The organism is Pseudomonas sp. App30 (assembly GCF_047947025.1).
Lineage (GTDB): Bacteria > Pseudomonadota > Gammaproteobacteria > Pseudomonadales > Pseudomonadaceae > Aquipseudomonas.
The window spans coordinates 6654081-6711133 of sequence record NZ_CP133165.1 but is presented as its reverse complement, the minus strand read 5'-3'; the positions used below and the strand labels follow the sequence as shown (position 1 = coordinate 6711133).

The window sequence follows — 57053 nt, the reverse complement described above, 5'->3', positions numbered from 1 at the left end:
TACCTGTGTGCGGCTGTCGGCACCAACGAGTTCAAGCTCAAGCAGGGCTTCCGCACCCTGTTCGGCACCAGCCCGCATCGCATGCTCACCGATATCCGCATGGCCAAGGCCTGGGAGTTGCTGGAGACCGGGCTGCAGGTGTCGACGGTGGCGTACAGGGTGGGGTTCGCACACCTGTCCAGCTTCAGCGCAGCGTTCGAGCGCTACTACGGCCGCACCCCAAAATCGGTGCGCCCCGCCACCTCGTAGCAGCCGCAGGCTGCGTCCGGGCCTACGCGGTGGTTGCCGCCTTGAGCAACCAGACAAAGTGAGGGGCGCGCATAGGGTCGCCAACGAAGGCGGTCTTGGTCGGACGATCCATATTGACAGGAGGTTGTGGGTAGCAGCTCGAGTAGGGAGAAGAACCTGTTGGTCATCGGCGTTCAATCCTGCCGCATTGATCCTCTGCGGCAGGCGCCGTCAATGCATCACCCCCATCAACCTATACCACCCACTCGCCCACCCCAGGCGTTCGTCTATGAAACGGCGGATGGCGCTGCCGCTCTGCACCCGCGCCGGATTCCAGGGGTGGACGGCCCAGTTCGACCCGCCCCCGGCGACGGCGGGATCGGCGAAGGCATAGTACTGCATGGTCAAGGACATGTTCTGGTCGGCCTTGTGAAAACCACTGACCAGCGCCGACTCCGGCACGCGCACCCCCTTGTCAGCCAGCCGATTGGCGGCCAGGCGGTACACCGGTTGCTGCCAGGGGGTTTCGCTGTGGTTAACCCAGTAACATTGTTGCGCGCCATACGCCTGGTTGCCGGTGAGTTGGCCGCCGTAATCGGCGGCCTGGGCGCACGCGGCATAGGCAGGGAAGCCGCCATGGTCGCTGACGGTCTGCAAATGGGCCACCATTACCTCCTGCAGTTTGTCGTTGTCGCTGCGGGCCAGGGTCAGCAGGTAGTCCTCGCCGCGCGCGAACGTCGTGTGGTCCAAGGCAATGCCTTGCCAGCGGCCTTCGGGCAATAGCAACGTCTTGCCGCCCAATGCCACATCGTTGGTGTACCACTTGCCGGCCACCTCCTCCGCGCTGCCCGGCGCGACGGCGGGCTTGTCACCCATCCAGCGACGCAGGGTGAAGTGATCGCCCTGGTAGCCCCCCTGGAAGGAGCTTGGATCAAGCCCTGTGATGCTTTTCAACCACGCCATGGCGCGCGGGTATTCAGCGCTCTTGGGATCATAGGCCCACTGCCCACCCGGCTGACGCGAGCAGTTTTGGCACGGCGACGCCCCATGGCTATAGACCTCCACCGGCACAGTATCGGGCACCCCCTGCACATCAGGCCCTGAATAGCCCACCGCAATCACCTTGCGTAGATCCGTGCCGGGACGCAGGGCAATCTTCCAGTTCACCGCCTCATAGGCCATCAGCACCAGCACCATCGGCGCATTGCTGCGTTCGACCTCTACGGTAATGGTGCGATATTCGGGATGCGCGGCCTCGAATTGCTCCTTGCAGTCCATGATGTGGGGGGACGGGTTATCGTGAGGCGTGCACACCTCCAACCATTTGATGCGATTGGCCCCCGAGGTCGCGGCGCCATAGACGCCGATCACATGCAGCTCGGTGTCGCTGCCGTAGGTGGTGGGCCCGACGGTGACGGGCCGGTCGAGCTCGGCGTCACGGGGCGACTGTCGCACCTGGCTGGCGACGGCGGCCGTGGCCGCCGGTTGCGCCGGCGGCGGGCTGTAGCGCCCTGCCCCCAGCGACGCCAGTGGCAGGCGCCAAGGCGCGGCCATGATCCACAGCGCCGTCATGAGTACCGTACCGCTGAACAGCCAGCGCCAGGGCGGCGAGCGCTGCCACAGGCTGTGCGCCTCGGCCATGCCTACCTCCGCTGCCCTTCCGTGGCGTGGGCGCGCACCGCCACCTGCTGTTCCTCGTCCATCAACAGCTCGACGCGCAACTGGCCAGCCTTCTTGGCCTCGATCAGCGAGTCGGCGAGCTGCTCCTCGATGGCGCGGATCAAGTCACGCGACGAGGTCAGGCGCTTCTGCCGTTGGTAGCGCGCCATCAGGGTGAGAATGATGTCGGGGTCAATGCCCTGGTCGGCCACTTGCAGGCCGTAGCCATGGATCATGTTTTCGATTTCCAGGGCGCAGACACGGGCAATGTCCAAACCTTTGAACGGCTGGAAGACGAAAATGCGGTCAATCCGGTTCAGCACTTCCGGGGCGAAGCTAGCTTCGTGCAAGGTATTGACCGCGGCGTCGCGCAGGCCGTCGGGGTCAGTGGCGAACTGCGCGGATACCTCGGCCAGGCGCTGGGTGCCGGCATTGGTGGTCAGGATGAAGATCGCCTGGGTCGTGGAGATGGCCTGGCCGTCGGAGCGCTCGGTGATGAACCCGTCGTTCCAGGCGGTCAGGAATGCCTTGAGCACGTCCGGGTGGGCCTTTTCGATTTCATCCAGCAGCACCACGGCGTCGGGTGAGTCCTGTAGCCCGGCCGTCAGCTTGCCGTAGGTGTCGGAGCCCACGTAGCCTTTGTTCATGCCCAGCAATTGCGACAGCGAATGGCTGCCAGAAGCAAACTGCGACATGTCCAGATGCAGCAACGGCCGCTCCAGCTCCTTGGCCAGGGTCTTTGCCAGGTAGGTCTTGCCAGTACCCGGCGGCCCCGCCAGCAAAAACACCCCCACCGGCTTGCCGCGCTGGGACAATGCCAACCGCCGGCGGATCTGCGCGGCAACGTCGTCGCATACCGCATCCTGCCCCACCACGCGCCGCTTGAGGGCCGCGGCCAGGCTCTTGGCGTCGATGAAGGTGGCGGCGTCGAGCTTTTCCAGGCCATCTTCCAGGGCTTGCTTGTTGGTGAGCCTGTCCAGAATATCCATAAGCGCCTCTCGGTTTAAAAAGCCCGGCAGACGCCCGGTGGCGTGCAGCCAGCCCAGTATCAGCAAGGTCCAGCCCAGCAGCGCTGCCGCGCCCAGGTACCAGCCCACTTGATGCAGCGCGGCGAGCATGGCGGCCACGGCGGCGGGTTTTGGCCAGTGGCTTTCGATGAACTGGTACAGCATCACGAAAACCATCAAAGCGAAGAACAACGGCATGTAGCGTGTCAGTCGGTTAAGCATGCCACCCCCGGGTCAAAGGCCCACGCGCAACGCCAGGCTTTGCCCCGGCGCCAGCACTGGCAGCATGACAGGACCGCTGACGGCGCGAATGCCCAGGGTGATACCCCCACCACCGTCCACGGCGCCGGTTACGGTCAGCAACCCATTGCCATCAACGGGCACGGCAAAGCGCGCGGGAGCGTGGCGCAAAGGGCAATCAATGCTGAAACCGGCGGAGGACAGCCGCACGACGTCACCGTCTTCCGAGGCAAAATCCCACACCTCGACCCACACCAAACGCGTGGCATCGCGGGCACTGGCCGGCTGCGCGGTGAGCGTGGCCTTGAGTTGGGCGCGCTGGGCGGTGTCCAAATGCATGCTGTCGAGCGCCTGATCGGTGTCCGGGGGGGCGACGGCTTCCAGGGTCAGCGGTGCCAGGTGCTCGTAGGTGCGCTGCAATTCAGTGCGCGTACTCGCCGAAAGGTGGTCCGAGGTGGCCGGCCACCAGGCGCTGAGCAACGCCCCCGTGCCCAGCACCGCAAGCATCGCCAACACCGCCAGGCGGACGCGGGGCAGCGGTTGCTTCACGGTGGGGCCGCGCACGGGCGGCGCCTGGGCGGAAACGGGTTCCAAGTGTTTGCGGCTCACGGGCATCATCCTTGACAAACCTCCGCCCGCGCGCTGGCGGAGGCGTGCCTGCCTTGTCAAACCAAGGGGGTTCAACTCACTTTAGAGGCTTTGCGCGAAAAGGGAAATAAACGGGCTGGCGGACCAGCCACCTAGGAAAAAGGCGAGGTCTTGGGCCGTGGTGTCTATCGGTTCTACCGTCGACAGCGGTCCCGGATGCTGCCGCGATAACCCTCCTGATAACTGTGAAATTTTTGATAGCCTCATTGCAAGGGCACTCAAGCAGGTGGTTCAGCTCACCTCCGTCATTCAGACGCGCCGTCGCTTTGCGCCATGAACTGCCCCGCGCAACCAAAGCCCTAGCCGGTGATCGACCTTGTGATCGAGTTAGCTGTCACTGACCAGATTTCCACTCCAGGCGCTCAGGGAACTGAGGGTGTTCCCGTCAACGCATCAGGTCGCTGATCCAGCATCGATCCATATATGGCCGATTCCATGACGATTCTCAGGGCAACTACAGGGTCAAGCACACCCTTCACCTCATGAATGATGCTGGCTGCAGCGTGGGCCGTTATGGCAGGCCAAAACTTGGTACTGGCCGGCCCCAAATGAGCAGGCCAAAGTCGTTTGCCAGGCGCCACAACCTCAGGCGCATCCCCAGTCAAACACATTGAGGCGAACGGCCACAAAAGCGTCAGCAATTGCCGCAGGGGTAGTTGCGGATAATGTTCTGCTGCAACAGAGGGCATCCCCTCTTTTTCGGAGCCTATTGCCGTTGTGACATGTGTGAATAGGTCCAGTACACCAGGCAAATATTTGGTATCCATACCCGCAGCCTCGGCGCCTCTACCCGCTACAGACCAGAGCCTCTCATTGAGGTTGGCATTACTGTCTGGGACCAGAGCGTCATACAGTGGCCTACCTTGAAAAAACTTGCCTGTGCTGGCTGCAACGCTGCGGAGCTGTCCTAACGCAACGTCGTCCTGTTCAGCGACAAGTTTGGTGAGCAGCGCATATTGGGCGGCAAATCCCGCAATCACCCCACTTGCTGCCAAATACGTTTCCGCGTGCAGGCGCCCATTCACAGTGACCCGCCCCCGGAGGTTGTTCAGAAAGGTACCTAAAGCAAAATTACAGGCAGCAAAATCGCTTTGCCCGTCCCATGGGTAGCTCGCGCGAGGGCGGTTCTGGGGAGGTATACGGCTGTTATTTTGATCCGAGTCTTCCATGCGGTTCGGTCCAGACGAGATTGAAAAGTGCGCTGAGTATGCCAAAGCCTGTTGCTCCCAAGATGAATCTTGACGTACCTGCGTTTCACCCCGTCGGCCAAGGCTCAGCCACGCGCCGTAGCCGCTGCCGCCAGGCTGCGCTGGTCCCTGAGTACGCCAAAAATATTTCCAGTGTGGTCGAGGGCCAGCGCAGCCTACGGCAGCGGCTACAGTGCTAGGGCTGGCCGTACGCTAGGGTCTACGGTGATGGCTCCCTGCCAATCTGCTTGCCTTAGAGCTAGGGCCAGAAATTCGCGTAAACGCTGTGGCACCAGGCTTGGTCGACACGCCTCTGACCGCAGAGTGGACAGGTGCCCAAGAGTTGTGGAGAACTCGTGCGCCTATGCGCAGGGCCGCTAGCCCAGAAGACATCGCAAAAGCTGTCGTAATGCTGATCGAGTCAGACTACCTGACTGGGGAGATACTGCTATCAGACGGCGGGTTGAATCTGACCTAGCTTTAACGTGCTCCGGTGGAGCATGTGAGTAGACGGGGCATCCTGTTTCGCCGAAGTGCGTCCTGGGCGGGGCTCGCGTTTTTCCGCCAATCCCTGCCACGGTTCCTCGCCTTCCCCCTGTGCGGCGCTTTGTGCGACAAATTCTCGCCCATCAGGAGCCTGCGTATCAGTCAAATCTATCCGGCGTCGCTCGGCGTGTTGGCGATGTCGCTGTATGGGGTCTTCGGTGGTATCGGCTGGCTCATTGCACTGTCGGCGCGGTGCGGCGTGCTGACCACACGGATACTCGATGATCGCATGTGGCGCGTTCATCACCGCACTGAGCCATAACCTGCAGGGTTATGCTTTGGGTTTTCTGTTGATCGTCGCCTTCGATAAAATGTTCAACGTCTACATGCGCACGGTCCGGCAGCGGGCAATACCTCCCCAGGATTTCGGCAAGACCGTCGGCGTGATCACGCTTCTAAATAACATGTCCCAGCCGCTGGCAGGTTTGTTGGTGGCCGTGTTGGCCGCACCTATTGGTACCCAGTAAGTCATTCTGATTCTCGCTGTGCTGACTGCGCTGCTAGGGGCATTCGCAACGTGGTGCTTTGCCCAAGGGGGCGGTCGTGCCGAGCTTTCGAGCCTCGAAGTAGAGCAAAAGGCTGGAAAGTAAATTGCGTGACCATTTGTTGAAGATTTTCAGGCAAGCGCTTTTTTCTGGATTGAGCTGGAGGACGGCGCTAGATTTGGTGGACCGTGGCTGGGTGAAAGCGCTGTCTATTCGTGACCCTAATAAAGCCGAAATTGACAGCGTAAGGATTATTCCTTACCATCCATTTCGCAGAGTCCCGGAGAACTTTCATGCCTGCCATCCACGAAATCGCCACGCTTACCTCGAAAGGCCAAGTCACCCTACCGAAATCTGTCCGCCAATTGCTCGGCCTGAATGCGGGGACCAAGATCGCGTTCGATGTCCGTGGAAGTGAAGTTGTGGTTAGCCGGGTGGAGGCCGATCATGAAGACCCTGCCATCGGCGCGTTCCTGAACGTGCTGGAGGCTGATATCCGCAGCGGGCGCAACCTCACCGCGCTGCCAGAGGACTTGGCACAGGCCATGCTGGCCAACGCGAACCACAGTGTGAACCTGGACGAAGACATTGACGGCGAGGTCGCACTTTGACGCAGCGCCATGGATGGTCACTGTTGTTCCATGAAGGTGTGACTTTACAGCTACGCAAACTGCAAGAAGCCGCCGCCCGGGCTGAACAGAACGACCCGCAGGGTTTTGAAGGCAACGCTAACGTCAAGCTGTTCCGCGCCCTGAGCCACCTGATCATGGAGGCTATCCCCGCCGACCCGGCCCGCGATGAGTTCCGCCAGGGTAATACGCTGGGCACCGCCTACCGCCATTGGCGGCGAGCGAAAATCGGCAGGCGCTTTCGTCTGTTCTTTCGCTACGATTCAAGGTCCAAAATCATCGTCTACGCATGGATCAACGACGAAAATACCCTGCGGTCCGCGGGTAGCAAATCCGACCCTTACGCTGTGTTCGAGAAGATGCTCGGACGAGGTAACCCTCCTGATGATTGGGATGCGCTGATGACAGCGACGCGTAGCGATTGGAGCGAACCCAAGGCATAAACCGCGCAGCACCCGTTGACCACGCCCCGTAGCAGCGGCCACCAGGCCGCGTCCCAGGCACCACCGTTTGCCAGGCACACCGCTAAACCCCAGGCAATCAAACCGCCCCTCTTCCGAAAACCACAAACACATGCGTAAATACGCATATACGCACCACAACCTACGGAAGCGGCAACATGAGCATGTCCCCCCCCGCCGTATTCAAATGCCTTGGCGACGAGACCCGGGCGCGCATCATGCTGCTGGTGCGGGCCGAAGGCGAGCTTTGCGTCTGCGAGCTGATCGCCGCCCTTGAGGACAGCCAGCCAAAAATTTCCCGGCACCTGGCCCAGCTACGGGCTTGCGGGCTGCTGGCAGACCGGCGGCAGGGCCAGTGGGTCTACTACCGCTTGCACCCGGAGTTGCCACAGTGGGTGCTGGAGGTCTTGCAACTGACCCTGGACGCCAACCTGGCCTGGGTGCACGGCGACCGCCGTCGCCTGGAGTCCATGGAGGGCCGCCCGGTTCGCCAGCAGGCTTGCTGCTGAATACCTGCGAATACCCTCGCAACAGCGGAATAGCGCCAACCCCACAGCAAGGACGATCATGACAGTCAACATCAGGACAGCAACAACGGCAGACGCTAGGGCCATTCAGGCCATCTATGCCCCGATGGTCTGCGACACGGCCATTTCCTTCGAACTCGTCCCACCGACGATCGACGAGATGGCAGGACGAATCGAAGCCACCCTGCTCACCTATCCCTACCTGGTGGCCGAGGTTGACGGCGAGGTAGTTGGTTATGCCTACGCCAGCCAACACCGCGCCCGCGAAGCCTACCGATGGTCTGTAGATGTAACCGTGTACGTAAGCCCCACCGCCCACCGTCAAGGCATAGGGCGAGCGATGTACCAGAAGCTGCTGCCGATACTCGAACGACAAGGGTTCCACGCTGCCTACGCGGGCATCGCCCTGCCCAATCCAGCGAGCGTAGGCCTGCATCAGGCGCTGGGTTTCAGCCATATCGGTACTTACCCTGAAGTGGGTTTCAAGCACGGCCAATGGCACAGCGTGGGCTACTGGCGCAAGGCACTTGGCGGTCCCACCCCGCCCACCGAGATCATTCCATACAGTAGTGTGTAGTCGCTGAGAGCTGGGCATCAGCAGAATGAGCTTTACCTAACATATGGATATCCGTATATTCGGATAATCATATTCGATTGCTCTGGCAGTCGCTTGTCTGCTCCCCTGCCCCGGTACCTCGCATGTTGCCCGCGCTGCTCATCTTCACCCTCACCATCATCCTGGTCATCTGGCAGCCAAAAGGCCTTGGCGTCGGTTGGAGCGCCACCTTTGGCGCGGTGCTGGCACTGCTCAGCGGCGCGGTGACACTGGGGGATATTCCACAGGTGTGGCACATCGTCTGGAACGCCACCGCGACCTTTATCGCGGTCATTATCATCAGCCTGCTGCTTGATGAAGCCGGGTTCTTTGAATGGACCGCGCTGCATGTGGCGCGCTGGGGCGGTGGCAGCAGCCGGCGGCTGTTCGCCTTTATCATCCTGCTGGGCGCCGCTGTATCGGCGTTGTTCGCCAACGACGGCGCCGCGCTGATCCTCACCCCCATCGTCATCGCCATGCTGCTGGCCCTGCGCTTCTCGCCGGCCGCCACCCTGGCCTTTGTCATGGCCGCGGGGTTTATCGCCGACACCGCGAGCTTGCCGCTGGTGGTGTCGAACCTGGTGAACATCGTCTCGGCTGACTATTTCGACCTTGGCTTCGCCCGCTACGCCGCCGTGATGGTGCCGGTCACCCTGGTGAGCATCGCCACCACGCTGGGCATGCTGCTGTGGTTTTTTCGCGCCGATCTGCCCCAGGTCTATGACCTGGCGCAACTGAAAGCCCCACGGGAAGCCATTCGTGACCGCGGGACGTTTCGCGCCGGGTGGTGGGTGTTGGCCGCGCTGCTGATCGGCTTCTTTGTGATGGAGCCATTGGGGGTGCCCATCAGCGCGACCGCCGCCGCGTGTGCGCTGGTGCTGTACCTGATTGCCGCCAAGGGCCACGCCATCGACACCGGCAAGGTGCTCAAGGGCGCCCCCTGGCAGGTGGTGGTCTTCTCCCTGGGCATGTACCTGGTGGTCTACGGCCTGAAGAACGCCGGCCTCACCGATTACATCGCGCAGTTGCTCAACGTGTTCGCCCAGCACGGTGTATGGGGGGCTGCCCTGGGCACCGGGCTGCTGAGCGCAGCGCTGTCCTCGATCATGAACAACATGCCCACCGTGTTGGTGGGCGCGCTGGCGATTCATGCCGCCGACGCGCCTGGCGTGGTGCATCAGGCCATGGTCTACGCCAACGTCATTGGCTGCGACCTGGGCCCCAAGATCACCCCCATCGGCAGCCTGGCCACCCTGCTATGGCTGCATGTGCTGGCAAAAAAAGGCATCACCGTCAGCTGGGGTTACTACTTCAGAACCGGGATCGTGCTCACGCTTCCCATCCTTGTCGCCACGCTGTGCGCACTTGCCTTGCGCCTCAGCCTTTGAACCCAGGACGCCCGTCATGAAAGTGCTGTTCATGTGTACCCACAACAGCTGCCGCAGCATACTCTCCGAGGCCTTGTTCAACCACTTGGCGCCGGCTGGAATAATGGCCGTCAGCTCCGGCAGTTTCCCCAGTGGCCAAGTCAACGCCCGGGCGCTGCGCACCCTGGCTGCCGCCGGCATTGCCACCGACGGTCTGTACAGCAAGGCCTCGGATGCCTTTGAGGGCGCGCCACCGGACATCGTCATTACCGTCTGCGACCGCGCCGCCGGCGAAGCTTGCCCGGTGTATTTCGGCCCTTCGCTCAAGGCCCATTGGGGGCTGGCCGACCCTTCTGCGGTGAGCGGCACCGAGCAGCAGATCGAACAGGCGTTCCAGCAGACCCTGACCAAGATCCGCGAACGGGTAGGCGCCTTGCTTGCCCTGCCCCTGGACGCCCTGAACCGTGACGAGCTGGGCGCGGAGCTTGCGCGCATTGGCACCCTGTAAGCCTGAACATGCCGCAGCAGCCTACGCAATCCTTGAACCGGGTCGCCTGCATCGCGGCCAAGGCCGGCTCCTACCTCGTCCACCGTAGGAGCCGACTTTAGTCGCGATGCAGGCGACGCGGCTTCACGGTTGATACACGACGGCGCAGCCCGTCACTCAGCGCCCAACCCCTTGCGGCCAATGTCATTGAGCTGGCCCACGGTGAAGCGGTCTTTCCAGCTCACCTCGTAATCCTCGGGCGGGAAGTCGTACGGCGAAGCCCCTTGCTCGAACGCCTTGAACACGTCCCGCGCATAGCGCTGGTTCTTCGGGCACATGGGCGCCGCGGGCACGTACATCACGTTGCCCCAGCCTTGCTGGTCCTCGACGGGGGCGACGCTGTGGATCACGTCGCAGTGCCACCACACCGAGTCGCCCGCGCGGACGTCGGGGATCGCCGTCAGCCCCTTGACCAGCAACGGGTGCCACCGCTCCGACACCGGCAGCACCTTGCCTGGCGCCACGCCACACAGCTCATCCTCGGGCACGTCATTGAGCAGCGGGCGCAGCAGCATATAGGCCATGGCGGCGGGGATGGGCAGCGTGTGCAGCACGCCCTGGTCCGCCTGCATGTCCGACAGCGCCGTCCAACCCTGGAACGTGCGGAACGCCGAGCACTTGACCGTGTCCTTGTAGGCGTATTCCTCGACGTCGGTACGGTAGGCCGCATCCCACGGGTCATATGCCTTGAAGTCGTTGCGGTAGATCTTGTCGAACACCTTCAGGTACGCCGGGTGCAGCCAGCGCTCCAGCGCGCCGGAATCGGTGTGCGGCCCCAGCCCCTTGGAGCGGGTACCCGGCGGACGGCGGCGCACCCGGTCCGGGTACAAGGCGTTGACGTCGGGGTTGAACCAGGCCTGGCCCTGGGACTCGGTCTTCCACAGGCGGTTCAGGAACGATTGTGCCGTGGCCATGCGTTCATGCTGGCGCAACTGCATCTGCGACGGCGACCAGTAGATGGGGAAAATTCCGGGCCTGGAGGCTTCCAGGCTGCCGAAGAACTGGTCGACCGGCCCGCGATAGGTGGCGTCGAACGCGTTAGTGTCCAGGTAATCCAGCAAGGCCTGGTCCCAGCCCAGCACCTGTTCGCGCGGAAAATGGTTCCTGACCACCAGGCAACCGCGCCGCTTGATCAGCGCCAACTGCTCAAGGGTTACCTCGCCACGGGCGATGGCGTCGTATTCCAGCACCGCCCAGCCGCAGCCGGTGGCGGCTTCCTGCGCGCGGATGGACGCGATTTCGCCTTCGATAAACGCACTGACTTCAGCGAACAGTGCGTCCACATCACCGATCTGCGCGCGCAGCACGCGTTTCATGGTGATCACGTTGTCTTTGTAATTGTCGGGAAGGTCGGCGCTCTCGAACGCCTGGTAGTTTTTCATGGGCTTGACTGACTCGGGTCATTGCGGTGTGAAGCCCCCCGGCATGCAGGGGCCAGCGTGTTTCCAGCGCCTGTATAGATACACTCGCCTCCGAGCAGGCGGGAGTCAGGATTGGCGCGTCTTTCAGTACAATTGTCGCGCCGGGACCGTCTCAGGCGCCCTGAAGAAAACGTCGGCCATGCTGGCGACGAAATTCAGTCGGGGTCATGCCCTTGTGCGCCTTGAACTGGCGGTTGAAAAACACCACCGAGGAATAACCCACCGCCTCGGCCACCGTGGCAATGTTCGTCTCGCTTGCCAGCAGCAGCGCACACGCCCGGCCTATGCGCAGACGCGCAATGTACTCCAGCAGCGTGCCGCGGGTGTGGCGCCGGAACATGCGGTGGAACGCCGAGACGCTGACGCACGCCATCTCGGCCAGCACCGGCACCGTGAGCGGCTCGGTGTAATGCACGTGGATATGGTCCAGCACCCGATGAAGACGCGCATCCTCGCCCTGGGTGCCAGCAACCGCCGTCCACTGGTCAGGGGCAATAGGCTGCGCGTCGCTGTCATGAAGCAGACGGGTCAACACCTGCAGCAACGAGACCAGGCGCTGTGGGTCGTCCTGCGCGGCCATCCCCTCGATGACCGGCCGCAACTCGCGGGCAAAGCCGGGGCTGAACGTCAGGGCGCACTGGGCGGCGGCCAGCAGGTTGCGCAACCGGCCCAGCTCCGGAAACAGCCCCATCAACGACTGGGCCCAGGCCTCGGAAAACCAGATGACGAAGGCCACATGCGGCTGGCCGGGGTCGACCCCTTCGGCAGAGCACCAGCTATGAGGCACGTTGGGCCCCACCAGGGTCAGGTCGCAATCGTCATAGGGCTGCACGTCACTGCCGATGTAACGGTGACCGCGGCTGTTGAGGGTCAGGGTCAGCTCATATTCGGGATGGTGGTGCCATTCAAAAGGAATTTCGTCGTTCAGCCGCCGGTGCAACAGCGTCCAGGACGCGTTGGCTGCGGTGGGGACCTTTTCAAAACTGGGCTTCATGCAACGTGATTCCGCACAGGCATCGACTGAAAACGCCACAATTGTACCAGCTATCCGGGTTCCCGCCCCGGTGGGTGCTCAGCGTTAGCGCGCCAACACCTGCGCCCCCACTTCCCGCGGCAGCTTCGCCGCATCGATCAACGCCAGCAGCCCGATGACGGCGATACCCACGAACGCCCAGTGAAAATCGCTGACCTGCAAGGCATCCCCATGCCCCTGCACCTTCATCGCCAACTGCAACAGCAACGCCGATACCGCCACACCCAGCGCCATGCCCAACTGGAAAAACAGGCTGAACAAGGTCGAGGCCTGGCTCATCCGTTCCTGGGGTATCTCGCAAAAGCCCACCGCGTTGTAGCTGGTGAACTGCATGGAGCGCGACAGCCCGCTGACGAACAACACGAACGCCATCCAGTACCACGGCGTATTCGCCTGGAACGTCAGGCAACAGAGGATCGAGGCCACGCCCACCAGCCCATTCACCACCAGTACCCGGCGCAAGCCGAAGCGCCGCATCAGCCGCGTGGTGAACGGCTTCATCGACAGGTCACCGACAAAGATCGCCAGCACCAGCATGCCCGCATCCACGGGGGACATGCCGAAGCCTACCTGCAGCAGCAACGGCAGCAGTAACGGCAACGCGGTGATCGACAACCGGAACAGCGTGCCACCGACAATGCTGGCGCGGAAGCTGGCAATGGCCGCCGCCCCCAGTGGCAGCAACGGCGTGGGGTGCCGTCGACAATGGCGGATGGAGGCGAAGGTCAGCACCGCCCCTGCCAGTACCAGCAGCGCCCCGCGCTGCAACTGGCCGCTGTTGGACGAGCCTAGTGACTCAAGGCCCAGGAACCAGGCGGCGCAGGCACTGGCCAGCAGCACGAAGCCCAGGCCGTCGAAGGGCCGCGGCTCTGCCGGGCGGCTGTTGGGAATGAGCCGCAACGCCACCAGGCAAGCGATGATGCCCAACGGAATATTCAGGTAGAAAATCCACGGCCAGGTAAAGTGCGTGACGATAAAGCCGCCAATCGGCGGGCCCAGCATCGGTGCCGCCAGCCCTGGCCAGATGATGATTGCCATCATGCGCACCAGGTCTTTCTTCTCGGTGACCCGCAGCACCACCAGCCTGCCCACCGGCACCATCAAGGCGCCGGCGATGCCTTGCAGCACCCGCGCCGCCACGAACCACTCAAGGTTGGGCGCCGCGGCGCAGAGGATCGACGCCAGGGTAAACAACGTGATCGCACCGGCGAACACGCCCCTGGCGCCCAGGCGGTCGGCCAGCCAGCCGCTGAGGGGAATGAAGATCGCCACCGCCAGCAGGTAGGCGCTGATGCCCACGTTGAGGCTGACCGCCGCCTCGCCGAAGTCCTTGGCCATCTGCGGCAAGGCCGTGGCGATGACCGTGGCGTCGAGGTTCTCCATGAAAAACGTGACCGCCACCAACAGCGCGATCCAGGTGGCGCGGCGAGCGCCGGCGGTTGAGTCGACGCTGCGGGTATCCAGGGTTGTTGAACTGACCACGGGTCTTCGTCCTTAAAGCAGTAGTGTTTGAAAACGCGGCTAGCCCGGCCACCGCATCAGATCCAGTATTACTCCAGCGGCACGGTCAAGTGATCAATCACCGGGCGGGTTTGCGGGCGCACACCACGCCACCATTCAAAGGCCTCGGCGGCCTGCTCCACCAGCATGCCGACGCCATCGGCCAGGCGCTCTACGCCGGCCTCCCTCGCCAGCCGCAGGAACGGCGTAAGGCCCTTGCCGTAGGCCAGTTCATAGGCCAGCAGCGCACCGTCGAACACCTCGGCGGTCACCGGCGGCAACTCACCGGTGAGGCTGGCGGATGTGGCGTTGACCACCAGGTCGAAGCGTTGGCCGGCCAGCGCCTGGTAGCTGCTGACGTGCACGCGCTCATCGTTCACTTCCGCAGCCAGGGCATGGGCCTTGGCCACATGGCGGTTGGCGATGACCACCTGCGCAGGCCCCGCCGCCAGGAACGGCAGCAACGCCCCGCGCACCGCACCGCCGGCGCCCAGCACCAGCACCCGGCGGCCGGCCAACGGCACTTGCAGGTTGTGCTCGATGTCACGCAGCAGGCCGATGCCGTCGAAGTTCTCGGCGTAGACCTTGCCGTGTTCGAACTTCAGCGCGTTGGAGGCCTTGGCCAGGGTGGCGCGCTCGCTGCGCGCATCGGCCAGCTCATAGGCGCGCAATTTGAACGGCGCGGTGATGTTCATGCCGCGCCCGCCGCCGTCGCGGAAGCCCAGCACCTGGGCTTCGAAGCCTTCCAGTTCGCCTTCGATGGCGCCGTATTCAAGGTCCTGCTCGGTCACCTCGGCAAACAGGCCATGAATCAGCGGCGACTTGGTGTGGTTGATCGGGCGCCCGATCACGCTATAACGGTCTGTCATTGTTCACCTCCATGAGAAAACAGCACGCCGTCGGCCTGCATCGCCGCGATTTCGTCCGCGCTGAAGCCCAGTTCGGCCGCCACCTGGGCGTTGTGCTCGCCAAGGTCAGGGGCCACCTGATGGATCGTGGTGTCGCAGTCGGAGAAACGGAACGGCAGGTTCGGCATGCGCAAGGTACCGTAGCGCGGGTGCTGTTGCTCTACGACCATATTCCGCGCCTTGATCTGCGGGTCGGCGATGACCTCGTCAATGCGTTGCACCTTGGCGCTGGGGACGTCGATCTCGTCGAGCAACGACAGGATGCGCGCCACCGGGTTGGCGGCGACCCAGGCCTTCACCGCCGTGAGGATTTCCACCCGGTGGGTGTTGCGGCCGTTGAGGCTGTGGAACCGCGTGTCACTGCCAAAGCCTGCCGGGCCGCCATTGGCCTCCAGCATCACCGCGAAGCGCTTCCAGGCATCGTCCACCTGCGCGGCGATCACCAGGTCACCGTCGGCGGCGCGGAACACGCCGTACAGGGTGGAAGTGGGCATGTCGTGGCCGGTCTGCTGGGGCACGATCTCGCCGTTGGACAGGGTGTAGCACTGCACCGCGTACTCGTGCATGGACACCAGGGTATCGTACAGCGCCATGTCGATGTGCTGGCCGCGGCCGCTATTGACCCGCCCCAGCAAGGCGGCATTGATGGCCGCCACCGCGTGGATGCCGGTGTACATGTCGCCCAGGGAAATACGCAGCAGCGGCGGCGCTTCGCCGGGGTTGCCGACCATCTGCATGATGCCGCTCTTGGCCTCGGCGATCAGGCCGAAGCCGGCGCGGTGGGCGTCGGGGCCGGTGTGGCCGTAGGCCGAGATCGAGCAATAGACCAGCTTGGGGTTGCGCGCCGACAATTCCGCATAGCCCAGGCCGAGTTTTTCCAGGGCGCCGGGGCGGTAGTTCTCGATGAACACGTCGGCCGAATCGCACAGCTTCTGCATGAGCGCCTTGCCGCGTGGGTCCTTCATGTTGACGCTGACGCCCTGCTTGCCCATGTTCAGCTGCAGGAAGTAGCCGCTCTGGTGTTCGTCCAGGGTGAAGGCGTGCTGGCGGCCGGCGTCACCGCTACCGGGGCGTTCCACCTTGATCACTTCGGCGCCCAGGGCCGCCAGGCAGCGGCCCACGTACGGGCCGGCCAGGAAGTGGCTGTAGTCGATGACACGAATGCCCTTCAAAGGCAGTGGCTGGCTCATGCGTGCGGTCTCCGTGGCACCATCAGGCGGTGTTCACCGCGTTGCACGACCTGGCCGTGCTGGTTGATCAATTCCGACGGCAGGACGACGATGCCCCAGCCCGGCTTGCTGTTGCTGGCACGCATGCTGCCTACGCGGAATTTCACGTGGAGCACGTCGTTGACCTTGATCGGCAACACGAAGTCCCAGGTCCAGCCCAGGCTCATGCCCGGCAGGAAGCGGTAGTCGCTCTGGGTCTTGAGGCCGTCGGCGATGCTCTGGCCGAACAGCCCGTGGGCCACCAGGCAGCCGAAGTGGCTGGCGTTGGCGTAGGCTTCGTCGACGTGCACCGGGGTGTGGTCACCGGTGAGGTCGGCGTAGGCCAGGATGCGTTCCTTGGTGACGGTGTATTCCGGGCTGGTGCATTCGTCGCCTTCACGGGCGTCGTCCCAGTATTTTTCTTGGATGGTCATGGGGCAGCTCACGAACGAGGGTTGATGGCCAAAGCCTGTGCCACACAGGCAACCGGCGAGGCTTGAATGAATTCCACCGCCAGGCCGTCGGGCAGGCGCAGCCAGTTGCGGCCTTGGGGCATGACGGTGACGTCAAACTTGTGGGCCGCGGCCAGGGCGTATTCCAGGTCTTCGCACATCACGCCCAGGTGGCCGAGGCGGCCTTCGGGTGCGTCATGGTCGGGCTTGCTCATGAACTGCATGCCGCCCAGGGTCCAGTACTGGATTGGCTCCTCGACGGTGCCCTGCACTTCGCGCAGGGTCATGCCGAACACCTCATGGAAGAAACGGATGTGCCAGTGGATGTCCTTGACCCAGACGGCCACGTGTTCCACATAAGCTTTGGGAATGCTCACGACTTGGCTTCCTCTTGTTGATGGTGATCGGTCATCGCCCGTTCGATGCCCTTGATGCAGGCCACCAGGGTCTCATTGACGGGCGTGGGCACGCCGTGGCGCTGACCCCAGCGCACGACGGAACCGTTGATGAAGTCGATTTCGGTGACCGAGCCCTTTTCCAGGCTCTGCAGCATGGAAGTCTTGAACGCAGCGGGCAGGCCCTCGGCCGCCAGGTTCCAGGCGGCGCCAGGGTTGGTCAGGCTCAGTTGCACGCCGGCGGCAGTGGCCACGGCGATGGCTTCGGCCACTGCTGCCAGTGACACCGCCTTGAGCAACGGCTCGCTGTAGAGCTGGCCGTAAGTAAGACGGGTGATGCCGGTGAGCGCACCGGTGGCGACGTTGACCAACAGCTTGTCCCACATGGTGCCGACGATGTTTTCGCTGACCGTAGTGGCCAGGCCGGCGCCGTTGAAGGCGTCGGCGATGGCCTGCACGCGGTCGCTGAGGCTGCCGTCCAGCTCACCGATGTAGGTGTGTTTGCCGGCCACGCCGGCGCGGATCACACCCGGTGCCAGCAGCACCCCACCGACGTAGGTCTTGCCCGCCAGCACCTTGTCGCGCCCTACCGCCTCGGCGAGGATATCCTCCTGGCCCAGGCCGTTCTGCAGCGACAGCACCAGGGTGTCGGGCCCGACCAACGCTTGGGCGCCGGCAATGGCCTGTGCGGTGTGGAAGGATTTGACCAACACCACCACCAGGTCAACCGCGCCGATGAGGTCGGCGTGGGTACTGGCGCGGATCTTGACCGCGCGCTCACCGCGCTCGTCCAGGACCTTGAGGCCGTGATCATTGATCGCCTGGACATGGCCGGCGTTGCGGTTGAGCAGCCAGGTCTCGTGGCCGGCCTCGCTCAGGGTTGCGCCGATGGCGCAGCCCAGCGCGCCTGCGCCCAGAATGCATACTTTCAAGGGGTGGCCTCCGGTTGTTGTGGGGCCACTCTATGCCCGGAGGCATTGTTGAGCTATACAATGACCGCAATAGCTCTATTGTGAATTTAAATAATGGTCGACTTCCTCGCGCTGCCCGAACCCAAGCTGCTGCAGCTGTTCAGCGTGCTCTACGACACCCGCAGCGTGACCCGCGCCGCCGAACAACTGGGCCAGAGCCAACCCACCATCAGCATCTGGCTGGGGCGCTTGCGCGAGCAGTTGCATGACCCGCTGTTCGTGCGCACGCCGGGTGGCATGGCACCCACGCCCCGGGCCGAGACCCTCATCGGGCCGTGCCGCGAGGTGCTGGAGTCCTTGCGCAGGTTGACCAGCCACGCGCCAGTCTTCGACCCGGCCACCGCGCAACGGCGGTTCCGCCTGTGCATCAGCGACGCCAGCCACATCACCCTGCTGCCGCGGCTGCTGGAACACCTGCGCCAGGTAGCGCCGGGCATTCGCCTTGAGGCTGCGCGCATCGACGGCAACACCGAGCGCGCCCTGGAGTCTGGCGAGGCTGACCTTGCCGTGGGCTTTGTGCCCTGGCTGGGCGGCGGCATGTACCAGCAGGTGCTGTTCCCCCAGGACTGGGTCTGCCTGAGCAACGCCGGCCACCCGCGCATGGGCACGCCCCTTGACCTGCCGCGTTACCAGGCCGAAGGCCACGTGCTGGTCACCGCGGGTACCGGCCAGAAGCTGCTGGAAGCCGCCCTGGCGCGCCAAGGCGTCGAGCGCCAGATCATCCTCGAACTCCCCGGTTTCCTGGGCCTGGGCGCGATCATCGGCAGCACCGACCTGATCGCCACCCTGCCCCGGCATATCGGTGAAACCCTGGCCGCGGCCCATGGCCTGAGCGTGCATGATTGCCCGGTGGCGATAGAGGGCTTTGCAGTGAAGCAGCACTGGCATGCGCGGTATCACCTGGACACTGGCAACCGCTGGTTGCGCACGGTGATGGTGAAGCTTTTCAAGGCCTGAGCCGGCCTTGCCAGTTGCCGGGCAACCATTAGTAATACTTCTCACTCTCAAAATTTAAACAGCAATGAGCGAATGCTTCCCCAGGACTCGCTTTGACGTGGACGCAGCCTTCGGCAGCTGCTACGGGAAACGCTGCGGGCGGAATCCCCCATTGTTACTGGACTGGAAAAGCACTCTTTCATTATGTTAGCTAGCTAACTATCTTCAAGGACTGCTACCTTTCGCCGCACCTGAGCCCGTGATGAGGTGTATATGGAACCTGGCAGCTACCAACTGAGCATGAGCGTGCTCATGACCCCCGACAAAGCCAACTTCTCCGGCAACGTACATGGCGGCGCCCTGCTGAAAATGCTCGATGAAGTGGCCTTCGCCTGCGCCAAACGCTACGCCGGCCGCTACGTGGTCACCCTCTCGGTGGACCAGGTGATTTTCAAGGAGCCCATTCACGTAGGCGAGTTGGTCACCTTCCTGGCCTCGGTCAACTACACCGGGCGCACCTCGCTGGAAGTAGGCGTGAAGGTCATGACCGAGAACATCCACGAGCGCACCGTGCGCCACACCAACAGCTGTTACTTCACCATGGTGGCAGTGGACACCGACGGCCGCCCCTGCCCCGTGCGCCCCTTGCAGCCTGACACCCTCACCGAGCGCCGGCGCTATGCCCAGGGGCAGTTGCGCAAGCAACAGCGGCAAGAGTTGCAGGCCAAGTACGCGCAGATCCGCGAAGTGGGTGCGTTGTAGCCAACCAGAACCGTTGCCGGGACGTGTAGCGGCAGCAAAGTACACTCGGCAGCCCTGGGCAATCCACTTGAACTAAAGCCGTCGCGAGGCTCTCCATCACTACATTCAACGCTTGCTTGCCGTCAGCACAGGATGAAACTGATGAACCTCAAACACAGTGCCGGACAGGAAATAATCGCCGTCGACAAACAGGGCCAGCAGGTCTTGTTCCTGAACCCCGGGGACCTCTCAGTCCGCGCCGCCATCACCGACCTGCCATCACGGCCCCACGAATTGCTCGTGCTTGAGCACCTGCGTAAGGCCTACGTGCCCATCTACGGTGACGGCGTCCACGGCGATAACCCCCACCCCAACCACCAGGTCGCCGTGATCGACCTTGATAGCCGCCGCCTGAGCGGGTTCATCGACACCCTGCCCTATGTGTCACCCCACACCGGACGCCTGGGCCGTGATGGCCGGGTGTACCTGTGCTGTGAAAACAGCGCGACGATCCTCGTCATAGACCCTGCCCAGGACCAGATCGTGGGCCACATCCACGTCCCCTCGAAAAATGTGCACCGCCTCACGCCGCTACCGCACGCCGACCAGCTATGGGCCGAAAGCGAAGAGGATGGCCAACTCTATGCCGTCGACTTGCGCGAACCTGGCCAGGCGCCTGCAGCCCTGGCTATGCCAGGTCCCTTGAACGGCATCGACGCATCACCACGCCATCCGTGGGTAGTGGCCACCGCACAGGATCGGCCGGTGCTGTACGTCGTCGACACCGAGCAGCACCGCCTGCTGCGCACCCTCGAACTGCCTGGGCACCAGCGCCCCGGGCAGGTGGTGCGCTTCAGTGCCGATGGCCGAATACTGGCGGTGATGGGTGACTTTGAACCGGTGGTGAGTTTTTTCGATGAGCATCTGCAATGGCTGTTCAACGCCGAGCTGGGTGACAAGCCGTTGGACGGGTGCTTCAGCCCGGCGCAGGATTACTTGCTGGTTGCCAATGAAAACGACGCCACTGTGAGTGTGGTGGACATTGGCAAGCGCAGCACGGTTGGGCATGTGCCGGTGGGCGATGGGTGCGAGATTCTTGCTTACTTCCAGCGCGGGACCCCTGAATGAGTAGCCGCTTGGCCCGGCCAACCCTCTCAATGGCCGGGCCAAATCAATTCAGCTCGTCACTGAGTTTCCAGAACGCGCTTACCCACTAAACGGGCCCGGGGCTGTTTCGCCTTGATCTTGAACCAGATGGCATAAAGCGCAGGCAGGAACACCAGGGTCATGATCGTCCCGCCGAACGTGCCACCGATCAGGGTGTAGGCCAAGGTGCCCCAGAACACGGATTGGGTCAGCGGGATAAACGCCAGCACTGCCGCCATCGCCGTCAACAGCACCGGACGCGAGCGTTGAATGGTCGCCTCCACCACCGCGTCATACGCCCCCAGCCCCTGCGCCTGGTTGGTGTGAATCTGGCCAATCAGAATCAGTGTGTTGCGCATCAGGATGCCTGCCAGGCCGATCAGCCCGATCAATGCATTGAAACCGAATGGCTGGTGGAAGAGCATCAAGGTCGGCACCACCCCGATCAGCCCCAACGGCGCGGTGGCGAGCACCATGGCCATGGCCGCCAGCGAGCGCACCTGGAAGATGATCACCAACATCGTCAGCAGCAGCATGATCGGAAACAGCGGTGCGAGGGCGTCATTGGCTTTACCCGCTTCCTCGATCGCCCCCGCCATTTCGATCCGGTAGCCGGAGGGCAGTATCGCGACCAGTGGCTGGAGTTCGTGCCACACCACCATGGAGACGTCCGGGGGTTGGGTGCCGTCGGCAATATCCCCCCTGACGGTGAGACACCTGCGTTTGCGATCTGCCAGAGTATTACCCGCCAATCCCGCCCTCCCTGGAAGGCCAATTCTTGATCCGTTTAGCCCAAGCCAACGATGAGCCTGCCATCAGACACTGCGCCGAGCAGGCCTACGCCCGCTATGTACCTGAACTGGGGCGCAAGCCCGCGCCGATGACTGCCGACTTTGCCGCGCAAATCGCGGCGGGGAGCGTCTACGTGGCGACGGATGAACACGCCACCCTCGAAGGGTTTGTGGTGTTCTATGCCGAGGACGGTCATGTGCTGCTGGAAAATGTAGCCGTGCTGCCCAGCGCAGCAGGACGTGGGGTAGGCAAATCACTGATCAGCTTTTGTGAACATACCACCCGACAGCTCGGGATCAATGCGGTGCATCTTTATACCAACGAGAAGATGACCGACAACCTCTCGATGTACGCCAAGCTTGGGTATGTTGAAGTGGGGCGACGGACCGAGCAGGGTTTCAAGCGCGTCTATTTCGAGAAAAGCCTGAGGTGAGGATGCCAAAGGCATCGACGCCGCCAGGCTGCGCCGGCCCCCGTTACGCTGAAGATCTCCAGCGTGATCGAGGACCGGCGGCAGCTACAGGCCGCCGCTGCTTCTATTTGCCGGACGGCAACGCATAGGCGATCAGGTAGTCACCCATCTTGGTCCCGAACGACCCGTGCCCGCCGGCCATGATCACCACGTACTGCTTGCCATTGGCCTCATAGGTCATTGGCGTGGCCTGGCCACCGGCAGGCAAGCGCGCTTGCCACACCAGGTCGCCGTTGGTGACGTTGTAGGCGCGGATGTAGTCGTCTTGGGTGCCCGCCATGAACATCAGGTTGCCTGCGGTCGAGATTGGGCCGCCCAGCATGGGCACGCCGATCTTCAGTGGCGGCAGTTGAATGCCTGGCAGGCTGTCGCGCACTGTGCCGATCCGTTTGCGCCAGGCCACCTGGTGGGTCTTCAGGTCCACGCCGGCGACATAGCCCCAGGCAGGCGCCTTGCAGGGCAGGCCCAGGGGGGACAGGAACGCGTTGATCTCCACGCCGAAGGGCGTGCCGTATTGGGGCTGGATGCCCATCTCGGTGCCCGAGCTGCCACCGCTGTCGCCCTCTTTAGGCCACAGCGGGTTGTTGGGGCCGCGAGGGATCAGCTTGGACACGAACGGCAGGGCCATCGGGTTCATCAGCGCCACCTGGCGGTCGGGGTTGACCGAGATGCCGCCCCATTCGAACACGCCCAGGTTGCCCGGGAACACCAGGGTGCCCTGCTCCGACGGCGGCGTGTACTGGCCCGCGTAGGACAGGCGCTTGAAGATCACCCGGCACATCAGCTGGTCGAACATCGTGGCGCCCCACATGTTCTTGTCGGTCAGGGTCTGCACGGAGGTCAGGTTCAACGCCGAGCGTGGCTGGGTCGGGCTGGCGCGGTCACCCGGCGCGGCCTGGGTCGAAGGCACCGGCACTTCGCTGATGGGCACGATGGGCTTGCCGTCGCGGCGGTCGAACACGAATAGGTTGCCGGCCTTGGTCGGCACGTAGACGGCCGGCACCGCTTCGCCTGAAGCGACCTTCACGTCGGCCAGGGTGGGTTGCGAAGGCACGTCCATGTCCCAGAGGTCGTGGTGGGTGGTCTGGAAGCTCCACACCAGCTTGCCGGTGGTGGCGTTCAAGGCCAGGATCGAACTTGAGTAGCGCTCCATGACCGCCGTGCGGTTGCCGCCCCAGATATCTGGCGTCGGGTTGCCCGTGGGGATGTACACCACGTCGGTCTTGGCGTCATACGCCAGCGGCGCCCAGGCGTTGGGGGAGTTGTTGACCAGGGTATGCCCGTCGCCCGGCACGGCGTTGGGGTTTTCTGCGCCGGTGTCGAAGATCCAGTGCAACGCGCCGGTATTGACGTCGTAGCCGCGCAGGGCACCCGAAGGTTCATGGACGGACAGGTTGTCGGTCACTGAGCCACCGATCACCACCGTGGTGCCGGTGACCACAGGCGGTGAGGTCGGCTCAAGGCCACCCGGGTAGGCGTAGGGTTGCATCTGCTTGAGGTCCAACTCGCCCTTGTTGGCGAAGTCGCTGCACGGCTTGCCGTTGTCGGCGTTGATGGCGAACAGGCGGCCATCGTTCACGGGCAGGAACACCTTGCGCGGGCACTCGCTTTGTACCGGTGCGGCGCTGGCGAGGCTGGTGGCGAATTCGGCGGTGTTGGCGCTATCGTAGTACGCCACGCCGCGGCAGGTCAGGTGCTGGAACGAGGGGTCGCCCTTGAGCTTGGGATCGAACCGCCATTTTTCCTTGCCCGTGGTGGGGTCCAGGGCCACCAGGATCTGGTGGGTGGTGCAGATGAACATGTTGTCGCCAATCTTGATCGGCGTGAGTTCGTTGGTGGTCTCGCCCGAGTCATTGGCGGTCTTGCTTTCGCCGCTGCGGAAGGTCCAGGCGACTTCCAGGTTGGCCACGTTCTTTTCATTGATCTGGGTCAGCGGCGAATAACGGGTGCCCGCCTGGGTCCTGCCGTAGGCCGGCCAATCGCCTGGCGCAACCCCTTCGATGGCCTGGGCCTCGGCGGGCTGGGACGCGGCAAGGGTGCCGTTGATTTCCTGCGGGTCGTTGAAGATCGAGTAGATCAGCACGGCGATCGCAAACGCCAGGGTCACCACCAGGAAGGTCCTGCCGGCGCGCAGGTCGGCAATGAACCCGCGGGTCACAGCTGGCACCAGCAGCCAGATGCCCAGCACGCCCAGGATGTCCAGGCGCGGCACCAGCGCCCAGAAGTCCGAACCGGCCTCCCACAGGCCCCACAGGGTGGTCACCAGCATCAGTGCGCCATACAGCCACAGCGCCGCGCCGGAGCCACGCTGCAGCAGCAGCGCGAACACCAGCAGCGCCACGCCTGCGATGACATAATAGAAGGAGCCGCCCAGCACCGTCAGCCAGACCCCGCCTAGCAGCAGGGCCAACCCGATCAGGGCGGCGACGATCACCGTAAACGTTTTCAGACCTGAAGCTGTACCGGGGGTGTTCATGGTCGTGTTTTCTCCAGTCCGCAGGCCAAGGGTGCAGACATGATCGACGATAGTGTCTAGTGATCGTAGTTGAACGGCCCCTACTGTCCAGCCAACACCGCCAATCCCCCTCGTTACCAACGCCGCGCAGCCCCAGCGACTCCGCGCTGGTCAAGACGCAGCCTTCGGCAGCTGCTACGGGAATGCGCGCAACCGGTACACCTGTAGCAGCAACTGTCTTTGTGGGAGCTGGCTTGCCAGCGAGTTTTCAGGGCCTCAACAGCTCGCTGGCAAGCCAGCTCCCACAGGCCGCGTCACGGGCGGTGCGCATCGCTGCGGGTTGCTCCCGCCAGCATGTGCCGGTGGAATTCGCGCAGATTCACCAGCGCATGCAATGCAGCGGCATGCTGCATGGCGTGGAGGTCCCCACTGAACCGCTGCTGGCGGGTGAAGATTTGTGTGCCTCCCGCGCTGACGAAGCCCCAGGCGAAACCTACGGTGCCGTCATCGCCATCGCACAACCCGGTGGTCGCAATCACGGCGTTGGCAGGGCTGTCGCGTAATGCACCGAGGGCCATTTCCCGGGCGACCTCCGGGCTGGTCACGTTGAAGTCCCTCAGGGTCTCGGCACTTACGCCCAGAAGCCTGTGCAAGGCGTGCGGCGAATAAATGACAGAGCCGCTCTCGACCACATCGCCGCAACCTGCAACGTCGGCAAGCAGCGCAATGATTCTTCCAGCCGTCCCCGCCTCAGCCGTGGTCAAGTACAGCCGGTGCTGGCGGAGGTAGTCGACGACCTGCTGGGTGATTTTTGTGCCCGTCATACAGTGGCCATGTGATCTGGCCCACGGCCGTATCCGCAAGCACCTCTTCCTTTACCTGAGATCATCGGATAGCGGTGTCTCCTGATCGGGCGCCGGCACCTCTTCGTTGGGCGCCTCACCACCCTCCTCGTCCGGTTCATGGGGACGCCTGAGCGGGTCAAGATCATTGGGGTTGTCGGGGTCCAGGGACGGTTCGTCCGTGCCGGGCACAGGGGCCGGTGTTTCATAGGGCAAGCTTGAGTCGTCAGCCATACGCACCTCACCGTTCAAAGCCCGGGAACCCCGGGCCATATCCATTTGAAATGGCCTCCCAGGCAAGGTGCGCCCCAAAAGACGAATGGCACCTCCCGCCACCACCACGGTGCACCGGCAGACGCCGCCGCCGTGTTATACAAGCCTGTTTCACGCCCGGAACAGCTGTAACGGTTCACGTCCATAACCCCTCACAAAGTTATACAAAGGCATACTTTCCGCACATATATCTGTATAACTTTTAATTCCACTTATCGGGAACAAACACAACTTAATCTCCCTCGCTTCACAACACGCGGCGCGCATCTAAACTCAATAAACCCTGTTAGCCAACTGTAGAGGTGCAACATGAGACAGCGTGGCGAGAAGTATTGGGAATGGGTGGATGCACAACAACATAGCCGTAGCCATGCCGAGGAACTTGCGAACGGCAAGGAAATAGACGTGGGCGTGCGCCTCTCCACCACGGGCGCCATCCAGGTGTTTATCGGCGTGTATGACCGGTCCGGCGAAGCCGTTTTTGAGGAATACATCCGCCACTCAACCGCCGACAGCCTTAGCGAGGCGCTGCTGGCTGGGGTGGAGCGCGCCCGCTGGTTGGCGTCGAGCTTGCCCCGGGCGTGCACAGGCTGATGCCCCGAGCGTTGTGATTTGAATCTCGATTACCCGCCAACCACCACCGGGAGGTGCGCGACCATGCGCATGCGAGGGCCAAGTTATTATCAGTGGGCAGACAGCCAGCTGCCCAACTTTTCCCATGTGGAAGAGTATGGTGCGGACGCCCATATCGATGTTGTCGTGCGTTCATCCCGACAAGGCATCACGCAACTTTTCCTGGGTATCTACAATTCATTCGGCATGACGCTGGTCGAAGAATACTTCGACGCCCTGCCCGATCTGAATACTACCCAGGCCATGCAATGGGGCATTGCCAGGGCGAAGGCATTTGTTGACGGGGCCGCGACCCGAAAGGTGGTGCTGCTCAGCGCCGTGCGCAACGGCGGGCACGGTCAGCCGTGTGGGCACTGAGGCACACCCGCCGCAGCGCCGACGCGCAGCAACCAGCGCTGCCCGGCCCACGCCACCACCATGAGCACCGCCAGGGCGAGCATCACCGCCCGGTACCCTGACAGCAGCGCGTCGGGGGCGACCGCCTGGGCCGGGCCGGTGTAGTGCCGCAGTAGGCTCACCCCCAGCGCCAGGCCCAACCCGCCACCGACGTTGTGCAGGGTCATCAGCGAACCCACCGCCACCGAGCCGAACCGCTCGGGCACCGCGCTCACTCCCAGCACCGTGGACGGCCCCAGCAGGCACGCCCAGCCCAACCCCATGACGGCAAAGGCGGCCACTACGGATGGCAATGCCGTGCTGGCCGAGAAACCGATTTGCAGCAGCGCCGAGCCCGCGAACAGCAGCAGCCCGATCTGGATCAGCGGCCCTGCCCCCTTGCGATCCACCCAGCGGCCGACCCAGGGCGACAGCAATGCCACGCCCAACGTGGTGGGCAGCAACAGCAGGCCGCTGGCTTGCACGTCGGCGCCGCGCACCTGGGTCAGGTACAGCGGCATGACGAAAAACGCCACGCAGTAGAAGACCGCCAGGCTGAAGCTGGCCAGCACCGCGGCCACGAAGCGCCGGTTGGCGAACAGCTGCAGGTTGATGATGGGCGCGCCGACCCGCAACTCCACCCACACGAACAGCGCCAGCGCGACAACGGCCACGGCCAGCACCCCCAGGCTTTGCGGCGACGCCCAGCCCCAGCTGTAGCCCTGCACGATCAGCAACACCAGGCTCGGCAGGCCCACCAGCAACAGCACGGCCCCTGCCCAGTCCAGGCCCTGGCCCTGATCGTCGGCGCGCGATTCGTCGACATTGACCGCGATCAGCAACAGGCTCAGCAGCACGAAGGGCACGTTGATGAGGAAGATCCACGGCCAGCCGAACGCCTGGGTCAACACACCGCCCAGCACGGGGCCCACCGCCAGCCCCACGCCGTTGAAACCGAACAGCACGCCGAACGCCTTGCCCTGTTCATGGGCGGCGAACGCCTGCGCCACGATGGCCCCCGACGCGGTGTACAGCACCGCGCAGGCCAGGCCCTGGGCCACCCGGGCGGCGATCAGCAAGCCTGGCCCCTGGGCCTGTCCGGCCACCACGGAGGCCACCCCGAACACCGCCAGGCCAATGCACAGCACGCGCTTGCGGCCGTGCAGGTCGGCCAACCGCCCCACCACGACCATGCAACTGGACATGGCCAGCAGGAAGCCGTTGATCACCCATTGCAGGGTGCTGACCGGCACGCCCAGCTGGCCCTGCAGCGCCGGCAGCGCGGTGTTGACGATGGTGAAATCCACGCACCCCAGGAAACTGGCGATGCTCACGCCCGCCAGTGCCCACCATTTGCGATGATCGTTTGCCGCGTGGCGCATGCCTGACTCCAAGGAGGACCTGATTGCCCGTGTGGGTGCACGGCTGGGCGATCTTAGGATCCAAAGCAGGCAGCGCCAAATACCTAATGCGCATAAGCTCATGCGGGGCGTGGCTGAAGCGCGGCGCTCCCCCTGTGCGCGGGGCGTTTGCTGACCATGCAATACAGCGCCGCAGCCAGCAGCAAGCCCACGCCCCAACTGATGTCCGCCCCCAGCCAGCTGGCAACGAAGCCGGTGTAGAACGAGAACTTCATGAAGGGCACCGTGCCGATGATGGACACCGCATACACACCCAGGGTTCGTCGATTGAAGGCGCCGTACTGGCCCTTGGGGTCATACAGTTCGCCTACCTCGTAGTGCCCGCGGCAGACCCAGTAGTAGTCGGCCAGATTGATCGCGCTCCAGGGAATCAGCAAATACAGCTGGCCAATCAGAATGTCCTCGAAGAAGGTGTCAAACCGGTACTGGGTGGCGATGGCAATCAAGGTCGCCGCCACGGTCAACCCGGCCATCACCCAGGCTTTCGAGGCAGCCGTGACGTGCCGCAGCCCGCCAAAGGCCCCGACGATGGTCACCGACGACATGTAGGCGCTGTACAGGCACAGCACGTTGTACTGAATGACGCCGAGGGCAATCACCCCCAGCGCCACCGGCGCCCAGGGGCCGAAGAGCATGGCAATGGCGGTGGCCGGGTCGCCCCCCAGTGCGGCCGGGATCGCCACGGCCAGCAGCGCGCCCAGCGCCATCATGGCGAACGAGCCCAGTGCGCAGCCGCAATAGGTGGTCCAGAACGTGGCGCGGGTGTTGACGTTGGCCGGCAGGTAGCGCGAATAGTCGGCCACGTAGGGGCCGTAGCCAAGGGTCCAGGAGGCCGCTTGCGCGATCACCAGGTTGAAGGCGGTCCACGAAAACACCTTGCCGGTCGCCGTGGCCGGTGCCACGCCGCCGGGGTGCAGCAGGATCAACACCAGCGCACAGCCGAACACCAGCGTCGACAGCAGGCTCATCCACGCCCCCAGGCGATGGATCAGCTCATAACCGACGAAACCGATGACGAACGTCAGCACGCCCACCACCACGATGGCCTGGTTGTCGCTGATGTGCAGCAGCGCCTTCAAGGCATCGCGCATCAACACGCCACTGGCGGCCAGGAACAGCACCGCGGCCACCACCATCACCAGCAACGGGATGGCCGCGCCATAGACACCAAACTGCGCCCGGCTCTGGATCATCTGCGGGACACCCAGGTGCGGGCCTTGGGCGGAGTGCGCGGCCATGAACACGGTGCCGACGAGGTTGCCGACCAGCAGGCCCAGCACCGTCCAGGCCAGGCTCAACCCCGAGGCAATCCCCAGGGTGCCGACCATCAGGGCGGTGATCTGGAAGTTGGAGCTGAACCAGATGGTGAATAACCGTGCTGGGGTGCCATAGCGCTCAGCGTGAGGGACAAACTCGATACTGCGTTTTTCCAGCTGCACGACCGTCTCCTGTTCCATTTTCCTGATTATGCTCAAGGTGTTGGAGCAGCATGGGCCTGATGGCGAACCTCTCTTAGCTATCAGCGACCGCAGGGGGGGCATGCGGGGCCTGGGACGCAGCCTGCGGCAGCTGCTACGGGGTGGAGGTGGTATCTTGCACGCTTGCAGAGAAGAACAAGGCATTTGCCCAGCCCATGAACACGAAATATGAACAATCGCCGTTGCCCGAAGACTTGCGTGTGTTCCTCACCGTCATCCGCAAGGCCAGCTTTGTCGGGGCGGCAGAGGAACTGCAGCAGTCGCCGGCGTACGTCAGCAAGCGCATCAAGGTGCTGGAAAACGTGCTGGGGACCAGGTTGCTGCACCGCACCACGCGCCGCATCGCCCTGACCGACACCGGCGTGCGCGCGCAGCAGTGGGCGGCGCGCATCCTCGATGACATGGACGACTTCATGGGCGAACTGAGCCAGGTGCGCAAGGCGCCCCGTGGGCGGGTGCACCTGTGCAGCAGCTTCGGCTTCGGGCGCAATTACGTGGCGCCGGCCATCGCCGACCTGGCCGTGGCCTACCCCGACCTGGAAATTCGCCTGGACGTGTTCGACCGGGTGGTGGACATCGTCGCGGAGGGCTTCGACCTGGAGATCCGCGTGGGTGATGACCTGCCCGGCCAGCACATCAGCCGCCAGCTGGTGGCCAACCGCCGGATCATTTGCGCGACGCCGGAGTACCTGGCAAAGCGCGGCACGCCGCAGACCCTTGAAGACCTGGCCCACCACGACTGCCTGGTGCTCAAGGAGCGCAACAACCTGTTCGGCGTGTGGCAGTTGCGCACCGCCAAGGGCGATGAAACGGTGCGGGTCAGCGGCCAGCTCTCGTCCAACAACGGCGAGATCGTGCTGCAATGGGCGTTGGCCCACCAGGGCCTGCTGCTGCGTTCGATGTGGGATGTGAAGCCGCTGCTCGATGAGGGCCGACTGGTGCAGGTGCTACCCGATTGCAGCCAGAGCGCCAACGTCTGGGCGGTGTACCCGACCCGCCTGGCCGAATCGGGCAAGCTGCGCGCCTGCGTGGAATTCCTGGAGCGCTGGTTCAGCCGCCTGCAGGCGGACTGAAGCCAAGGGCATCAGGCCAGCCAGGGATTGGCTTGCAGGTGCCGCGCCTCGAACGCCCGGATGGCATCGCTGCGCTGCAGGGTGCTGCCAATGGCATCCAGGCCCAGCAGCAACGCCTGCTTGCGCAACGCATCGATCTGGAACGCCAGCACCCGGCCATCCCCCAGCAGGATGTGCTGGGCTTCCAGGTCGATGGCGATACCGGCGGTGGTTGCGTCACTGACCACCGAGCCCAATTCCTTGAGCTGCGCAGGCGTCAATTGAATGGTCAACACGCCGTTGCGTTGGCAGTTGTCATGGAAGATCCCGGCAAAGGTGGTGCCGATCAAGGCACGAATCCCCAACTGCTTCAGGCCCCACACGGCATGCTCGCGGCTGGAGCCGCAACCGAAATTGGGCCCCACCACCAGGAACGCGGCGCGGTTCCAGGGCGCCTGGTTGAGCACAAACTCCGGGTTGGCACTGCCATCGGCCAGGAAGCGCAGGTCGAAAAAAGCGCCGCGGTCGAGCCCGCTGCGGTCGATGCCCTTGAGGAACTGCTTGGGCATGATGACGTCGGTGTCGACGTTGGCGGCCAGCATCGGCGCCGCTATCCCTTCCACGTGATTGAACGGTTGCATGCTCACACCTCCAGCGCCAGGGAACGCACGTCGACCAGATGCCCGGCGACCGCCGCCGCGGCGACCATGGCCGGGCTCATCAGATGGGTTCGGGCGCCCGCCCCCTGGCGGCCCTCGAAGTTGCGGTTGGTGCTGGACGCGCAGCGGTCACCGGGGCCGAGCACGTCATCGTTCATTGCCAGGCACATCGAGCACCCCGACTGCCGCCATTCGAAGCCGGCGTCCCTGAACACCTGGGCCAGCCCCTCGGCTTCCGCCTGGTCACGCACCAGGGTCGAACCCGGCACGATCATCGCCCGCACGCCCCTGGCCACCTGCCGCCCGCGCACCACGCGGGCAGCGTCGCGCAGGTCCTCCAGGCGGGCGTTGGTGCAGGAACCGATAAAGGCATGGCTGATGGGGATGCCTTCCAGCGCCGTGCCTGGCTGCAGGTCCATGTAGCGCAAGGCGCGCTGCAGGTCCTGGCGCAGGATCAGGTCCGGCTCCGCCAGCGGGTCAGGCACCCGGCCGGTGATGGCGGCCGCCTGGTCGGGGCTGGTGCCCCAGGTCACCATGGGTTGCAGGTCGGCGATGTGCATCACCACCTCCTGGTCGAAGGTGGCGCCGGGGTCGGTGAACAGCCGTTGCCACTGCGCCACCGCGGCGTCCCACTGCGCGCCCTGGGGAGCACGCGGCTTGTCCCGCAGGTAGGCGTAGACCTTGTCGTCGGGCGCCATGAAGGCGCCGCGGGCACCCGCCTCCACCGCCATGTTGCAGATGGTCATCCGCGCCTCGACACTGAGGGCGCTGATGGCCGGCCCGGCGAATTCGATGGCGTAGCCGGTGGCCCCCGCGGCGCCGATCTGGCGAATCAGCGCCATGATGATGTCCTTTGACACCAGGCCAGGCCCGGGCTCGCCCTCGACGGTCACGCGCATCGTTTTCAGGCGCTTGTAGACCAGGGTCTGGGTGGCCAGCAGGTGTTCGATTTCCGAGGTGCCGATGCCGAAGCCGAAGGCCCCCAGCGCGCCATAGGTCGTGGTGTGGCTGTCGCCCGCGGCCACTACCATGCCCGGCAGGATAAAGCCCTGCTCCGGCGCGACTACGTGCTCGATGCCTTGGCGCTTGTCCAGCACATCGAACAGTTCGATGCCGAAATCACGGCAGTTCTGCTGGAAATAATCAACCTGCAGCGCGCCACCCGCATCCGCCATCGCGGCGTTGCGCGCAGGCGCGGTGGGGTTCACATGGTCCACCACGCACAAGGTCGCCGAGGGGCGCCAGACCTTGCGGCCGGCCTCGCGCAGGCCGCTGAACGCCTGGGGGCTGGTGTATTCGTTGGCCACCTGGCGGTCGATATACAGCAGGACATGGCCCTGGTCGTCCAGCGCGCAGACGGTGTGGGAGTCGATATGCTTCTGATACAGCGTGCGTGGGAGGGTCATCGCCGGTATGTACCTTGTTGTCCAGGGCCTGAGGCATCAGGGTCGCTGCAGTGCAGCGTCGGCAACAGGATAGCGCGGTGAAAATACCCATCAATGGGCCATCAGTGCATCCTTGGTTCACGATTTGTGCATGATGGGTTGGGGACGCCGCCTGCGGCAGCTGCTACAGGGGGGGGGCAGCTTTGCTTGCACCAGGGTCATCACTTGCGCCAGGCAGTCAGCCAGTCCGTGCTGTGCGGTGTCCAGCGCAAGGGCCGCGCCCTGCGGTGGCTCGTAGGGGGCACTGACGCCCGTGAACCCCTGGATCTGCGCGGCGCGCGCCTTTGCGTACAAGCCCTTGGGGTCGCGCGCCTCGCAGGCGTGCAGTGGCGTCGACAGGTAGACCTCGACAAAGCGCTGGTCGCCGATGATCTCGCGGGCCATCTCACGGTCGGCACACTTGGGCGAGATCAGCGCGCTCAACACGATCAGGCCGGCGTTGTTCATCAGGCTCGCCACTTCGGCAACCCGGCGAATATTTTCACTGCGGTCCTGCTCGGAAAACCCCAGGTCACGGTTCAAGCCGTGCCTGACATTGTCGCCGTCCAGCACGTAGCAGGCATGGCCGCGACGCACCAGTTCCTGCTCCAGCGCGTAGGCAAGGGTCGACTTGCCGGACGCTGAAAGACCCGTGAACCAGACGGTAATCGCGGCCTGGCCAAGCAGCTGCGCCCGGTCACGCTGGCTGATTTGGCTTGGAACGCACTGGATGTTGCGCTGCACGCCAGCGCTCTCGGCAATATGTTTCATCGCATGGCTTCTGTTCATGGCGGTTGTCAGGCGTCGTAGCCCTGGCGAGCAAGGCATTCCTTGACATGCGCAGGCGTTGCAGCGAAGTCGTACCCGGCGAAGTTTCGCCAGGCCTGGACACTGTCCTTGAATACCGGGCTCTGTTTTTCCGTGCGCCATTGGTTCATGGCCAGCGACGAGATAGGCGCAGAGGCGATTTTGCCCAGTTGGTGGTAATCAATGTTGTCCTGGGCATCGAGCATGGACGGTTCATACGCCACGCCGAGGAAACCGCATATTTCTTCCAGCTTGGCGTGAGGGGCGTCGACGAAGTCTTCATAACGAACGGTCAGAATCCGTTCCGGCGACAACATTCGGTTGCTCAAGCGTTGAATCCGATCGACCTCTGCTGCCCAGCGAATCAAGTTGTGCTCAATATTATTATGCCACCACGGAGTTCGGCTGAAAGAGATAGCGACATCGCGCCCGTCGCGCACCATGTGTATGTATTTCGCCGTTGGAAACAGGTCGTCCAAAACATCAATACGTTGGCCATACCAGGGGGTTTGCTCGATACATATCGACTTGTTTTTCGCCGTGGCAATGGCGGCATAAAAATCGCCCATGAACTCCTTCAAACGGGCGACCGGATAACGCTGCGCCCGGAAGTAACTGGCGTAGTCAAAGTATTCATGCAACTTGTGCGGGCAGCGTTTCTGGACATAACCGATAAATTGCTCGGCGGTCCCATCAAACTGCGCACCGGCTTCGAAGAGTTCATGCAGGCCAGCGCCGTTGCCGGCGTATTGGCACAGCAGCTGGGTCTCGGGCGGGACGCAGATCTGCGAGTGACTGTTCAGGATCGACGCGAGCATGGTCGTGCCGCAACGTCCCGTGCCGATGATAAAGCCATTCATTCAGGTAAATCCTCTACAGACTGGCCACTCGCCCGGCCAGGGATTTGGTGACGGTAATACAGGCTCAATATAGCGTCGATTTCATCGGCGCCAATTAGCCCCGATGGATAGCGACCCAGCAATAAGACTCGCGTTCGAGCGTAGTAAGCCCGGGCTCGCACGTCATGTATCGTATTTGACATATTCCCGTTAGTGGCAATTAGCCCAACGGCACATGTCCTCAACGCCTTGATGACAGGCATGCCCTTTATCTCCACGGCTCAACAGTGAATCAATAACGTTACAACGTCGCCGGCAGCACTTGGAAGTGCCAACAGGAACGCCATTGACGCTATCGACTCAATGAGAAATTGCTTGAAGACTTTCGTGTACGGGAAGTTGTGATAAACGTATCAAGGATGATACCGGCGGGGTACACGCGCCCCGCAGCAGCTGCCGAAGGCGGCGTCCAGGTTAACCGCATAGCCCCTGGACGCGGCCTGCGGCCGCTGCTACATCTTTTTCATCGAGTTCAGGCTGCGCAGCAGGTCTTCCTGGCCGTCGGAGCCCAGGCCCCGGGGGGCGATGAACATTTCCATGTTGGCGCGCGACAGCTCCCAGTGCTCGAACACCAGGTTCACCACCGCCTCCTCGTCACGACGCTCGATGGCTTCGATGAACGCGTCATGGTGGTCGGCCGACAAGTCCAGGCGCTGCTCCATGTCGGGGTCGCGTGGCCGGTAGAAGGTGTGGCCGATGCGCCCGTGGTCGATCAGCAGGCGCCCCAGGCTGGGTTCCAGATACTGGTTGCCAGCCATCTCGCCCATGATCTCGTGGAAGCGGTTGTTCTCCAGCACCATGGCCAGCGCGTCGCGCGCCTGGGTGGCCTGGCGGAAGCGCTGCTGGGTCTGCTTGAGGTCTTCCAGCTGGGCCGGGCGGAAGTTGTGCACGGCCAGGCGCCCGACAGCGGCGTAGATCATCGGCGCCACCAGGAAGAAATTGCGCAGGGTGGCGTAGTTCATGGCAATGACCCGCGCGCCGCGGTTTTCCTGGATATCGAGGTAGCCTTCGCCCGCCAGGCGGCGGAAGACTTCGCGCACCGGGGTGCGGGACAGGCCGTAGCGTTCGCTCAGGCCCACCTCGTCGAGCACCTCGTCAGGGCTCAGTTCCATGGTGAGAATCTGCCGCTTCAGGTCCTCATATAGCGTGTTCTTGCCGTTTTTCACGAACGAGCTCCAGCAATGCGTCTCGAAAAATAAATAAACACGCGCAATATTACCCGCAAATGCCCGTAATCAAAGGCCTGCTTCAGGCAGCCGCCTGGCTGGGCCACGAACCGCCAGGTAAGGACCGCTCACAACGCCCCCAAGGGCTGAAGCTCGCGAATCAGCTCAATCAACAACCGCAGCCCCACCGGCAGCTGCCGACGGCTGGAATAGTACAGGTGGAACCCAGGCGCCACGCTGGCCCAGTCATCCAGCACCCGCACCAGTTCGCCGGCCTGCACCCACGGCGCCACCACCGGTTCCGGCACGTACATCAGCCCCCCGCCGTTGCGTGCCAGGGCCACGCCTACGCGGGTCTCGTCGATGGTCACGGCGCCCGGCACCGCCACCGCCAGTTGCTCGCTGCCGCGCTCGAATTCCCACTCGTACATGCGGTCGTTGCCCAGGCGGATGCGCAGGCAGCGGTGCGCCGCCAGGTCCGCAGGGTGCTGCGGCACGCCGAAGCGCCGCAGGTAGGCGGGCGAACCCACCACCACCCAGCGAATGTCCGGCGACAGCGGCTGGGCAATCATGTCCTCGGGCACCGTGCCGCCGTAGCGGATGCCGGCGTCGTGGCCGCCGCCGATCACATCGACCATGCGGTTGGTCACTGTCAGGTCGACCTCCACCTGCGGGTAACGGTCGTTGAACACCGGCAGCACCGGCCCCAGCAGCAGGTCGGCGCCATCGCTGAGGATGTTCAGACGAATGCGCCCCGCCGGCTCGTCGCGAAAGCGGTTGAGCGTCTCCATGGCCTGGCCAATGGTCTCGATGGGCCCGTCGATCATGCCGTGCAGTTCCTCGCCGGCCGCGGTCAGGGTCACGCTGCGGGTGGTGCGGTTGAGCAGGCGCACGCCCAGCCGCGCCTCCAGGCCCTTCATCGCATGGCTGAGCGCCGAGGCGCTGATACCCACCTCCAGCCCCGCGCGGCTAAAGCTCTGGTGGCGGGCGATGGCCAGGAAATAGACGAAGTCGGCCAAGTTGGCGCGGCTGATGTGCATGGTGGGCTCCTGGCCGTGATGAAGGGCAAATGCACCGGCCAGTCTACCGGGGCAACCCGCCGTGCATTACTGAGCCTAGCTCAAAGCCCCCATGAGCAGCGCTCATCGTCGAAACCGATACACGCAAGCCCGTTACGCGTTGCCGATTTGTGCTACTTCCCGCCCGGTGCCCTGCCCTAGAGTCGAGACGTGCGGGCCTGCCCCGCCACGCCAACCGACTGCAGGAAGGAGCCGCCAGTGCTCCGTCGAGGAATTCCATCATGTTCAACGCGCTGTCCCGCTACCAACCCAAACCCGTCGCCCGCCTGGCCCTGGCCATTTCCCTGAGCCTGGCCAGCCTGCCGTGGTGGCTGCCCGAGGCCAGCGCCCACGGCGGCGCGGCCGAGATGGTGCCGCTGCAATCGACCCTGGAAGACTTCGGCGCCAGCGTCAAATGGGACGACTACGCCGATGTCTTCGTCATCGCCAAGGACGGCGCCTACGTCAAGGTCAAGCCCAACACCCGGGTGGCCATGCTCAACGGTAAGCGCATCGAGCTGCAGGTGCCGGTGGTGTTCAAGGGCAAGACCGCGTACATGTCCCACGACTTCATCAACGAGGTGTTCCAGTCGGGCCTGGACAAGACCTTCGTGGTGGAAACCCGCCCGCACCCGCTCAACCCACTGAGCGCCGATGAAATCAAGACCGCGGTGGACGCCATCAAGGCCTCGCCGCACTACCAGGGCAATTACCGCTTCACCGAGATTTCCCTGCACGAGCCGGCCAAGGACCAGGTGTGGAAGTTCGTCTACACCGGCAACCCGGTCACCGACCCGCGCGAGGCCAACGTGGTGGTGCTGGACGGCAAGCACGTGATCGAAAGCACCGTCGACCTCAAGACCCGCCAGGTGCTGTCCTGGAAGCCGGTGGTCGGCGCCCACGGCATGGTGCTGCTGGACGACTTCACCGCCGTGCAATCGATCATCGAAGGCAGTGACGAGTACGCTCAGGCCTTGAAAAGCCGCGGCATCAATGACGTCAAGAAGGTGGTGACCACGCCGCTGACGGTCGGGTATTTCGACGGCAAGGACGGCCTGGCCCAGGACAAGCGCCTGCTCAAGGTGGTGAGCTACCTGGACGTGGGCGACGGCAACTACTGGGCGCACCCCATCGAAAACCTGGTGGCGGTGGTGGACCTGGAGCAGAAAAAAGTGGTGAAGATCGAAGATGCCGGGGTCATCCCGGTGCCGATGAAACCCACGCCCTATGACGGCCGCGGGCGCAAGGCCGCCACGGTCAAACCGCTGGACATCACCGAGCCCGAAGGCAAGAACTACACCATCACTGGCAACAGCATCCACTGGCAGAACTGGGACCTGCACCTGCGCCTGGACTCGCGCGTGGGCCCGATCCTGTCCACCGTCACCTACGACGACAAGGGCACCAAGCGCAAGATCATGTACGAAGGCAGCCTGGGCGGCATGATCGTGCCCTACGGCGACCCGGACGTGGGCTGGTACTTCAAGGCCTACCTGGACTCGGGCGACTACGGCATGGGCACCCTCACCTCGCCCATCCAGCGCGGCAAGGACGCGCCGCAGAACGCCGTGCTGCTGGACGCCACCATCGCCGACTACACCGGCAAGCCGACCACCATCCCCCACGCCATGGCGATTTTCGAGCGCTACGCGGGGCCGGAGTACAAGCACCAGGAAATGGGCCAGCCCAACCTGTCCACCGAGCGGCGTGAGCTGGTGATCCGCTGGATCAGCACCGTGGGCAACTACGACTACATCTTCGACTGGGTGTTCCAGCAGAACGGCACCATCGGCATCGACGCCGGCGCCACCGGCATCGAGGCGGTCAAGGGCGTGAAGAGCAAGACCATGCACGACGCCACCGCCAAGGAGGACACCCGCTACGGCACTCTGATCGACACCAACATCGTCGGCACCACCCACCAGCACATCTACAACTTCCGCCTGGACATGGACATCGACGGCGAGAACAACACCCTGGTGGAGGTGAACCCCGTGGTAGCCGGCAACGACCGTGGCGGGCCGCGCACCAGCACCATGCAGATCCAGCAGCAGAAAGTGACCAATGAACAGGCCGCCGCGCAGAAGTTCGACCCGGCCACCGTGCGCCTGCTGAGCAACCCCAACAAGGAAAACCGCATGGGCAACCCGGTGTCCTACCAGTTGATTCCGTACGCGGGCGGCACCCACCCGGTGGCCAAGGGCGCAAACTTCGGCAAGGATGAATGGCTGTACCACCGCCTGAGCTTCATGGACAAGCAGATCTGGGTAACCCGCTACAACCCCGACGAGCGCTACCCGGAAGGCAAGTACCCGAACCGCTCCGACAAGGACACCGGGCTGGGCCAGTACACACAGGACAACCAGTCCATCGACAATACCGACGACGTGGTGTGGCTGACCACCGGCACCACCCACGTGGCCCGTGCCGAAGAATGGCCGATCATGCCGACCGAGTGGGTGCACATGCTGCTCAAGCCGTGGAACTTCTTCGACGAAACGCCGACGTTGAACCTCAACGCCCCCAAATAACCTGTAGCAGAAACTGCCTTTTGTGGGAGCTGGCTTGCCGGCGAGTTTTTGGCCCTCAACAGCTCGCTGGCAAGCCAGCTCCCACAGTGGTGATGCGGGGGTCAGCGCAAGCCGCCGAAGCGGCGGTAGAAACTCTCCCCCGCCTCGGGCAACGGCCCGTCGGCCGTTTCCATCACCGTGTTCAACCAGGCCTCGGCCTGGGCATAGATCAACCGGTAGATATTGCGCGCCAGCTGCCGCGCGGCGCGCCCTTCCCAATCCCCCGGCAGCAACTCGTCCGGCAATTGCGGGTCGCGCAGCAGCAGCTTGCGGTACTCGTGAATCAGCAGCGTGCGGGCCAGGAAGCATTCCTCCGGGTCCAGGTTTTCCTGCTCGCGCAGCGCCTGCCACAGGGGCCGGAACAACTGGATGAACTCACTGTAATGCGCTGCCAGCTCCTCGATGTTCCAGCTCTCCTTGACCTGCAGGCGCAACGCCTTGGAGGCCATCACGTCCTGCGCCGTGGTCTCGAACACAATGGTGTCTTCCAGCGCGCCCAGGTCCGCCAGGGTGGTATTGAGGTCGGCGCGCTCGATGCGCGGGCTGGCCAGCACGGCCGGGGCCACGGCGCCGAAACCCTGCCACTCCAGTTCCTCGCGCACTTCCTTGCGCAGCGGCGCCGGCAGCTGGGTCAGCATCACCAGGCACCAGGCACCGTCCCAGGCCGGCGGCGTGGCGCTGTACACGCGCTTGAAGGCCTTGTCGAAGCGCCGGCGGCCAGTGCCGGTCAGGCTGTAGTCACTGCGCCGGCCGACCTTTTCGGCGCTCAGCCAGTTTTCCTTGGTCAGGCGGAAAATAGAGGTGCGGATCAGCCGTTCGTTGATGCCCATGGGCTCCAGCAGGCGGATCAGGCTACCCAGCCAGACCCGGCCGCCGTGGGGTTCGATGGCATCGCCATACAGGGTGACGATCAGCGAGCTGGCGCGAATCGGCACCTGTTGCTGGAACCGCGCGATCAGTTGATTGAGTGGCGTAAGCGACGACATGGGCAGTCCGTGCAAGGCAAAGGGGCAAATATACCGACAGCCGGCCCCTGGGGGCCACTGTCAGTATCACGTCGAGGCGTTTTTGGGCTGGTGCTGGCTGACCTGCAGGCGCGGGCGGCCGTCTTCCACCTGGGCCAGCGGCGGGCATTCGCGCAGGCCTTCCAGGCAACGGCGGGCCAGCGCCTGGTACTCGCGGGTGCCGGCCTGCTTCCACGCCACTTCCTGGTCGCCCAACACGCGCTTGACGCTGGCCGGGCTGCCCACCACCAGCGATTGTTCCGGGCACTCGAACCCGGCCTTGACGAGGGCCGTGGCGGCGACGAAGCTGCGGGCACCGATGCGCGCGTTGTCCATCACCACCGCGTTCATGCCCACCAGCGCGTCGGCGCCGATGTGGCAGCCGTGCAGCACCGCGCCGTGGCCGATATGGCCGTTACGCGCCACCACCGTGTCGCTGTCGGGGAAACCGTGCATCACGCAGGTGTCCTGCAGGTTGGCGCCCTCCTCCAGCACGATGCGGCCGAAATCGCCGCGCAGGCTGGCCAGCGGGCCCACGTAGCAATGGGGGCCGATGATCACGTCGCCAATCAGTACCGCCGTGGGGTGCACGTAGGCGCTGGGGTCGACCACCGGGGTCAGGCCGTCGAGGCGGTAGCAGGGCATGATGGCTCCTTATCGAGTCTTGTGGCACGATATTCGTGCTTATTGTTATGTTTTTTGTATCACATAATCAGTGAGGGCGACCATGAGTATTTCCCCTGACGCGGCGTTCGACGGCTGGCTGCACGCCATCAACCGCATCTGCGACCGCTTCGACGGCCAGGCCACGGGCGCCGGCTTCCAGGGCCGCATCGTCGAACACCGGCAAGGCGCGCTGAAAATGAGCACCGTGCACGCCGCCCAGGCGCGCCTGGTCCGCCAGCACCGCGAGGTGCAGCAGAGTGGCGAGCATCATTTTTTCGCGGTGTTCCAACTCGAAGGCACGGCGCAGATGCGCCAGGGCGAGGTGCGCGAAACGCTGCAGCCGGGCGACATCATGTTCATCGACAACCACTGCCCCAGCGCCTTCGACTACCAGGGGCCGGCGCGGCAATTGTCGCTGATCGTGCCGCATGCGCGGGGCCAGGGCCTGCTACAGCCTGGCCAGAAAGTAGCGAGTGGTGTGCCGGTCGCCGGCCTGGCCACCCAGTTGTTGCTGGGCACTCGGCTGCGCGACGACCTTTCCCAGGGCGAAAGCGAGGCCGTGCTGGACGCGATCCTGGGCCTGCTGCGCCCCGCCTTGCTACACAGGGACATGGACGAGGACAGCCAGGCCAAGGCTTACCGGCGCTGCGTGGCGTGGATCGAGCAGCACCTGGGCGATAGCGAGCTGACCCCTGAACGCGTTGCCCATGAATGCGGCATGTCCCTGCGGGGCCTGTACCGCGCCTTCGGCCGCCACGGCGCCAGCGTCGCCCAGCACATCCGCGACCGCCGCCTGGACCGCTGCGCGCAAAACCTGCGCGACGGCCCCCCCGGCACCAAGCTCGCCGCCCTGGCCTACCAGTGGGGCTTCACCAACAGCAGCCACTTCAACACCGCCTTCAAGGCCCGCTTCGGCGTGGCGCCCGGCGAGTATCGCCGCCGCCATTGACCCACCTTCCCGTAGCAGCGGCCGTCAGGCCGCGCCCGAAAGCGCCGTGGTATTGCCAAGAAAATGCGGAAAGGCCGGACGCCGCCTGGCGGCAGCTGCTACGGGAGCCAGTAATCATATGGCCCTGATAAACAGCCGGCGTAGGACCAAGCCCAGCAACAATGTCAGAGCCATCTGAAACTGTCGATTGCACAGGTTTTGCGCTTGTCCCAAGCCGCCAAGGGCAATAACGTCCGCGTAACTCTGGCGGACGAACGGGTTTCCACTTCATTTCGGCACGCAAGGCCACTCGGCAGGAGGCAAAACGATATGTCCAAAGCATCAAGAACTGACTGGCAGCGACTCGCAGCCCAAACCGACGAGCAGATCGACACATCGGACGTTCCGGAACTGGGCGACGCTTTTTTCAAGAACGCAGAGCTGCACATCCCCCCCAAGCAAGCGGTCACAATACGCCTTGACGTGGATGTGCTGGAGTGGTTCAAGGATCAGGGCAGCGGTTACCAAACCCGCATAAATCAGCTACTGCGGCTGTATATGGAAGCGCACAAGCGCTAACGCCCCCCGTAGCAGCGGCCGCAGGCCGCGTCCACAGGCGCCGCGTTGCTGAAGAAAGCTGCCCAGATCAGTGACGTATGCACACCGACTTGGTTTCAGTGAACGCCTCCAGCCAATCGGCGCCAAAATCACGCCCGGTGCCCGACTGCTTGAAGCCACCAAACGGCATGTTGGCATCGATCAGCGTATGGCTGTTGACCCATACCGTGCCCACTTCGATACGCGGGGTCAGGTTCATCGCCGCGTTCAGGTCGCGAGTCCACAGGCTGGCGGTCAGGCCGTAGTCGGAGTCGTTGGCCAGGGCTACCGCCTGCTCCACGTCGTCCACGCGGCTCAGGCACAGCACCGGGCCGAACACCTCCTCGCGGGTCAGCTTGAGCTGGTCGTCGGGGTTGATCACCAGCGTCGGCGACACGTAGAAGCCATTGCCGTCCGGTGCCTTGGCGCCACTGATCAGCTCGGCATCCTGGCGGCGCGCGTCCTCCAGGTACGCCAGCACTTTGGCCTGGTGGGGCTGCGAGGCCAGCGGGTTGATCTGGAACGTCGGGTCCATCCCCGGGCCAACGCTCAGCCCCTTCACCGCCCCTTCGAACGCCGCCGCCACCTGGTCGAAGATCGGCGCCTCCACGTAGATGCGCGAACTGGCCGCGCACACCTGGCCCTGGTTGAGGAAGCTACCCATCATCAGGCCTTCCACCACCTGCTGGATGTCGGCGTCCTTGAGCACGATGGCGGGGTTCTTGCCGCCCAGCTCCAACGTGATACGCGTCAGGCGATCGACAGCGCTCCTGGCGATACCCTTTCCGGTCGCCGTGGAGCCGGTGAAGCTGATTTTGCTGATCAACGGGTGGGTGGTCAGCACCCGGCCGCACACGCCGCCGCTGCCGGTGACCAGGTTGAACACGCCCGGCGGCACCCCGGCCTCGGTGGCCAGTTCGGCCATGCGCATCAGGGTTAGCGGGGTGATTTCCGAGGGCTTGATGACAATGGAGCAGCCCGCCGCCAGCGCCGGCATCACCTTCCACATGCCAATCATCAGCGGGAAGTTCCACGGCACGATGCCGGCCACCACGCCCACCGGCTCCTTGCGGGTAAACGCGGTGTAGCGCGCGCCATCCGGCACCGGGATGGACAGGTCCAGGGTGCGCCCCGACAGCTTGGTGGCCAGGCCTGCGGTGTAGCGCATCCAGTTCAGCGTGCTGCCCACCTCGAAGGCACGGGCGATGGCGATGGACTTGCCCTGCTCCAGGGTTTCCAGCTGCGCCAGCTCTTCGGCGTGCTGCTCCAACAGGTCGGCGTAACGCAGCAAGATGCGCTCGCGCTCGGCCGGCAGGCGCCGTGACCACACCCCGGAGGTGAAGGCCTTGTGGGCCGATTGGACCGCACGGTCTACATCGCTTGCGTCGGCGTCGGCGGTGGCGGCGATCTGTGCGCCGGTGGCCGGGTTGTACACCGGCAGGTTGCCTTCGCCGCGCGCGGCTACCCAGGCGCCGTCGATGTAGAGGCCGTGCTGGCGGCCGAGGAAGGCGGTGACACTGTCGAGGGGGTAAACGGTTTGACTGGCCATGGGGGGTGTCCTTGCTGAAAGGGGCGTGCGACCAGCTTAAGCAAACCGGCGAGGCGCCAGTTTCCCCTGCCTGCCAATTCAATTTCCCAGCCTGCCCCCCCCCCCGTAGCAGCGGCCGCCAGGCCGCGTCCGGCCACAACGCGGTCTTCCTGCAAAACCGTGGGACCTGGGACGCGGCCTGGGGCCGCTGCTACGGGACCAAGCAATAATTGAGACACGGTATTTTATTTTTGATGTTGTTTTTGTGTATCGCATTGTGATTATACTGAGCTCATCGGCCACCCCAGCCGCTCCAATAATCAGCCCGGCCACGCTAGCCGGGCACACCCGTGAGGCCTGCCCATGCCTGCACTGCTTGTGGTCGAACAGCTGGACGCCGTCCGCCTGGTCACCCTCCACCGCCCCGAGGCGCTGAACGCGCTCAACACCCAACTGCTCGCCGAGCTGGCCGCAGCGCTGAGCGACGCCGAGCAGTGCCCGGACACCCGCGCCGTGGTGCTGACCGGCAGCCGCAAGGCCTTTGCCGCCGGTGCCGACATCAAGGAAATGGCCGAACGCGACCTGGTGGGCATCCTCAATGACCCGCGCGTGGCCTCCTGGCAGCGCATCACCGCCTTCACCAAGCCCCTGGTCGCCGCCGTCAACGGCTATGCCCTGGGCGGCGGCTGCGAGCTGGCGATGCACGCCGACATCCTGATTGCCGGGCGCGACACGCTGTTTGGCCAACCGGAAATCAACCTCGGCATCATGCCCGGCGCCGGCGGCACCCAGCGCTTGTTGCGGGCCGTGGGCAAGTCCCTGGCCATGCAGATGGTGCTCACCGGCGAGCCCATCGGCGCCCGCCAGGCCCTGGAGGCCGGGCTGGTCAGCGAAATCACCGAGCCGGAATTCACCGTGGAGCGCGCCCTGGCCATCGCCCGGCGCATCGCCGAGAAGGCGCCGCTGGCCGTGCGCCTGGCCAAGGAAGCGCTGCTCAAGGCCCAGGACACCGACCTTGCCAGCGGCCTGCGTTTCGAACGCCACGCCTTCACGCTGCTGGCCGGCACCCAGGACCGCGACGAAGGCATCCGTGCCTTCCAGGACAAGCGCCGTCCGCAGTTCCGCGGGCAGTAACCCATCCGTTCACCCTTCAGGGGCACCCCAGCCATGACCTTCGAAACCATCGTGTTCGCCATCGACGACGGCGTCGCCTTGCTCAGCCTCAACCGTCCCGAGCAACTCAACAGCTTCAACGCCCAGATGCACGGCGAGGTGCGCGAAGCCCTCAAGCGCGTGCGCCAGGACGCCAGCGTGCGCGTGCTGCTGCTGACCGGCGAAGGCCGCGGCTTCTGCGCAGGGCAGGACCTGGCCGACCGCAACGTCGCCCCCGGCGCCGATGCGCCGGATTTGGGCCAGTCCATCGAGCAGTTCTACAACCCGTTGATCCGCGCCCTGCGCGAGCTGCCGCTGCCGGTGGTTTGCGCGGTCAACGGCGTGGCCGCCGGCGCCGGCGCGAACATCCCGCTGGCCTGCGACCTGGTGCTGGCGGCGCGCTCGGCCAGCTTTATCCAGGCGTTCTGCAAGATCGGCCTGATCCCCGACTCGGGCGGCACCTGGGCGCTACCACGGCTGGTGGGCATGGCCCGCGCCAGGGCCCTGGCCCTGCTGGGCGAACGCCTGAGCGCCGAACAGGCCGAGCAATGGGGCCTGATCTACCGCTGCGTGGATGACGACGCGCTGCGCGACGAAGCGCTGAAACTGGCCCGCCACCTGGCCACCCAGCCCACCTACGGCCTGGCGCTGATCAAGCGCAGCCTCAACGCCAGCTTCGACAACAGCCTGGACCAGCAGTTGGAACTTGAACGCGACCTGCAACGCCTGGCCGGGCGCAGCCACGACTACCGCGAAGGCGTGGCCGCGTTCATGGCCAAGCGCCCCGCCGCGTTCAAGGGGAACTGAGCCATGGCCGCATTGCCCTTGTCCGCCGAAGTGGCGGTGATCGGCGCCGGTGCCATGGGCGCCGGCATCGCCCAGGTGGCCGCCCAGGCCGGGCACCCGGTGAAGCTCTACGACAACCGCCCCGGCGCCGCCGCCCAGGCCATCGCCGCCATCGACCAGCGCTTGGGCCAGCGGGTGAAGGCCGGCAAGCTGGCCGACAGCGCCCGCCTCGCCTGCCTGGCCAACCTGCACGCCTGCGACGCCCTGCCCGCACTGGCCGACGCCCGCCTGGTGATCGAGGCCATCGTCGAGCAACTGGCGGTCAAGCGCCAACTGTTCGCCGAACTGGAGCGCCTGTGCGCGCCCGACTGCCTGCTGGCCAGCAACACCTCGTCGCTGTCCATCACCACCCTGGCGGCCGAGCTTGCGCACCCCGAACGCTTCGCCGGCCTGCATTTCTTCAACCCGGCGCCGGTGATGGCGCTGGTGGAAGTGGTCAGCGGCCTGGCCACCGCCGAGCACACCGCGCGCACCCTGCATGACACTGCCAGCGCCTGGGGCAAACGGCCGGTGCACACCCGCTCAACGCCGGGCTTTATCGTCAACCGCGTGGCCCGGCCGTTCTACGCCGAGAGCCTGCGCCTGCTGCAGGAAGGCGCCGCCGACAGCGCCACCCTCGACGCCCTGCTGCGCGAGGCCGGTGGCTTTGCCATGGGCGCCTTCGAGCTCACCGACCTGATCGGCCACGACGTCAATTACGCGGTGACCTGCTCGGTGTTCGACGCCTATTACCAAGACATGCGCTTCCAGCCCTCGCTGCTGCAGAAGGAGCTGGTGGACGCCGGGCGCCTGGGCCGCAAGAGCGGCCAGGGCTTCTACGACTACCGCGACGGCGCGCAACGGCCGCTGCCGCACACCTTGGCCAGCAGCGCCACGGTGCAGCACTGCGTGGCCGAAGGCCTGCCGCCGCTGCTCGACGGCCTGTTGGCACGCCTGGAGGCCCAGGGCGTGCAGGTGACCCGCCGCCCCGGCAACGGCCTGTTGCGCTGCGGCGACGCCGTGCTGGCCCTGTCCGACGGCCGCATGGCCAGCCAGCGCGCCCTGGACCACGGCCTGCAACACCTGGTGCTGCTGGACCTGGCCCTGGACTTTGCCACGGCCACGCGCATCGGCATCAGCTGGGCAGCCGCCACCTCGCCCGCCGCCATCGACCAGGCCGTGGCCCTGCTGAACCGCGCCGGCCTGGCCGTCAGCGCCCTCGCCGACAGCCCCGGCCTGTGCGTGCTGCGCACCGTGGCCATGCTCGCCAATGAAGGCGCCGACGCCGCGCTGCAAGGCGTGGCCTCGGCAGCCGACATCGACCTGGCCATGCGCGCCGGCGTCAATTACCCGCGCGGGCCGCTGGCCTGGGCCGACGCCCTGGGGCTGGACACGGTCGTGGCCGTGCTGCAGCACCTGCAGGCTGCCTACGGCGAAGAGCGCTACCGCCCCTCGTTGCTGCTGCGCCGCTGCCTGGCGCAAGGGAGAAGCCTGCATGACTGAAGCCACCGCCCGCGACCTGGCCCAGCAATGCGCCATGGCGCTGCTGGAACGCGACAATGCCAGCCACGCCCTGGGCCTGCACCTGCTGGACGCCGACGCCGGCTACGCACAGCTGACCATGACCGTGCGCCCCGACATGCTCCAGGGCCACCGCACCTGCCACGGCGGCTTCATCTTCGCCCTGGCCGACTCGGCGTTCGCCGTGGCCTGCAACAGCTACGACCTGGCCACCGTGGCCCAGGGTTGCAGCATCGAGTACATCGGCGCGGTGCCGGTGGGCGACGTGCTCACGGCCACCTGCCACGAACTCAGCCGTCGCGGCCGCACCGGCACCTACGACGTGCGCATCGAAAACCAGAACGGCCAACTGATCGCCCTGTTCCGGGGCAAGTCCTATCAAGTGCGCGGCACCGTGCTGACGCCGGAGAACCCTCATGACTGATGCCCTTATCATCGACGCCGTGCGCACCCCCATCGGCCGCTACGGCGGCGCCCTCAGCGGCGTGCGCGCCGACGACCTCGGCGCCGTGCCCCTGCGCGCCCTGCTCGAGCGCCACCCGCAGGTGGACTGGAGCCAGGTGGACGATGTCATCTATGGCTGCGCCAACCAGGCCGGCGAGGACAACCGCAACGTGGCGCGCATGTCGGCGCTGTTGGCCGGCCTGCCGGTGAGCGTGCCCGGCACCACACTCAACCGCCTGTGCGGCTCGGGGCTGGACGCGGTGGGCACGGCGGCGCGGGCGATTCGCAGTGGCGAGACCGGGCTGATGCTGGTGGGTGGCGTGGAATCCATGTCCCGCGCGCCACTGGTGATGGGCAAGGCCGAGACGGCGTTTTCGCGCCAGGCCGAGCTGTTCGACACCACCATCGGCTGGCGCTTCGTCAACCCGCTGATGCAGGCGCAGTACGGCATCGACTCGATGCCCGAGACCGCCGAGAACGTCGCCGCGCAGTTCAACATCAGCCGCGCCGACCAGGACGCCTTCGCCCTGCGCAGCCAGCAACGCGCCGCCGCCGCCCAGGCCAACGGGCGCCTGGCACGGGAAATCGTCGCGGTCAGTATCGCCCAGCGCAAGGGCCCGGCCAAAGTCGTAGAGCACGACGAGCATCCGCGCGGCGATACTACCCTTGAGCAACTGCACAAGCTGGGCACGCCGTTCCGCGCCAACGGCAGCGTCACCGCCGGCAACGCCTCGGGGGTCAACGACGGCGCCTGCGCGCTGCTGCTGGCAAGCCCCGAAGCAGCCGAGCGCTACTGCCTCAAGGCCCGTGGCCGGGTGCTGGCCATGGCCACCGCCGGCGTCGAGCCGCGCATCATGGGCATCGGCCCGGTGCCCGCCACGCGCAAGGTGCTGGAGCGCGCCAACCTGGCCCTGGCCGACATGGACGTGATCGAACTCAACGAAGCCTTCGCCGCCCAGGGCCTGGCCGCGCTGCGTGAACTGGGCCTGGCCGACGACGACCCGCGGGTGAACCCCAACGGTGGCGCCATTGCCCTGGGCCACCCGCTGGGCATGAGCGGCGCGCGCCTGGTGACCACCGCCCTGCACCAGCTGGAACAGACCAATGGCCGCTACGCCCTGTGCACCATGTGCATCGGCGTCGGCCAGGGCATTGCCTTGATCATCGAACGCCTGTAAGCCTATGCACAGCCCGCCCTGCTGCGGGCCGGACACTCACACAAGAACAATTCGAGTGAAACCATGAACATGCACCTTGACCCTGAAGCCTTGCTGGACCCGTTCGAAACCGCCAGCGTCGACCAACTGCGCGAACACCAGCTGCAGCGCCTGCGCTGGAGCCTCACCCACGCCTACCAGAACGTGCCGCTGTACCGCCAGCGCTTCGACGCCCTGGGCCTGCACCCCGACGACCTGAAGTCGCTGGACGACCTGGGCCGCTTCCCCTTCACCGGCAAGAACGACCTGCGCGACAACTACCCCTACGGCATGTTCGCCGTGCCCCAGCACGAGGTGGTGCGCCTGCACGCCTCCAGCGGCACCACCGGCAAGCCCACCGTGGTGGGCTACACCCAGAACGACATCGACACCTGGGCCAACATCGTCGCCCGCTCGATTCGCGCCGCCGGCGGCAAGCGCGGCGACAAGGTGCACATTTCCTACGGCTACGGCCTGTTCACCGGTGGCCTGGGCGCCCACTACGGCGCCGAGCGCCTGGGCTGCACGGTGATCCCCATGTCGGGTGGGCAGACCGAGAAACAGGTGCAGCTGATCCGCGACTTCAACCCCGACATCATCATGGTCACGCCCTCGTACATGCTCAACATCGCCGACGAGATCGAGCGCCAGGGCATCGACCCGCAGAAACTTGCCCTGCGCCTGGGCATCTTCGGCGCCGAACCCTGGACCGACGAGCTGCGCGGCGCCATCGAGCGCCGCCTGGGCATCGTCGCCCAGGACATCTACGGCCTGTCGGAGATCATGGGCCCGGGCGTGGCCATGGAATGCGCCGACAGCCGCGGCCACCCGACCATCTGGGAAGACCACTTCTACCCCGAAATCATCGACCCGGCCACCGGCCAGGTGCTGCCCGACGGCCAGTTCGGCGAGCTGGTGTTCACCTCCCTGAGCAAGGAGGCCCTGCCGATGATCCGCTACCGCACCCGCGACCTCACCCGGCTGTTACCCGGCAGTGGCCGGCCGATGCGGCGCATGGACAAGATCACCGGGCGCAGCGACGACATGCTGATCATCCGCGGGGTCAACGTGTTCCCCACCCAGGTGGAAGAGCAAGTGCTGAAAATCAAACAGCTCAGCGAATGCTACGAGATGCACCTGTATCGCAACGGCAACCTCGATTCGGTGGACGTCCACGTCGAACTGCGCCCCGAACAGCAGCACCTGGACCCGGCCCAGCAGCAGGCCGTGTGCAACGAGCTGAGCAAGCAGATCAAGACCTACATCGGCATCAGCACCCGCGTGCTGCTACAGCCGCTGCACTCCCTCAAGCGCTCGGAAGGCAAGGCCGCCCACGTCTTCGACAAACGCCAGTAACCCCGTAGCAGCGGCCGCAGGCCGCGTCCTTCCCCTCACCCCGCGGTGTACCTGCTGCACCGCAGCGCCCATGACGCGGCCTTGCGGCCGCTGCTACGGGATTCGTTTGCCTCGGAAACGTGATACGGAAATTTATTTGATACGCATATTTTGTGTTTGATATTTGATTCTGTATCACTTATAAAATAGCCATGCCCCCTCATGGCGGAGACCCTTCATGTACGCACAGCTAGTGGAAACCGGCGTCAAGCGCCTCAAGACCCTCGACGAGATGGACGCCCAGGAACGCGCCTTCCAGGCACGTATCGACGCTGAAATCAAGATTGAAGCCAAGAACTGGATGCCCGACGCCTACCGGCAAACCTTGATTCGCCAGATCTCCCAGCACGCCCACTCGGAAATCGTCGGCATGCTGCCCGAAGGCAACTGGGTCACCCGCGCGCCGACGCTCAAGCGCAAGCTGCAGTTGATGGCCAAGATCCAGGACGAAGCCGGCCACGGCCTGTACCTGTACAGCGCCATGGAAACCCTGGGCGCCGATCGCGATACAGAAATTGCCAAGATGCACGCCGGCAAGGCCAAGTATTCGAGCATCTTCAACTACCCCACCCTGAGCTGGGCCGACATGGGCGCGGTGGGCTGGCTGGTGGATGGCGCCGCCATCGTCAACCAGGTGGTGCTGCAGCGCACCTCCTACGGCCCCTACGCCCGGGCCATGGTGCGCATCTGCAAGGAAGAGAGCTTCCACCAGCGCCAGGGCTACGAAATGCTCCTGACCATGATGCGCCACGGCACCCAGGCCCAGAAGGACATGGTGCAGGACGCCATCAACCGCCTGTGGTGGCCGGCACTGATGATGTTCGGCCCCAGCGACGAACACTCGCCCAACAGCGCCCAGTCCATGGCCTGGAAAATCAAGCGCCAGGGCAACGACGAACTGCGCCAGCGCTTCGTCGACCAGACCATCCCGCAACTCGAACTGCTGGGCTGCACCTGCCCCGACCCGGAGCTGAAATGGAACGCCGAGACCGGCCATTACGACTTCGGTGCCATCCAGTGGGATGAATTCCACGAAGTGCTCAAGGGCAACGGCCCGTGCAACGCCGAACGCGTCTCCACCCGCAAGCAGGCCATCGAGGACGGCGCCTGGGTGCGCCAGGCCGCCGTGGCCCACGCCCGCAAACACCACAACAAGAACGCCGCCTGAGCTGGAGAAACCCCATGTCCGACTGGACCCTGTTCGAAGTCTTCGTGCGCAGCAAGCACGGCCTCAACCACAAGCACGTGGGCAGCGTGCACGCCGCCGATGCGGTCATGGCCATCGAGAACGCCCGCGAGTTGTACACCCGTCGCAGCGAAGGCGTGAGCCTGTGGGTGGTGCCTTCGGCGCTGATCACCGCCTCCTCGCCGGACGACAAGGAACCGCTGTTCGACCCGGCCGACGACAAGGTCTACCGCCACGCCAGCTTCTACGAACTGCCGCCCGAAGTGGGGCACATGTGAGGCCGACCATGAGCATCGAACACGACCTGACCCATTACCTGCTGCACCTGGGCGACAGCGCCCTGATCCAGGGCCAGCGCCTGAGCCAGTGGATCGGCCACGCGCCGGCGCTGGAAGAAGAACTGGCCCTGGCCAACGTCGGCCTCGACCTGATCGGCCAGGCGCGCCACTGGCTGGAATACGCCGCCGAGCGCCTGGCCGATGGCCGCGACGCCGACGCCCTGGCTTTCCTGCGCAACGAACGCGAGCTGCGCAACCTGCTGCTGGTGGAACAGCCCAACGGCGATTACGCGGTAACCATGCTCAAGCAGTTCTTCTACGACGCCTGGCACTTCCAGGTGCTGCACGGGCTGGCCGGTACCAGCGACGCGCGCATCGCCGGCATCGCCGCCAAGGGCCTGAAAGAGGTGACCTACCACCTGCGCCGCTCCGCCGAGTGGGTGGAGCGCCTGGGCGACGGCACCGAGGAAAGCCACGCGCGCATGCTGGCGGCGCTGCCCAAGGTCTGGCGCTTCACCGTGGAACTGGTCAACCCCAGCGCCGCCGAGCAGCGCCTGGCGGCCGCCGGGCTGATCGGCGACCCCCTGGAGGTCGCAGCGGCGTGGCGCGCCAAGGTCGCCGACGTGTTCGCCCGCGCCACCCTGCCGCTGCCCGAGCCCGCCAGCCCGTTCTACCTCGACGGCCGCGAGGGCCTGCACAGCGAACACCTGGGCCTGCTGCTGGCCGAAATGCAATACCTGCCGCGAGCCTACCCCGATGCAACCTGGTGAGCTGATCGTCAGCGACCGGGGCGCGCGACCGCAGCAGGCCGGCGACCTGGCCCAGGCCTGGGCCGTGCTGGACCAGGTCATGGACCCGGAGGTGCCGGTGGTCAGCGTGGTGGCCCTGGGCATCGTCCGCGACCTGGCCTGGGAGGCCGGGCATCTGCAGGTGGTGGTCACCCCCACCTACTCCGGCTGCCCGGCCACCGAGGTGATCGAGGGCGACATTCGCGACGCCCTGGAACAGGCCGGTTTCCCCGCCCCCAGCCTGCAACGCCAGCTGACCCCGGCCTGGACCACCGACTGGATCACCCCCCAGGGCCGCGAGCAGCTACGCGCCTACGGCATCGCCCCGCCCGAAGGCAGCACCAGCAAGCGCACGCTGCTGGGCCAGGCGCCGCAGGTGTTGTGCCCGCAGTGCGGCAGCGCCCACACCGAGCTGCTCAGCCAGTTCGGCTCCACGGCCTGCAAGGCGCTGTACCGCTGCGTCGAATGCCGCGAGCCGTTCGACTATTTCAAGTGCATCTGATGGCTACCGGAGAACAACAATGAGCCAGTTCCACAGCCTGACCATCAAGCAGGTCCGCGCCGAGACCCGCGACGCGGTGTCTATCGTGTTCGACGTGCCGGCCCACCTGCAGGACGAATTCCGCTACACCCAGGGCCAGCACCTGGTCATGCGCACCCAGCTGGATGGCGAGGAAGTGCGCCGCTCCTACTCCATCTGCACCGGGGTCAACGACAACGAGCTGCGGGTGGCAATCAAGCAGGTGGCCGGCGGGCGTTTTTCCGCCTACGCCAACCAGCACCTGCAGGCTGGCCACCAGCTTGAGGTGATGCCGCCCGCCGGCGAGTTCAGCGTGCCGCTGGACCCGGCGCGCCACGGCAGCTACCTGGCGGTGGCGGCCGGCAGCGGCATCACGCCGATCCTGTCGATCATCAAGACCACCCTGGAACACGAGCCCCACAGCCGCGTCACCCTGCTGTACGGCAACCGCTCCAGCTCCGGGGCGCTGTTCCGCGAGCAGCTGGAAGACCTCAAGAACCGCTACCTGCAACGCCTGAACCTGGTGTTCGTGTTCAGCCGCGAGCAGCAGGACGTGGACCTGTACAACGGTCGCATCGACGCCGCCAAGTGCCAGCAACTGTTCAGCCGCTGGGTGGACGTGAAAACCCTGGACGCCGCGTTCATCTGCGGCCCCCAGGCCATGACCGAGACCGTGCGCGACCAGCTCAAGGCCCATGGCATGGCCGCCCAGCGCATCCACTTCGAGCTGTTCGGCGTGGCCGACGACGGCCACAAGCGCGAGGCCCGCGAAGCGGCGCGGCAACTGGACTCGGCGGTAAGCCAGGTCACCGTGATCAGCGACGGCCGCGCCCTGGCCTTCGACCTGCCACGCAACACCGTCAGCGTGCTGGACGCCGGCAACGCCATCGGCGCCGAACTGCCCTATTCGTGCAAGGCCGGGGTGTGCTCGACCTGCAAGTGCAGGGTCATCGAGGGCGAGGTGGAGATGGACGCCAACCATGCCCTGGAGGACTACGAAGTGGCGGCGGGTTATGTCCTGTCCTGCCAGGCCTTCCCCCTCAGCCAGAAAGTCGTCCTCGATTTCGACCAAATCTGACACCCCCGTAGCAGCGGCCGCCGGCCGCGTCCCCTGCCACCACGGTGCCCCCTGACGCCGCCTGGCGGCAGCTGCTACGGGCTCATGCCCTGTTTGTTTGTGGAGATGCCTCATGACCCCTACCCTGCAATCCTTCATCGCCGGCCGCTGGGTCGGCCAGCACGGCGCGCAAACCCTGCGCAGTGCCCTCAACGGCCAGCCCCTGGCGCGCACCCACGAGGAAACCCTCGACTTCGCCGAAGCCGTGGACCACGGCCGCCGCGTCGGCAACCTGAGCCTCGGCGCCCTTGACTTCCAGCAGCGCGCCCAGCGCCTCAAGGCCCTGGCGCTGTACCTGGCCGAGCGCAAGGAACAGCTCTACGCCCTGTCCCACCACAGCGGCGCCACCCGCGCCGACAGCTGGATCGACATCGAGGGCGGCAACGCCACGCTGTTCAGCTACGCCGGCATCGGCAGCCGCGAACTGCCGTCGGGCAACGTGGTGCACGAAGGCCCGGCGTTCCCCCTGGGCAAGCTCGGCCAGTTCGCCGGCAGCCACATCCTGGTACCACGCGGCGGCCTGGCGGTGCACATCAACGCCTTCAACTTCCCCATCTGGGGCATGCTGGAAAAGTTCGCACCGTGCTTCCTTGCCGGTATGCCCTGCGTGGTCAAGCCGGCCACGGCCACCAGCTACCTGACCGAAGCGGTGGTGCGGCTGATGGATGAGTCCGGCCTGCTGCCCGCCGGCAGCCTGCAGCTGGTGATCGGCAGCACCGGCGACCTGCTCGACCGCCTGCAAGGCCAGGACCTGGTGACCTTCACCGGCTCCGCCGACACCGCCGCCAAGCTGCGCGTCACGCCCAACCTGATCCGCCATTCGGTGCCTTTCACCGCCGAGGCCGACTCGCTGAACTGCGCCATCCTGGCCCCGGACGTGACCCCGGACGACGAAGAGTTCGAGCTGTACGTGAAGGAAGTGGTGCGCGAGATGACCACCAAGGCCGGGCAGAAGTGCACCGCCATCCGCCGCGCCATCGTCCCGCGCCAGCACCTGGACGCGGTGGCCACGCGCATTCGCGAGCGCCTGGCCAAAGTGGTGGTCGGTGACCCCGCAATGGAAGGCGTACGCATGGGCGCCCTGGCCTCCCACGCCCAGCAGCGTGACGTCGGCGAGCGCCTGGCGCTGCTGCAGCAAAGCTGCGACACCCTGTTCGGCGCCGCCGACGGCTTCAGCCCGCGTGGCGAGGGCGTGGCCGAGGGCGCGTTCTTCGCCCCCACCCTGCTGCTGGCCCGCGACGCCCACGCCGAAGGCGGTGCCCATGACATCGAAGCCTTCGGCCCGGTGAGCACGCTGATGGCCTACGACGACCTGGATGAAGCCCTGGTGCTGGCCGCCCGCGGCAAAGGCAGCCTGGTCGCCAGCCTGGTCACCAGGAGCCCGCAGATTGCTGCCAAGGCCATCCCGGCCGCAGCCGCCTGGCATGGCCGCCTGTTGGTGCTGGACCGCCACGCTGCCGTCGAATCCACCGGCCACGGCTCACCGCTGCCGCAGCTCAAGCACGGCGGGCCGGGGCGTGCCGGCGGTGGTGAAGAGCTGGGCGGCCTGCGCGCCGTCAAGCACTACCTGCAACGCGCGGCCATCCAGGGTTCGCCGACCATGCTGGCGGCCATCACCGGCGAGTACGTGCGCGGCGCTGACCTCATCGAGACCGATGTGCATCCCTTCCGCCGGCACTTCCAGGACCTGCAGATCGGCGAGTCGCTGCTCACCCACCGGCGCACCGTCACCGAGGCCGATCTGGTGAACTTCGGCTGCCTGTCCGGCGACCATTTCTACATGCACTTCGACGAGCTGGCGGCGCGCCGCTCGCAGTTCGGCCAACGCATCGCCCACGGGTACTTCGTGCTGTCGGCCGCCGCCGGGCTGTTCGTCTCCCCGGGCGAAGGGCCGGTGCTGGCCAACTATGGCCTGGACACCCTGCGCTTCATCAACCCGGTGGCCATCGGCGACACCATCCGCGCGCGGCTGACCTGCAAGCGCAAGATCGACCAGGGCAAGCAGAGCCCCCAGGGCATCCCGCAGGGGGTGGTGGCCTGGGACGTGGAAGTCACCAACCAGCGCGATGAAGTGGTGGCCAGCTACGACATCCTGACCCTGGTGGTGAAGCGCGAAGGCTGAACCTTGGTGGGAGCTGGCTTGCCAGCGAGCTTTTGAGGCACGAAAAGCTCGCTGGCAAGCCAGCTCCCACCTGATGTTCGCGCCCCAATTGTTACCGTCACGGTCGCTGCGGGGGCCGTGATGGTGCATTCAGAAACATCTTGCAACACTCTCACGGACGAGAGCTTTCCCAGGCCTGTTGAAACCGCTCTAGTTCAGGGTTTTCAACAGGTTACTACGCCTACTCACAACCGGCACGGCAATTGCAATTTCAGTCCCAACCCTCATCCAGCAGGTTGCCTGATGCAGCAGTTTTTTCAGTCCGCCGACATGTCCGAACACGCCAGCCACCTCACCGGCTGGGACCAGCGCTATGACCAGTTGAGCAGCGGCCCGCTGGACGCCGCGCTGTGGGTGCGCGACGTCGGCGCCATCCGCCTGTTCCGCGAGCGGCTGAGCCAGGCCGCGATCCAGCACATGCAGCTGCCGCGCGACCACCTCAACCTGATTCTGCCGCTGGTGTGGCCACAGGGCGGCAGCGAGCAGAAATGGCTGCTCGATGGCCTCAACCTGCTGCCCAACCAGCGTGAATTT

General features: G+C 64.9%; 55 protein-coding genes and 3 pseudogenes (2 of these 58 cut by a window edge). 32 read left to right on the top strand and 26 right to left on the bottom strand.

Annotated features, from left to right (window positions below; all coding sequences use genetic code 11):
- Positions 1–249, top strand: partial view of a helix-turn-helix transcriptional regulator gene (locus RAM80_RS30945; RefSeq protein WP_416424170.1) — the 3' end only. It extends 687 nt beyond the left edge of the window; 249 of the gene's 936 nt are visible here — the last part of the coding sequence; its start codon lies off the left edge, out of view; it ends in the stop codon at positions 247–249.
- A gap of 210 nt (positions 250–459) precedes the next feature.
- Here RAM80_RS30945 and RAM80_RS30940 read toward each other — a convergent pair whose 3' ends face one another.
- From RAM80_RS30940 to RAM80_RS30925, 4 genes are all read right to left on the bottom strand, one after another.
- Positions 460–1869 carry a hypothetical protein gene (locus tag RAM80_RS30940; RefSeq protein WP_416424169.1) on the bottom strand — a complete coding sequence of 470 codons (1410 nt, stop codon included), beginning with the start codon at positions 1867–1869 and terminating at the stop codon, positions 460–462.
- Positions 1870–1871: 2 nt separating this feature from the next.
- Positions 1872–3116 carry an AAA family ATPase gene (locus tag RAM80_RS30935; RefSeq protein ID WP_416424168.1) on the bottom strand — a complete coding sequence of 415 codons (1245 nt, stop codon included), beginning with the start codon at positions 3114–3116 and terminating at the stop codon, positions 1872–1874.
- Positions 3117–3128: 12 nt separating this feature from the next.
- Entirely contained in the window at positions 3129–3743 is a 615-nt protein-coding gene (locus RAM80_RS30930; RefSeq protein ID WP_416424167.1) for a hypothetical protein, read from the bottom strand.
- Between the two features lie 401 nt (positions 3744–4144).
- Positions 4145–4951: a hypothetical protein gene (locus RAM80_RS30925; RefSeq protein WP_416424166.1), complete on the bottom strand. Its 807-nt coding sequence runs from the start codon at positions 4949–4951 to the stop codon at positions 4145–4147.
- A gap of 262 nt (positions 4952–5213) precedes the next feature.
- On the opposite strand from RAM80_RS30925, the pseudogene RAM80_RS30920 reads away from it, so the two are divergent.
- The 8 genes and pseudogenes from RAM80_RS30920 to RAM80_RS30885 all read left to right on the top strand — a co-directional run.
- A pseudogene (locus RAM80_RS30920) lies at positions 5214–5447 on the top strand (SDR family oxidoreductase); the annotation flags it as partial.
- Positions 5448–5501: 54 nt separating this feature from the next.
- Positions 5502–6105: pseudogene (locus tag RAM80_RS30915) on the top strand (hypothetical protein); the annotation flags it as partial.
- A gap of 188 nt (positions 6106–6293) precedes the next feature.
- Positions 6294–6611 carry a type II toxin-antitoxin system PrlF family antitoxin gene (locus RAM80_RS30910; RefSeq protein WP_416424165.1) on the top strand — a complete coding sequence of 106 codons (318 nt, stop codon included), beginning with the start codon at positions 6294–6296 and terminating at the stop codon, positions 6609–6611.
- Positions 6612–6634: 23 nt separating this feature from the next.
- Entirely contained in the window at positions 6635–7072 is a 438-nt protein-coding gene (locus tag RAM80_RS30905) for a type II toxin-antitoxin system YhaV family toxin (RefSeq protein ID WP_416424164.1), read from the top strand.
- Between the two features lie 176 nt (positions 7073–7248).
- A complete protein-coding gene (locus RAM80_RS30900) occupies positions 7249–7599 on the top strand; it encodes a metalloregulator ArsR/SmtB family transcription factor (protein ID WP_416424163.1) in 351 nt (116 codons plus the stop codon).
- A 58-nt stretch (positions 7600–7657) separates the two neighbouring features.
- Complete coding sequence (locus RAM80_RS30895; protein WP_416424162.1) at positions 7658–8194, top strand: arsinothricin resistance N-acetyltransferase ArsN1 family B; 537 nt, start codon at positions 7658–7660, stop codon at positions 8192–8194.
- A 122-nt stretch (positions 8195–8316) separates the two neighbouring features.
- Positions 8317–9600 (top strand): arsenic transporter, encoded by a 1284-nt coding sequence (locus tag RAM80_RS30890; protein WP_416424161.1) that lies wholly within the window; start codon positions 8317–8319, stop codon positions 9598–9600.
- A gap of 16 nt (positions 9601–9616) precedes the next feature.
- Positions 9617–10087, top strand: a complete 471-nt coding sequence (locus tag RAM80_RS30885; RefSeq protein ID WP_416424160.1) for an arsenate reductase ArsC — start codon at positions 9617–9619, stop codon at positions 10085–10087.
- A 152-nt stretch (positions 10088–10239) separates the two neighbouring features.
- On the opposite strand, the gene RAM80_RS30880 is transcribed toward RAM80_RS30885, so the two are convergent.
- The 8 genes from RAM80_RS30880 to RAM80_RS30845 all read right to left on the bottom strand — a co-directional run bounded on the left by RAM80_RS30880 (position 10240) and on the right by RAM80_RS30845 (position 17975).
- A complete protein-coding gene (locus tag RAM80_RS30880; RefSeq protein WP_416424159.1) occupies positions 10240–11508 on the bottom strand; it encodes a YbiU family protein in 1269 nt (422 codons plus the stop codon).
- A 151-nt stretch (positions 11509–11659) separates the two neighbouring features.
- Positions 11660–12541: a helix-turn-helix domain-containing protein gene (locus RAM80_RS30875; protein ID WP_416424158.1), complete on the bottom strand. Its 882-nt coding sequence runs from the start codon at positions 12539–12541 to the stop codon at positions 11660–11662.
- An 84-nt stretch (positions 12542–12625) separates the two neighbouring features.
- Positions 12626–14044 carry a DHA2 family efflux MFS transporter permease subunit gene (locus RAM80_RS30870; protein ID WP_416427597.1) on the bottom strand — a complete coding sequence of 473 codons (1419 nt, stop codon included), beginning with the start codon at positions 14042–14044 and terminating at the stop codon, positions 12626–12628.
- 86 nt (positions 14045–14130) lie between these two features.
- A complete protein-coding gene (aroE, locus tag RAM80_RS30865) occupies positions 14131–14949 on the bottom strand; it encodes a shikimate dehydrogenase (RefSeq protein WP_416424157.1) in 819 nt (272 codons plus the stop codon).
- On the bottom strand, positions 14946–16178 hold the full coding sequence (locus RAM80_RS30860) for a CaiB/BaiF CoA transferase family protein (protein ID WP_416424156.1): 1233 nt from the start codon (positions 16176–16178) through the stop codon (positions 14946–14948). Before RAM80_RS30860 ends, aroE begins: the two co-directional genes overlap by 4 nt.
- Positions 16175–16630, bottom strand: a complete 456-nt coding sequence (locus tag RAM80_RS30855) for a MaoC family dehydratase (protein WP_416424155.1) — start codon at positions 16628–16630, stop codon at positions 16175–16177. The genes RAM80_RS30860 and RAM80_RS30855 overlap by 4 nt, the downstream gene beginning before the upstream one ends.
- An 8-nt stretch (positions 16631–16638) precedes the next feature.
- Positions 16639–17025 (bottom strand): VOC family protein, encoded by a 387-nt coding sequence (locus RAM80_RS30850; RefSeq protein WP_416424154.1) that lies wholly within the window; start codon positions 17023–17025, stop codon positions 16639–16641.
- Positions 17022–17975, bottom strand: coding sequence for a ketopantoate reductase family protein (locus RAM80_RS30845; RefSeq protein ID WP_416424153.1), 954 nt, complete (start codon positions 17973–17975; stop codon positions 17022–17024). Before RAM80_RS30845 ends, RAM80_RS30850 begins: the two co-directional genes overlap by 4 nt.
- Before the next feature lie 93 nt (positions 17976–18068).
- On the opposite strand from RAM80_RS30845, the gene RAM80_RS30840 reads away from it, so the two are divergent.
- The 3 genes from RAM80_RS30840 (at position 18069) to RAM80_RS30830 (ending at position 20819) form a co-directional block, all read left to right on the top strand.
- Complete coding sequence (locus RAM80_RS30840) at positions 18069–18971, top strand: LysR family transcriptional regulator (protein ID WP_416424152.1); 903 nt, start codon at positions 18069–18071, stop codon at positions 18969–18971.
- Between the two features lie 252 nt (positions 18972–19223).
- Entirely contained in the window at positions 19224–19712 is a 489-nt protein-coding gene (locus tag RAM80_RS30835) for an acyl-CoA thioesterase (protein WP_416424151.1), read from the top strand.
- Positions 19713–19853: 141 nt separating this feature from the next.
- On the top strand, positions 19854–20819 hold the full coding sequence (locus RAM80_RS30830) for a YncE family protein (RefSeq protein ID WP_416424150.1): 966 nt from the start codon (positions 19854–19856) through the stop codon (positions 20817–20819).
- Positions 20820–20875: 56 nt separating this feature from the next.
- Here the strand turns inward: RAM80_RS30830 and RAM80_RS30825 are convergent.
- Positions 20876–21550 (bottom strand): annotated as a pseudogene (locus tag RAM80_RS30825) (efflux RND transporter permease subunit); the annotation flags it as partial.
- 65 nt (positions 21551–21615) lie between these two features.
- On the opposite strand from RAM80_RS30825, the gene RAM80_RS30820 reads away from it, so the two are divergent.
- A complete protein-coding gene (locus RAM80_RS30820; protein WP_416424149.1) occupies positions 21616–22062 on the top strand; it encodes a GNAT family N-acetyltransferase in 447 nt (148 codons plus the stop codon).
- Between the two features lie 103 nt (positions 22063–22165).
- On the opposite strand, the gene RAM80_RS30815 is transcribed toward RAM80_RS30820, so the two are convergent.
- Both RAM80_RS30815 and RAM80_RS30810 read right to left on the bottom strand, forming a co-directional pair.
- Positions 22166–24577, bottom strand: a complete 2412-nt coding sequence (locus tag RAM80_RS30815; protein WP_416424148.1) for a glucose/quinate/shikimate family membrane-bound PQQ-dependent dehydrogenase — start codon at positions 24575–24577, stop codon at positions 22166–22168.
- Between the two features lie 293 nt (positions 24578–24870).
- Complete coding sequence (locus RAM80_RS30810) at positions 24871–25380, bottom strand: CinA family protein (RefSeq protein WP_416424147.1); 510 nt, start codon at positions 25378–25380, stop codon at positions 24871–24873.
- Positions 25381–25980: 600 nt separating this feature from the next.
- Here RAM80_RS30810 and RAM80_RS30805 point away from each other — a divergent pair.
- A complete protein-coding gene (locus RAM80_RS30805; RefSeq protein ID WP_416424146.1) occupies positions 25981–26265 on the top strand; it encodes a hypothetical protein in 285 nt (94 codons plus the stop codon).
- 63 nt (positions 26266–26328) lie between these two features.
- A complete protein-coding gene (locus RAM80_RS30800; protein ID WP_416424145.1) occupies positions 26329–26661 on the top strand; it encodes a hypothetical protein in 333 nt (110 codons plus the stop codon).
- Here RAM80_RS30800 and RAM80_RS30795 read toward each other — a convergent pair.
- Complete coding sequence (locus tag RAM80_RS30795) at positions 26643–28061, bottom strand: MFS transporter (RefSeq protein WP_416424144.1); 1419 nt, start codon at positions 28059–28061, stop codon at positions 26643–26645. The genes RAM80_RS30800 and RAM80_RS30795 overlap by 19 nt on opposite strands.
- Positions 28062–28159: 98 nt before the next feature.
- Positions 28160–29539, bottom strand: coding sequence for a purine-cytosine permease family protein (locus RAM80_RS30790; protein WP_416424143.1), 1380 nt, complete (start codon positions 29537–29539; stop codon positions 28160–28162).
- 194 nt (positions 29540–29733) lie between these two features.
- Between RAM80_RS30790 and RAM80_RS30785 the strand changes: the two genes are divergently transcribed.
- Positions 29734–30651 (top strand): LysR substrate-binding domain-containing protein, encoded by a 918-nt coding sequence (locus tag RAM80_RS30785; RefSeq protein WP_416424142.1) that lies wholly within the window; start codon positions 29734–29736, stop codon positions 30649–30651.
- 11 nt (positions 30652–30662) lie between these two features.
- On the opposite strand, the gene leuD is transcribed toward RAM80_RS30785, so the two are convergent.
- The 6 genes from leuD to RAM80_RS30755 all read right to left on the bottom strand — a co-directional run bounded on the left by leuD (position 30663) and on the right by RAM80_RS30755 (position 36625).
- Positions 30663–31277, bottom strand: coding sequence for a 3-isopropylmalate dehydratase small subunit (leuD, locus tag RAM80_RS30780; RefSeq protein ID WP_416424141.1), 615 nt, complete (start codon positions 31275–31277; stop codon positions 30663–30665).
- On the bottom strand, positions 31274–32695 hold the full coding sequence (gene leuC, locus RAM80_RS30775) for a 3-isopropylmalate dehydratase large subunit (protein ID WP_416424140.1): 1422 nt from the start codon (positions 32693–32695) through the stop codon (positions 31274–31276). Before leuC ends, leuD begins: the two co-directional genes overlap by 4 nt.
- A 117-nt stretch (positions 32696–32812) precedes the next feature.
- Positions 32813–33484 (bottom strand): adenylyl-sulfate kinase, encoded by a 672-nt coding sequence (gene cysC / locus RAM80_RS30770; protein ID WP_416427596.1) that lies wholly within the window; start codon positions 33482–33484, stop codon positions 32813–32815.
- 26 nt (positions 33485–33510) lie between these two features.
- Positions 33511–34380 (bottom strand): sulfotransferase family protein, encoded by an 870-nt coding sequence (locus RAM80_RS30765; protein ID WP_416424139.1) that lies wholly within the window; start codon positions 34378–34380, stop codon positions 33511–33513.
- Between the two features lie 491 nt (positions 34381–34871).
- Positions 34872–35585 (bottom strand): GntR family transcriptional regulator, encoded by a 714-nt coding sequence (locus RAM80_RS30760; RefSeq protein WP_416424138.1) that lies wholly within the window; start codon positions 35583–35585, stop codon positions 34872–34874.
- Between the two features lie 128 nt (positions 35586–35713).
- Positions 35714–36625 (bottom strand): LysR family transcriptional regulator, encoded by a 912-nt coding sequence (locus RAM80_RS30755; RefSeq protein ID WP_416424137.1) that lies wholly within the window; start codon positions 36623–36625, stop codon positions 35714–35716.
- A gap of 260 nt (positions 36626–36885) precedes the next feature.
- Here RAM80_RS30755 and tynA point away from each other — a divergent pair, with 260 nt between their 5' ends.
- Positions 36886–39174: a primary-amine oxidase gene (gene tynA, locus RAM80_RS30750; protein WP_416424136.1), complete on the top strand. Its 2289-nt coding sequence runs from the start codon at positions 36886–36888 to the stop codon at positions 39172–39174.
- Between the two features lie 101 nt (positions 39175–39275).
- Here the strand turns inward: tynA and paaX are convergent, their stop codons facing one another.
- Both paaX and paaY read right to left on the bottom strand, forming a co-directional pair.
- Positions 39276–40199 (bottom strand): phenylacetic acid degradation operon negative regulatory protein PaaX, encoded by a 924-nt coding sequence (gene paaX, locus RAM80_RS30745; protein ID WP_416424135.1) that lies wholly within the window; start codon positions 40197–40199, stop codon positions 39276–39278.
- 66 nt (positions 40200–40265) lie between these two features.
- Positions 40266–40862 carry a phenylacetic acid degradation protein PaaY gene (gene paaY / locus RAM80_RS30740; protein ID WP_416424134.1) on the bottom strand — a complete coding sequence of 199 codons (597 nt, stop codon included), beginning with the start codon at positions 40860–40862 and terminating at the stop codon, positions 40266–40268.
- An 82-nt stretch (positions 40863–40944) separates the two neighbouring features.
- Here paaY and feaR point away from each other — a divergent pair, with 82 nt between their 5' ends.
- Entirely contained in the window at positions 40945–41832 is an 888-nt protein-coding gene (gene feaR / locus RAM80_RS30735) for a transcriptional regulator FeaR (RefSeq protein ID WP_416424133.1), read from the top strand.
- 309 nt (positions 41833–42141) lie between these two features.
- A complete protein-coding gene (locus tag RAM80_RS30730) occupies positions 42142–42390 on the top strand; it encodes a BrnA antitoxin family protein (protein ID WP_416424132.1) in 249 nt (82 codons plus the stop codon).
- Between the two features lie 67 nt (positions 42391–42457).
- On the opposite strand, the gene RAM80_RS30725 is transcribed toward RAM80_RS30730, so the two are convergent.
- The gene (locus RAM80_RS30725; protein ID WP_416424131.1) at positions 42458–43957 is read right to left on the bottom strand and encodes an aldehyde dehydrogenase family protein; all 1500 of its coding nucleotides are present in this window, start codon (positions 43955–43957) and stop codon (positions 42458–42460) included.
- A 342-nt stretch (positions 43958–44299) separates the two neighbouring features.
- Between RAM80_RS30725 and paaF the strand changes: the two genes are divergently transcribed.
- The 13 genes from paaF to RAM80_RS30660 form a co-directional block, all read left to right on the top strand.
- Complete coding sequence (paaF, locus tag RAM80_RS30720) at positions 44300–45070, top strand: 2,3-dehydroadipyl-CoA hydratase PaaF (RefSeq protein ID WP_416424130.1); 771 nt, start codon at positions 44300–44302, stop codon at positions 45068–45070.
- Between the two features lie 33 nt (positions 45071–45103).
- A complete protein-coding gene (gene paaG / locus RAM80_RS30715; RefSeq protein ID WP_416424129.1) occupies positions 45104–45895 on the top strand; it encodes a 2-(1,2-epoxy-1,2-dihydrophenyl)acetyl-CoA isomerase PaaG in 792 nt (263 codons plus the stop codon).
- 3 nt (positions 45896–45898) lie between these two features.
- Positions 45899–47416, top strand: a complete 1518-nt coding sequence (gene paaH, locus RAM80_RS30710) for a 3-hydroxyacyl-CoA dehydrogenase PaaH (RefSeq protein ID WP_416424128.1) — start codon at positions 45899–45901, stop codon at positions 47414–47416.
- The gene (paaI, locus tag RAM80_RS30705) at positions 47409–47858 is read left to right on the top strand and encodes a hydroxyphenylacetyl-CoA thioesterase PaaI (protein ID WP_416424127.1); all 450 of its coding nucleotides are present in this window, start codon (positions 47409–47411) and stop codon (positions 47856–47858) included. Before paaH ends, paaI begins: the two co-directional genes overlap by 8 nt.
- Entirely contained in the window at positions 47851–49056 is a 1206-nt protein-coding gene (gene pcaF, locus RAM80_RS30700; RefSeq protein WP_416424126.1) for a 3-oxoadipyl-CoA thiolase, read from the top strand. Before paaI ends, pcaF begins: the two co-directional genes overlap by 8 nt.
- Positions 49057–49119: 63 nt before the next feature.
- On the top strand, positions 49120–50430 hold the full coding sequence (gene paaK / locus RAM80_RS30695) for a phenylacetate--CoA ligase PaaK (protein ID WP_416424125.1): 1311 nt from the start codon (positions 49120–49122) through the stop codon (positions 50428–50430).
- A gap of 217 nt (positions 50431–50647) precedes the next feature.
- Complete coding sequence (gene paaA / locus RAM80_RS30690) at positions 50648–51637, top strand: 1,2-phenylacetyl-CoA epoxidase subunit PaaA (RefSeq protein ID WP_416424124.1); 990 nt, start codon at positions 50648–50650, stop codon at positions 51635–51637.
- Positions 51638–51651: 14 nt separating this feature from the next.
- A complete protein-coding gene (gene paaB / locus RAM80_RS30685) occupies positions 51652–51933 on the top strand; it encodes a 1,2-phenylacetyl-CoA epoxidase subunit PaaB (protein ID WP_416424123.1) in 282 nt (93 codons plus the stop codon).
- A gap of 8 nt (positions 51934–51941) precedes the next feature.
- On the top strand, positions 51942–52703 hold the full coding sequence (gene paaC / locus RAM80_RS30680) for a 1,2-phenylacetyl-CoA epoxidase subunit PaaC (RefSeq protein ID WP_416424122.1): 762 nt from the start codon (positions 51942–51944) through the stop codon (positions 52701–52703).
- Positions 52690–53223 carry a 1,2-phenylacetyl-CoA epoxidase subunit PaaD gene (gene paaD / locus RAM80_RS30675; RefSeq protein ID WP_416424121.1) on the top strand — a complete coding sequence of 178 codons (534 nt, stop codon included), beginning with the start codon at positions 52690–52692 and terminating at the stop codon, positions 53221–53223. Before paaC ends, paaD begins: the two co-directional genes overlap by 14 nt.
- Before the next feature lie 19 nt (positions 53224–53242).
- Positions 53243–54319, top strand: a complete 1077-nt coding sequence (paaE, locus tag RAM80_RS30670) for a 1,2-phenylacetyl-CoA epoxidase subunit PaaE (RefSeq protein ID WP_416424120.1) — start codon at positions 53243–53245, stop codon at positions 54317–54319.
- Between the two features lie 112 nt (positions 54320–54431).
- Positions 54432–56480 carry a phenylacetic acid degradation bifunctional protein PaaZ gene (gene paaZ, locus RAM80_RS30665; protein ID WP_416424119.1) on the top strand — a complete coding sequence of 683 codons (2049 nt, stop codon included), beginning with the start codon at positions 54432–54434 and terminating at the stop codon, positions 56478–56480.
- A 282-nt stretch (positions 56481–56762) separates the two neighbouring features.
- A protein-coding gene (locus RAM80_RS30660; protein WP_416424118.1) for a helix-turn-helix domain-containing protein crosses the window boundary here: on the top strand, positions 56763–57053 show its start. It continues 609 nt past the right edge of the window; only the first 291 of its 900 coding nucleotides appear in the window; the start codon lies at positions 56763–56765; its stop codon lies off the right edge, out of view.

Coding starts and splice junctions, on each gene's coding strand:
- RAM80_RS30935 (WP_416424168.1), bottom strand. CDS start 3,116: ATGCTTAACCGACTGACACGCTACATGCCGTTGTTCTTCGCTTTGATG.
- RAM80_RS30805 (WP_416424146.1), top strand. CDS start 25,981: ATGAGACAGCGTGGCGAGAAGTATTGGGAATGGGTGGATGCACAACAA.
- leuC (WP_416424140.1), bottom strand. CDS start 32,695: ATGACCCTCCCACGCACGCTGTATCAGAAGCATATCGACTCCCACACC.
- RAM80_RS30875 (WP_416424158.1), bottom strand. CDS start 12,541: ATGAAGCCCAGTTTTGAAAAGGTCCCCACCGCAGCCAACGCGTCCTGG.
- RAM80_RS30900 (WP_416424163.1), top strand. CDS start 7,249: ATGAGCATGTCCCCCCCCGCCGTATTCAAATGCCTTGGCGACGAGACC.
- paaZ (WP_416424119.1), top strand. CDS start 54,432: ATGACCCCTACCCTGCAATCCTTCATCGCCGGCCGCTGGGTCGGCCAG.
- paaK (WP_416424125.1), top strand. CDS start 49,120: ATGAACATGCACCTTGACCCTGAAGCCTTGCTGGACCCGTTCGAAACC.
- RAM80_RS30785 (WP_416424142.1), top strand. CDS start 29,734: ATGAACACGAAATATGAACAATCGCCGTTGCCCGAAGACTTGCGTGTG.
- cysC (WP_416427596.1), bottom strand. CDS start 33,484: ATGAAACATATTGCCGAGAGCGCTGGCGTGCAGCGCAACATCCAGTGC.
- paaH (WP_416424128.1), top strand. CDS start 45,899: ATGGCCGCATTGCCCTTGTCCGCCGAAGTGGCGGTGATCGGCGCCGGT.
- RAM80_RS30815 (WP_416424148.1), bottom strand. CDS start 24,577: ATGAACACCCCCGGTACAGCTTCAGGTCTGAAAACGTTTACGGTGATC.
- feaR (WP_416424133.1), top strand. CDS start 40,945: ATGAGTATTTCCCCTGACGCGGCGTTCGACGGCTGGCTGCACGCCATC.
- paaX (WP_416424135.1), bottom strand. CDS start 40,199: ATGTCGTCGCTTACGCCACTCAATCAACTGATCGCGCGGTTCCAGCAA.
- paaF (WP_416424130.1), top strand. CDS start 44,300: ATGCCTGCACTGCTTGTGGTCGAACAGCTGGACGCCGTCCGCCTGGTC.
- RAM80_RS30910 (WP_416424165.1), top strand. CDS start 6,294: ATGCCTGCCATCCACGAAATCGCCACGCTTACCTCGAAAGGCCAAGTC.
- RAM80_RS30885 (WP_416424160.1), top strand. CDS start 9,617: ATGAAAGTGCTGTTCATGTGTACCCACAACAGCTGCCGCAGCATACTC.
- RAM80_RS30835 (WP_416424151.1), top strand. CDS start 19,224: ATGGAACCTGGCAGCTACCAACTGAGCATGAGCGTGCTCATGACCCCC.
- paaA (WP_416424124.1), top strand. CDS start 50,648: ATGTACGCACAGCTAGTGGAAACCGGCGTCAAGCGCCTCAAGACCCTC.
- RAM80_RS30940 (WP_416424169.1), bottom strand. CDS start 1,869: ATGGCCGAGGCGCACAGCCTGTGGCAGCGCTCGCCGCCCTGGCGCTGG.
- RAM80_RS30880 (WP_416424159.1), bottom strand. CDS start 11,508: ATGAAAAACTACCAGGCGTTCGAGAGCGCCGACCTTCCCGACAATTAC.
- paaY (WP_416424134.1), bottom strand. CDS start 40,862: ATGCCCTGCTACCGCCTCGACGGCCTGACCCCGGTGGTCGACCCCAGC.
- paaC (WP_416424122.1), top strand. CDS start 51,942: ATGAGCATCGAACACGACCTGACCCATTACCTGCTGCACCTGGGCGAC.
- pcaF (WP_416424126.1), top strand. CDS start 47,851: ATGACTGATGCCCTTATCATCGACGCCGTGCGCACCCCCATCGGCCGC.
- RAM80_RS30830 (WP_416424150.1), top strand. CDS start 19,854: ATGAACCTCAAACACAGTGCCGGACAGGAAATAATCGCCGTCGACAAA.
- tynA (WP_416424136.1), top strand. CDS start 36,886: ATGTTCAACGCGCTGTCCCGCTACCAACCCAAACCCGTCGCCCGCCTG.
- RAM80_RS30890 (WP_416424161.1), top strand. CDS start 8,317: ATGTTGCCCGCGCTGCTCATCTTCACCCTCACCATCATCCTGGTCATC.
- RAM80_RS30765 (WP_416424139.1), bottom strand. CDS start 34,380: ATGAATGGCTTTATCATCGGCACGGGACGTTGCGGCACGACCATGCTC.
- RAM80_RS30840 (WP_416424152.1), top strand. CDS start 18,069: ATGGTCGACTTCCTCGCGCTGCCCGAACCCAAGCTGCTGCAGCTGTTC.
- RAM80_RS30755 (WP_416424137.1), bottom strand. CDS start 36,625: ATGCACATCAGCCGCGCCAACTTGGCCGACTTCGTCTATTTCCTGGCC.
- RAM80_RS30895 (WP_416424162.1), top strand. CDS start 7,658: ATGACAGTCAACATCAGGACAGCAACAACGGCAGACGCTAGGGCCATT.
- RAM80_RS30860 (WP_416424156.1), bottom strand. CDS start 16,178: ATGAGCCAGCCACTGCCTTTGAAGGGCATTCGTGTCATCGACTACAGC.
- paaB (WP_416424123.1), top strand. CDS start 51,652: ATGTCCGACTGGACCCTGTTCGAAGTCTTCGTGCGCAGCAAGCACGGC.
- RAM80_RS30725 (WP_416424131.1), bottom strand. CDS start 43,957: ATGGCCAGTCAAACCGTTTACCCCCTCGACAGTGTCACCGCCTTCCTC.
- RAM80_RS30730 (WP_416424132.1), top strand. CDS start 42,142: ATGTCCAAAGCATCAAGAACTGACTGGCAGCGACTCGCAGCCCAAACC.
- RAM80_RS30800 (WP_416424145.1), top strand. CDS start 26,329: ATGCGCATGCGAGGGCCAAGTTATTATCAGTGGGCAGACAGCCAGCTG.
- paaI (WP_416424127.1), top strand. CDS start 47,409: ATGACTGAAGCCACCGCCCGCGACCTGGCCCAGCAATGCGCCATGGCG.
- RAM80_RS30810 (WP_416424147.1), bottom strand. CDS start 25,380: ATGACGGGCACAAAAATCACCCAGCAGGTCGTCGACTACCTCCGCCAG.
- paaG (WP_416424129.1), top strand. CDS start 45,104: ATGACCTTCGAAACCATCGTGTTCGCCATCGACGACGGCGTCGCCTTG.
- paaE (WP_416424120.1), top strand. CDS start 53,243: ATGAGCCAGTTCCACAGCCTGACCATCAAGCAGGTCCGCGCCGAGACC.
- paaD (WP_416424121.1), top strand. CDS start 52,690: ATGCAACCTGGTGAGCTGATCGTCAGCGACCGGGGCGCGCGACCGCAG.
- RAM80_RS30925 (WP_416424166.1), bottom strand. CDS start 4,951: ATGGAAGACTCGGATCAAAATAACAGCCGTATACCTCCCCAGAACCGC.
- aroE (WP_416424157.1), bottom strand. CDS start 14,949: ATGACAGACCGTTATAGCGTGATCGGGCGCCCGATCAACCACACCAAG.
- RAM80_RS30795 (WP_416424144.1), bottom strand. CDS start 28,061: ATGCGCCACGCGGCAAACGATCATCGCAAATGGTGGGCACTGGCGGGC.
- RAM80_RS30855 (WP_416424155.1), bottom strand. CDS start 16,630: ATGACCATCCAAGAAAAATACTGGGACGACGCCCGTGAAGGCGACGAA.